Consider the following 57299-nt stretch of genomic DNA (forward strand, 5'->3'; position numbering starts at 1 on the left):
TGCCCGGACCCCCCGCCCCCGCCCCCGACCGGGCCACCGGTCCCGTGACCCGCTGGCACCGGCGGAGCGGTACCGCCGTCCTGCTCGACGGCTTCCACGCCCTCAAGCACGCCGTGCGCTTCGGGGCGGAGGTCGAGGTGGCGGTCACCGCGGACCGGGCCGCCGCGCTCGCCCTCGCGGACGAGCTGGCCCCGGACGTCCGGGACGCGCTGGCGGCGCTGCTGGCCGAGGTGCCGTACGAGACGTACGCCTCGCTGGTCCCGCGCCCGCATCCCACCGCCGTCGCCGCCCTTGCCGTACGGCCCTCCCGCGCGGGCAACCTCGAGAGGCTGGCGCACACCCCGCGCACCGCCCCCGTGGTGGTCCTGGACCTCCCGCGCAACCTGGGCAACGCGGGGGCCGTGATCCGGCTGGCCGCCGGTTTCGGGGCGACCGGCGTCGTCACCACCGGCACCCTCGACCCCTGGCACCCCACGGTCGTGCGTGGCGGGGCCGGGCTGCACTTCGCGACCGCCGTGGAGCGGCTGTCCGTCGACGAACTGCCCACCGGCCCGGTGTTCGCGCTCGACCCGGAGGGGGACGACATCCGGTCGCTGAAGCTGCCGGACGACGCGCTGCTCGCCTTCGGCTCGGAGCGTAGCGGGCTCTCGGCGGAACTGCGCGCGCGTGCCGACCACCTGGTGGCGCTGCCGATGCGCCCCCAGGTCTCCAGCTACAACCTCGCGACCAGTGTGGCCATGACGCTGTACCACTGGAGCGCCACCGGGGGCGCACCCGCTTAGGGCCTGTCCGGGCGGGGGCCGCGCGACCGCGGTCGCCGCACCGGTCCGTCACGCCTCCCGGCGTACCTCGACCACCCGGAAGCGGTTGGCCACGAACGCCGCGTCGGTGAGGGCCGCGTTGGCCGCCGGGTTGCCGCCGGAGCCGTGGAAGTCGGAGAACGCGGCCGTCTGGTTGACGTACACCCCGCCGGTGAGGTTGAGGGAGAGCTGGGCCGCCTCCTCCAGGCACACCTCCCGCACGGTCTCCTCGACCTCGGGGGAGGTCGTGTACGCGCCGACGGTCATCGCGCCCTTCTCGCGGACGGTGCGCCGCAGGAGCTCCGCCGCGTCCGAGGCGGAGTCGACCGCGACGGCGAAGGAGACCGGTCCGAAGCACTCGCTCATGTAGGCGGCCTCGGCGTCCGGCTTCGAGCCGTCCAGCTTCACGATCACAGGGGTGCGGACCACCGCGTCCGGGAACTCCGGATGGGCGATCTCCCGGGAGGCGAGGGCGACCTCGCCGAGACCGGCGGCGGCCTCCAGGCGGGCCTTGACGCCGGGGTTGACGATCGCGCCGAGCAGCGCGTTCGCGCGCGCGTCGTCGCCGAGCAGGCCGTCGACCGCCTTCGCGAGGTCGGCGGCGACCTCGTCGAAGGACTTGGGGCCCTGGTCGGTGGTGATGCCGTCGCGCGGGATCAGCAGGTTCTGCGGTGTGGTGCACATCTGGCCGCTGTAGAGCGAGAGGGAGAACGCCAGGTTGGCGAGCATGCCCTTGTAGTCGCCGGTCGACTCCACGATCACCGTGTTGACGCCGGCCTTCTCGGTGTAGACCTGCGCCTGGCGGGCGTTGGCCTCCAGCCAGTCGCCGAACTTCGTGGAGCCGGTGTAGTCGATGATCCGGATCTCCGGGCGCGTGGCGAGCGTCTTGGCGATGCCTTCGCCGGGCCGTTCCGCGGCCAGGGCCACCAGGTTCGCGTCGAAACCGGCCTCGGCCAGCACCTGGCGCGCGATCCGCACCGTGAGCGCGAGCGGCAACACCGCGCGCGGGTGCGGCTTGACCAGGACCGCGTTGCCGGTGGCGAGGGAGGCGAACAGGCCGGGGTAGCCGTTCCACGTCGGGAAGGTGTTGCAGCCGACGACCAGGCCGATGCCGCGCGGGACCGGGGTGAACCGCTTGGTCAGCGTCAGCGGGTCGCGCTTGCCCTGCGGTTTGGTCCACTCCGCGGTGTCAGGGGTGCGCACCTGCTCGGCGTACGCGTACGCCACCGCCTCCATGCCGCGGTCCTGCGCGTGCGGGCCACCGGCCTGGAACGCCATCATGAACGCCTGGCCGGAGGTGTGCATGACCGCGTGGGCGAACTCCATCGTCCGGTCGCTGATCCGCTTGAGGATCTCGAGGCAGACCACCGCACGGGTCTCGGCGCCCGCGTCCCGCCAGGCCCGCATCCCGGTCCGCATGGCGGGCAGCAGCACGTCGAGGTCCGCGTGCGGGTAGCTCACGCCCAGCTCGACGCCGTACGGGGAGGTCTCGCCGCCCACCCAGTCGTCCGTGCCGGGCTGGCCGAGGTCGAGGCGGGTGCCGAGCAGGGCGTCGAAGGCGGCCTTGCCCGCCGTCAGGTCCAGGCTGCCGTGCTCCCCGTAGGCCTTGGGGTGCTCGGGGTGCGGGGACCAGTACGCGCGGGTGCGGATCGCCTCCAGTGCCCGGTCCAGGGTGGGCCGGTGTCGGGTGATCAGCTGCTGCGAGGTGAGTTCGGCGGCCATCGGGGACCAACTCCTCGTCGAGTTCGTGGGCCGGGCCCAAGCGTGGGCGGGGGATGTCGGAACACGGGCGGTCAGGGTTAGAGTAACCGAACGATCGGTCGGGACAAGGGGTCCGCCGCATCTGTGGACCGGCTCGTGCGGGAGGATCGCGCACATGACAGCACTCGACCTCAGCAGCCCCGTGGCCGTCGTCGGCACCGGCACCATGGGCCAGGGCATCGCCCAGGTCGCACTGGTCGCGGGTCATCCCGTGCTGCTGTACGACGCCGTTCCCGGCCGGGCCCGGGAAGCGGCCGACGGGATAGCGGACCGGCTCGACCGGCTGGTGGCCAAGGAGCGGCTCACCGCCGCCGACCGGGACGCGGCCCGCGCCCGCCTGCGGCCCGTCGACGACCTCGCGGGACTCGCGGACTGCGCCCTGGTGGTCGAGGCCGTCCTGGAGCGCCTGGACGTCAAGCAGGAGCTGTTCCGCGCGCTGGAGGACGTCGTCGGCGACGACTGCCTGCTCGCCACCAACACCTCGTCCCTCTCGGTCACCGCCATCGGCGGCGCACTGAGAGTCCCCGGGCGCTTCGTGGGCCTGCACTTCTTCAACCCTGCCCCGCTGCTGCCGCTCGTCGAGGTCGTCTCCGGCTTCGCCACCGAGGTCGCGCACGCCACGCGCGCGTACGAGACGGCCCGGGCCTGGGGCAAGACGCCGGTCGCCTGCGCCGACACCCCCGGCTTCATCGTCAACCGGGTCGCCCGGCCCTTCTACGCCGAGGCCTTCGCGGTGTACGAGTCCCAGGGGGCCGACCCGGCCACGATCGACGCGGTGCTGCGCGAGTCCGGAGGCTTCCGCATGGGCGCCTTCGAGTTGACCGACCTCATCGGGCAGGACGTCAACGAGTCCGTCACCCACTCGGTGTGGCAGGCCTTCTTCCAGGACGTGCGCTTCACGCCCTCCCTGGCCCAGCGCCGGCTGGTCGAGTCCGGCCGTCTCGGCCGCAAGAGCGGCCGGGGGTGGTACGAATACTCCGACTGCTCTGCCCGCACGGACGGCGCCGAGCGTCCCGAGCCGCACACCGCGGAGCAGGCGGCGCCGCCCGCGTACGTGGTCGCCGAGGGAGATCTGGGCCCCGCCTCGGACCTGCTCGCACTGATCCGGGAGGCGGGCATCCAGGTCCGCACGGAGGACGAGGACAACGGCACCCGCCTGGTGCTGCCCGGCGGTGGTCAGCTGGTGCTCGCGGACGGTCAGACGTCGGTGGAGTTCCGCGACGTCGTCTACTTCGACCTCGCCCTCGACTACCGCGAGGCCGGCCGGATCGCCCTGTCCCACTCCCAGGACACCTCCCCGCGGACCGTCGCCGAGGCCACCGGCCTGTTCCAGGCGCTCGGCAAGAAGGTCAGCGTCATCGGCGACGTCCCCGGCATGATCGTCGCGCGCACGGTGGCGCGGATCATCGATCTGGCGGTCGAGGCCGTGGCCAAGGGGGTGGCCACCGAGGAGGACGTCGACACCGCGATGCGGTTGGGTGTGAACTACCCCCTCGGGCCCTTCGAGTGGAGCCGCCGCCTCGGCCGCGGCTGGGCCGGCTCCCTTCTGGACGAACTGCACGAGATCGACCCGTCCGGCCGCTACGCGCCGTCCCTCGCGCTCTACCGGTACGCGTGCGCCACCGACAAGCGGGAGGGCACCCCATGACCACCGCCAGGCGCGACACGTACACCCCGGAGACCCTGCTGTCCGTCGCCGTGCGGGTGTTCAACGAGCGGGGCTACGACGGCACCTCGATGGAGCACCTCTCCAAGGCGGCGGGCATCTCCAAGTCGTCGATCTACCACCACGTGGCGGGCAAGGAGGAACTGCTGCGGCGTGCGGTGAGCCGGGCGCTGGACGGTCTCTTCGGCATCCTCGACGAGGAGCACGCGCGCGTGGGACGTGCCGCCGAGCGGCTGGAGTACGTCGTACGGCGCATGGTCGAGGTCCTGATCGCGGAGCTGCCGTACGTGACGCTGCTGCTGCGGGTGCGCGGCAACACGGACACCGAGCGGTGGGCCCTGGAGCGGCGGCGCGAGTTCGACCACCGGGTGGCGGCCTTGCTGAAGGCCGCGGCGGCGGAAGGGGACGTGCGCGGCGACATAGAGGTGCGCCTGGCGACCCGGCTGGTCTTCGGGATGATCAACTCGCTCGTCGAGTGGTACCGGCCCGACGGACGCGGCACCAGCGAGCGCGAAGTGGCCGACGCGGTGGTCCAGCTGGTCTTCTCAGGACTGCGCGGGGCGGCCTGACCGGACCGGCGCCCTGCGGCCGCCCCCGCTTCAGCCCTGCGGTTCCAGGTCCTCCTCCTCGAACACCAGCAGTGTGCGTGTGCTGAGCACCTCGGGGATCGCCTGGAGCCGGGTCAGCACCAGCTCGCGCAACGTCCGGTTGTCCGGCATGTGCACCAGGAGCAGCACGTCGAAGTCGCCGCCCACCAGGGCGATGTGAGAGGCGCCGGGGAGCTGTCTGAGCTGCTCGCGGACCGTGCGCCAGGTGTTCTGGACTATTTTCAGGGTGATGTACGCGGACGTGCCGTGGCCGGCGCGTTCGTGGTCGACGCGGGCCCCGAAACCGCGGATGACGCCGTCCTCCACGAGCCGGTTGATCCGGGCGTAGGCGTTGGCGCGCGAGACGTGCACCCGTTCGGCGACCGACCGGACCGAGGCGCGGCCGTCCGCCTGGAGCATGCGCAGGATGTCCTGGTCTATGGCGTCCAGTGGGCGTGCGGGCGGCAGCGGTCCGGTGCCCCCCGGTCCTTCGGCCATTTGTTCAGACGACACGGGCCCCCGCCTCTCCGCCATGGACGTACTGCGTCCATCTCAGGCTGTGGAGAACCGTTTGTCCACAGCCTGGTACCACCCGTAGCCAAAATGTGCCGTCGACCGAACAATCGGTTGGTGAGGCGCGTCACAGACGCCGCGCCTCCACAGCCGCTCCCACGAGGAGGTGCCGTCATGACGGTCATGGAGCAGCGAGGCGCGTCTCGGCCGACCCCGCCGCCCGCCTGGCAGCCCCGTACCGACCCCGCGCCGCTGCTGCCCGACGCGGAGCCGTACCGGGTGCTCGGCACCGAGGAGGCCGACCGGGCCGACCCGGAGCTGCTGCGCCGGTTGTACGCGGAACTGGTGAGGGGCCGTCGCTACAACGCGCAGGCCACCGCCCTCACCAAGCAGGGCCGTCTAGCGGTCTACCCCTCCAGCACCGGCCAGGAGGCCTGCGAGGTCGCCGCCGCGCTGGTCCTGAAGGAGCAGGACTGGCTCTTCCCGAGCTACCGCGACACGCTCGCCGTCGTCGCACGCGGAGTGGACCCCGTGCAGGCGCTCACCCTGCTGCGCGGCGACTGGCACACCGGTTACGACCCCTACGAGCACCGGGTCGCGCCGCTGAGCACCCCGCTCGCCACCCAGCTGCCGCACGCCGTCGGACTCGCGCACGCCGCCCGCCTCAGGGGCGACGACGTGGTCGCGCTGGCCATGGTCGGGGACGGCGGCACCAGCGAGGGCGACTTCCACGAGGCGCTGAACTTCGCCGCCGTGTGGCGGGCCCCGGTCGTCTTCCTCGTCCAGAACAACGGCTTCGCGATCTCCGTTCCGCTCGCCAAGCAGACCGCGGCCCCGTCGCTGGCCCACAAGGCCGTCGGCTACGGCATGCCCGGCCGACTGGTCGACGGCAACGACGCCGCCGCCGTACACGAGGTCCTGGCCGACGCCGTGAGCCACGCGCGTGCGGGCGGCGGTCCGACCCTGGTCGAGGCGATCACCTACCGCGTGGAGGCCCACACCAACGCCGACGACGCGACCCGCTACCGCGACGACGCCGAGGTGGAGGCCTGGAAGGAGCACGACCCCGTCGTGCTCCTGGAGCAGGAGCTGACCCGGCGCGGCCTCCTCGACGACGACCGCGTCGCCGCCGCCCGCCAGGACGCCGAAACCATGGCCGCCGACCTGCGGGAACGCATGAACCAGGACCCCGCGCTCGACCCCATGGACCTGTTCGCCCATGTTTACGCCGAGCCCACCCCTCAGCTGCTGGAGCAGCGGGAGCAACTGCGGGCCGAGCTGGCGGCCGTGGCCGGGGCCGAGCCGGAAGGGACGCAGTGATGACCACCGTCGCCGCCAAGCCGGCCACCATGGCGCAGGCACTCACCCGCGCGCTGCGCGACGCCATGGCCGCGGACCCGTCCGTGCACGTCCTGGGCGAGGACGTCGGCACCCTCGGCGGTGTCTTCCGTATCACCGACGGACTCGCCGAGGAGTTCGGCGAGGACCGCTGCACGGACACCCCGCTGGCCGAGGCGGGCATCCTCGGCACGGCCGTCGGCATGGCGATGTACGGCCTGCGACCGGTCGTGGAGATGCAGTTCGACGCGTTCGCCTACCCGGCGTTCGAGCAGCTGGTGTCACACGTCGCCAGAATGCGCAACCGCACGCACGGCAGGATGCCCCTGCCGCTCACCATCCGTATCCCCTACGGCGGTGGCATCGGCGGCGTCGAGCACCACAGCGACTCCTCCGAGGCGTACTACATGGCGACTCCGGGGCTCCATGTCGTCACGCCCGCGACCGTCCCGGACGCCTACGGACTGCTGCGCGCCGCCATCGCCTCCGACGACCCGGTCGTCCTGCTCGAGCCCAAGCGGCTGTACTGGTCGAAGGACTCCTGGGACCCGGAGCGGCCGGCATCCGTCGAACCGATAGGCCGTGCGGTGGTGCGGCGCTCCGGCCGGAGCGCCACGCTCATCACGTACGGGCCGTCCGTTCCCGTCTGCCTGGAGGCGGCCGAGGCGGCCCGGGCCGAGGGCTGGGACCTCGAGGTCGTCGATCTGCGCTCCCTGGTGCCGTTCGACGACGAGACGGTGTGCGCCTCGGTGCGGCGGACGGGACGCGCGGTCGTCGTCCATGAGTCGGGCGGCTTCGGCGGCCCCGGCGGGGAGATCGCGGCCCGGGTCACGGAGCGCTGCTTCCACCATCTGGAGGCACCGGTGCTGCGGGTGGCCGGTTTCGACCTCCCGTATCCGCCGCCGATGCTGGAGCGCCACCACCTGCCCGGCGTGGACCGGATCCTGGACGCCGTGGGGCGTCTGCAGTGGGAGGCCGAAAGCTGATGGCACAGGTGCTGGAGTTCAAGCTCCCCGACCTCGGTGAGGGGCTCACCGGGGCGGAGATCGTGCGCTGGCTGGTCGAGGTGGGCGATGTCGTCACCGTCGACCAGCCGGTCGTCGAGGTCGAGACGGCCAAGGCGATGGTGGATGTGCCCTGTCCGTACGGGGGTGTGGTCACCGCCCGCTTCGGCGAGGAGGGCACCGAACTGCCGGTGGGCGCCCCGTTGCTCACGGTGGCCGTGGGCGGACCGGACGCCGACCGGCCGCCGGGTGAGGACCGCCCGTCCGCCGCCCCGAGCGAGGGATCCGGCAACGTCCTGGTGGGTTACGGCACCTCGGAGGCTCCGGCCCGGCGCCGCAGGGTGCGGCCGGGACAGCGGGTGTCCGCCACGCCCGCCACGCGCACCGCGTCCGCGGCCGGGGCGATGGACGGTCCGGTCCCCGTGATCTCACCCCTGGTGCGCAGGCTGGCCCGGCAGAACGGCCTGGACCTGCGGGAGATGACGGGTTCCGGGCCCGAGGGGCTGATCCTGCGGGCGGACGTGGAGCACGCGCTCCGGGCCGCCGGCGCGCAGCAGGTCCGCAAGGACCGGACGGCCGTCACCGAGCCGCACGTGCGTGCGGCGCAGGCCCACACGCCGACCGCCGGCACCGCGGTCCCGGATGTCGTCCGCGTCCCCCTCAAGGGCATCCGCGGTGCCGTGGCCGACAAGCTCTCCCGCAGCCGCACCGAGATACCGGACGCGACCTGCTGGGTGGACGCCGACGCGACCGAGCTGATGCGGGCGCGGGCCGCGATGAACGCCTCGGGCGGTCCGAAGATCTCCGTGCTCGCCCTGCTGGCCCGGATCTGCACCGCCGCGCTGGCCCGCTTCCCCGAGCTCAACTCCTCCGTGGACAGGGAGGCCAGGGAGATCGTCCGGTACGCGGCCGTGCATCTGGGCTTCGCCGCGCAGACCGAGCGGGGGCTGGTCGTCCCCGTCGTCCGGGACGCGCACACGCGGGACGCGGAGTCGCTCACGGCGGAGTTCGCTCGGCTGACCGAGGCGGCCCGGTCCGGGGCGCTGACGCCCGCGGAACTCACGGGCGGCACCTTCACGTTGAACAATTACGGCGTCTTCGGTGTCGACGGCTCCACCCCGATCATCAACCACCCCGAGGCCGCCATGCTCGGCGTCGGCCGCATCGTCCCCAAGCCCTGGGTCCATGAGGGCGAGTTGGCGGTGCGACAGGTCGTGCAGCTCTCGCTCACCTTCGACCACCGGGTCTGCGACGGCGGCACGGCGGGTGGTTTCCTGCGCCATGTGGCGGACTGCGTGGAGCAACCGGCGGTGCTGCTGCGGACGCTGTGAGGTCCGGCTCTCCCTGCCGTGCCCGTTCCCGGACACCGTGCCCCCGCGTTCCCCGCGATCGCGGGGGCACGCATACTCGAGGGGTGACCGAGTACGAGCTCCCGGGGGCTCCCAGTGCCGGACCCGATGCCGTTGGTGACCGAGACCGCGACCGGGACCCCGCGCCGGGCGCGGCGGTGTCGCTCGAGCCCGCCGCGTACGACGCCCTCGTGCTCGCCGGTGGCGGTGCCCGACGGCTCGGAGGCGCGGACAAGCCCGGCGTGCGGGTGGGCGGCCGGGCGTTGCTCGACCGGGTGCTCGCGGCCTGCGCCGACGCCCGCACCACCGTGGTCGTGGCCGAACCCCGTCCCACCCCACGGGCCGTGCTCTGGGCGCGCGAGGAGCCGCCGGGCGGCGGACCGCTCGCCGCGCTCGACGCCGGGATCCGGCTCAGCACCGCGGAGTACGTCGTGCTGCTCTCCGCCGACCTGCCGTTCCTCGACGGACGCACGGTCGGTGAACTGCTGACCACCCTCCGTACGAGCCCGGCCGACGGGGTCGTACTGACCGATGCCGACGGCCGGGACCAGCCGCTCGTGGCCGCGTACCGCACGGCGGCCCTGCGCCGCGAACTCGCCGCGCTCAGCGAACGGCACGGCCGACTGGCCGGACTGCCGCTGCGCCGACTGACCGGCTCGCTCGACCTCACCCGGATCTTCGGCCCGGTGGCGTCCTTCGACTGCGACACCTGGGACGACATCGCCGCCGCCAGAGCACGCATCAGGGAGCATGGACACGTGTTGGATGAATGGATTACCGCAGTCAAGGACGAACTGGGCATCGAGCTGGACGTCGACACCGGTGCACTCCTCGACCTCGCCCGTGACGCCGCCCACGGCGTGGCCAGGCCGGCGGCGCCGCTGACCACCTTCCTCGTCGGTTACGCGGCGGCCCGCGCGGGCGGTGACCGGGAAGCCGTGGCCGAGGCCGTCCGCAAGGCCGCGACCCTCGCCACCCGCTGGGCCGATGAGGACGCCCCCGATGCTCCCGACGCCGCCCCCGGCACGAGCCCTGACGACCGATGACCGCGCCCGACGCCCGAGCCGACGAGGGCGCCGAGGACGCCGATGATCTCGATGTCGAGGAGGCTCTCGCCCTCGTGAACGAAGCTTCCGGCCGCACGCCTGGTGCCCCCGGGCACGCCCCCTCCACGCACCGCCCGCGCCGCCACGGCGTCCCCTGGACCGACGCCCGCGCCATCGCCGAGCGCGCAGGCCGCAACGGCACCGCCCGCCCCGTCACCGGAGGCCGTGCCACCCACCGTGCCCCGGTCTCCGTGCCGCTCGACGCCGCCCTCGGCCTCACCCTGGCCGCCCCCCTCACGGCCCTCACCGACCTGCCCTCCTTCGACACCTCGGCCATGGACGGCTGGGCGGTCTCCGGCCCGGGGCCCTGGACCGTGCGGGAGGAAGGCGTCCTCGCCGGGCACGCCGCGCACGCGCCGCTCACCGACGGCGAAGCCGTCCGTATCGCCACCGGCGCCCGGGTCCCCCCGGAGACCACCGCCGTCCTCCGCAGCGAACACGGCCGCACCGACGCCAAGGGCCGCCTGCACGCCACCGCGCCCCGGGGCGGCAGCACGGCCCGGACCGGGCCCGCCGCCACGGTGGCGCACGGTCAGGACATCCGTCCCCGCGGCCAGGAATGCCGCAGCGGCGACCAGCTGCTGTCCGTCGGCACCCTGGTGACGCCCGCCGTGCTGGGCCTCGCCGCGGCCGCCGGATACGACACGCTCAGCGCGTTCCCCCGGCCCCGCGTCGAGGTCCTCGTCCTCGGCGACGAGCTGCTCACGGGGGGCCTTCCGCACGACGGGCTGATCCGGGACGCACTCGGTCCGATGCTGCCGCCCTGGCTGCGCGCACTCGGCGCCGAGGTCATCGCGGTCCGCCGGGTCCGCGACGACGCGCACACGCTGCACAAGGCGATCACAAGGTCCGGCGCCGATGTCGTCGTCACCACCGGCGGCACCGCCGCGGGCCCGGTCGACCACGTCCACCCGACGCTGAGCCGCATCGGGGCCGAGCTCCTCGTGGACGGGGTCGAGGTGCGCCCCGGCCACCCCATGCTCCTGGCCCGTACCAAGGAGAACCAGCACCTCGTCGGCCTGCCCGGCAACCCCCTCGCCGCCGTCTCCGGACTGCTCACGCTTGCCGAACCCCTGCTGCGTACCCTCGCTGCCCGCCCGGCTCCCGAGCCGTACACGATGCCGCTGCGGGACGCGGTCCACGGGCATCCGCACGACACCCGGCTCATCCCCGTCGTGCTGCGCGAGGACGTCGCCCTGCCGCTGCATTACAACGGTCCCGCCATGCTGCGCGGCATCGCGGCGGCCGACGCCCTCGCCGTCGTACCGCCGGGCGGCACGCGGCCCGGCCAGGAGACAGAACTGCTCGACCTCCCCTGGGCGTCCGGGGGAATCGGGGTGTGTTTCACGTGAAACTTCCGGGTCAGGACGCCATTGCTCGCCAGGCGGACGAGCACTTGGTGACGCATCGGGTGAAACTGCCGAGGAAGGTGGTCGAGCATCCGATCCGCCAGGTCACCAAAAGGCTGTCCATCGCCTTGCTCCTCCTCGTGCTGACGGCGCTGATCGTGTATCTCGACCGCGACGGCTACAACGACAACGCCGACGGCACCCTCGACTTCCTCGATGCCTTCTACTACGCGACCGTCACCCTCTCCACCACGGGATACGGCGACATCACGCCGGTCAGCGACAGCGCCCGGCTGACCAATATCTTCGTCATCACGCCGTTGCGCGTGATGTTCCTGATCATCCTGGTCGGCACCACCCTCGAAGCCCTCGCCGAACGCACCCGGGAGGAGTTGCGACTGAACCGCTGGAGGTCCACGTTGCGTGATCACACCGTTGTCGTCGGATTCGGCACGAAGGGCAGGTCCGCGATCCGGACCATCTGCGCGACGGGGCTCCGCAAGGAGCAGGTCGTGGTGGTCGACCCCAGCAGCAAGGCGATCGAAGCCGCCGCAGCCGACGGCTACGCGGGCGTCATAGGTGACGCGACGCGCAGCGAGGTGCTGAAGCGGGCCGAGGTGTACCGGGCGAAGCAGATCATCATCGCCACGCAGCGCGACGACACAGCCGTACTGGTGACGCTGACGGCCCGACAGCTCAACCGCGGCGCGAAGATCGTGGTCGCGGTGCGCGAGGAGGAGAACGCTCCGCTGCTGAAGCAGTCCGGCGCCGACGCGGTCATCACCAGCGCCAGCGCGGCAGGCCGGCTGCTCGGGCTGTCGCTGCTCAGCCCTGCGGCCGGCGTGGTGATGGAGGACCTCATCCAGCAGGGCACGGGACTCGACATGGTCGAACGGCCGGTCATAAAGGCCGAGGTGGGCAAGACGCCGCGAGAGGTCGACGATCTGGTGGTGAGCGTCCTGCGCGGGCACCGGTTGCTCGGCTACGACGACGCGAACGTCGGGACGCTCGAGCTGACCGACCGGCTGATCACGATCGTGCGGAGGACGTCGGCCAGGCAGGTGGCGCCCGACATGCGCCCGCTCCCCCGGGACTGACCGAGGGCTCCGCGGACGGTGCGGGCCCCGGGCCCGCACCGTCCGCGGGACCTGCGTCACTTGCGGTTGTAGAGCCGCATCGTGATCGGTCCGAAGACCAGGACGAACAGGGCGGACCAGCCCAGTGACCAGGCGATCTCGTCGGCCGGCCAGTCACCCGCCATCAGCCCGCGCACCGCGGACGCCAGGTGCGTGACGGGACTGTTGTTGACGAACGCCTGGAGCCAGCCCGGCATGGTGCGCGGGTCGACGAAGACGTTGGAGAGGAAGGTGAGCGGGAAGATCACCATCATGCTGACGCCCATGACCGACTTCTCGGTACGCAGCATCAGCCCGAACATCGTCCAGATCCACGAGAACGCGAACGCGAAGGCCACCAGCAGTACGATCCCCGCGAGCACGCCGGCCACCCCGCCGCCCGGGCGGTAGCCGAGGATCACGCCCACGGTGAGCATCACGACCGACGCGATGGTGTAGCGCAGGGCGTCGCCGAGCAGATAGCCGACCATCGTCGACGGACGCCAGATCGGCAGGGTGCGGAACCGGTCGAACACGCCCTTCTCGATGTCCGTGTTGACCGAGACACCGGTGTACATCGTGATCATCACGACCGACATCACCAGGATGCCGGGCAGCAGGAACTGGATGTACTCCTTCGGCGAGCCGGCCAGCGCCCCGCCGAAGAGGTACGTGTACATCAGCACCATCATGATCGGGAACGCGGTGACGTCGAACAGCTGCTCCGGCACATGCTTGATCTTGAGGATCGCGCGCCAGCCGAAGGTCAGGGAGGCCGACCACGCGCTGGGCCGCGGCGGGCGCTCCTCGGCGACCAGCAGCTCGGCCAGGGAGTCGGTGCGGACCGGGGCGAGTTCCGCGCTCTCGGTGGTCGTCGTCGCGGTACTCATGCCGCCACCTCGTCCTTCGGGTTGTGGGAGTGGTCGCCACCGGAGCCGGAGCCGGAGCCGGAGCCCGGCCCCTGTCCCGAGCCCGGTCCGGATGCGTGTGTGTCATGGCCGGTGAGGGCGAGGAACACCTCGTCCAGGCTGGGCTGGCCGAGCGAGAAGTTGTCGACGGTGATGCCGGCCGCGGCCAGTTCGCTCAGCGCGCGGGCGGCCTGTTCGGCGGCGGTGTCGTGGTGCGCGGCCGCACCCAGGCGGGCGGTGAGCGTCACCGGGTCGGGTTCGAGCTGCACCTGTGCGTCGAGTGCCCGGCGCAGCAGGTCCGCCGCGCGGGGCCGGTGGTCCGGATCGCGCAGCCGCAGATGTACGGAACCGGCCCCGACGGACGCCTTCAGCTCGCCCTTGGTGCCCTCGGCGATCACCTTCCCGCGGTCGATGACGGCGATCCGGGACGCCAGCTGGTCGGCTTCGTCCAGGTACTGCGTGGTCAGCAGCACGGTGGTGCCCTGGGCGACCACCGCGCGCACGATGTCCCACACCTGGTTGCGGCTGCGCGGGTCCAGACCGGTCGTCGGTTCGTCGAGGAACAGCAGGTCGGGGGTGTTGAGGATGGACGCGGCGATGTCGATACGCCGCCGCATGCCCCCCGAGTAGTGCTTGACCTGCTTGGCCGCCGCCTCCGTCAGGCCGAAGGCCTCCAGGAGCTGGGCGGCACGGGTGCGGGCGGCCGGTTTGCGGTGGCCGAGGAGCCGGGCCAGCAGGATCAGGTTCTCCGCGCCGGTGAGGTCCTCGTCCACGGACGCGTACTGCCCGGTGAGGCTCACCAGGCCGCGCACCGTGTCGGCCTCGCGCACGACGTCGTGACCGAAGACACGCGCCTCCCCGCCGTCCGGTCGTAGGAGGGTGGCGAGCATTTTCACGGTGGTGGTCTTGCCGGCGCCGTTCGGTCCGAGGACGCCGTACACCGTGCCGGCCGGAACGGCGAGGTCGACCCCGTCCACTGCCCGTGTCTCACCGAAGGTCTTGACCAGGCCGGCGGTCTCGATCGCCAGGCCGGACGTCTGCGTGCTCATGCTGGGGGTCCTTCCGCATGCTTGGGCTACGCATGGAGAGACCATCACCGTCGCGCGAATTCATCGCTCTCACACATGGTTTTCCCCGAGAACCGGTCCAACGGCGGACCCGTCTCCACCTATTGACCCAAGCCGACCGGCGGATGGTGCGCGGGCGGCGCGGGTGAAGTGGGTCAGGGAGTAGCGTCGCCCTCATGTATGCGATCACGATTCCCGAACCCGGTGGGCCCGAGGCGCTGGTGTGGGAGCAGGTCCCCGATCCCGTCCCCGGACCGGGCGAGGTGCTTGTCGAGGTGGTGGCCGGTGCCGTCAACCGCGCCGACATCATGCAGCGGCAGGGCTTCTACGACCCCCCGCCCGGCGCCTCCCCCTACCCCGGCCTGGAGTGCTCCGGACGGATCACCGCACTCGGACCCGGTGTGACCGGGTGGGCGGTCGGTGACGAGGTCTGCGCGCTGCTCGCCGGCGGCGGCTATGCCCAGCAGGTCGCCGTCCCGGTCGGACAGCTGCTCCCCGTCCCCAAGGGGCTCGACGTCAAGCAGGCGGCGGCGCTCCCGGAGGTCGTCTGCACGGTCTGGTCGAACGTCTTCATGGTGGCCCACCTCCGCCCCGGCGAGACGCTGCTCGTGCACGGTGGGTCCAGCGGCATCGGCACCATGGCCATCCAGCTCGCCAAGGCCGTCGGTGCCAAGGTCGCCGTCACCGCCGGAACCAAGGAGAAGCTGGACCACTGCGCCGAACTGGGTGCCGACATCCTGATCAACTACCGCGAACAGGACTTCGTCACCGAGCTGAAGGAGGCGACCGACGGCGCGGGCGCGGACGTCATCCTCGACATCATGGGCGCCAAGTACCTGGACCGTAACGTCCAGGCCCTCGCGGTCAACGGCCGGCTCGCGATCATCGGCCTCCAGGGCGGGGCCAAGGGGGAGCTGAACATGCGCACCCTCCTCGGTAAGCGCGCCGCGATCAGCGCGACGTCACTGCGTGCCCGGCCACTGGAGGAGAAGGCGGCGATCGTCGCGGCCGTCCGGGAACACGTGTGGCCCCTGATCGCCGACGGCCATGTCCGTCCCGTGGTCGACCGCGAGCTCCCGATGTCGGAGGCGGCCGACGCCCACCGTGTCGTGGAGGAGAGCGGCCACGTCGGCAAGGTGCTGCTGGTCGCGCCTTAGGGCCGCCGGGTTCGTGGGTCCGGGGTTCAGCTCCGTCGGAGCCTCAGGCCCACGAACGCCAGCCCCAGCCCGAGCCCCATGAGGACCAGCCCGCTCCCCAGCGGCAGGATGCGCACCACGGGCTCGGCGCCGGTGGCGGTGTTCGACGCGGGACTCCGCGACGCCCCGGAGGGCACCGGAACGGCCTCCCCCGACTCCGGCGCCCGACGGGTGCCGTCGGCGCGGCCTTCCTCGGGCACGCGCGTACCGGCTGCGGTGTCCGCGGCGCCCGACGCTTCGGGCAGAACACTGACGCCTGCCTCCTTCGGCCGTCCGGCGTGCGCGCCGTCCCCGAGGCCGGAGGAGTCCGGCACCGCGTTCACACCGCCGCGCTCGGCCTCGCTTCCGCTGTCACGTGGTTCGCCGTCGCGTCCGCCACGCGGATCCGCCTCCCTGGATTTCCCGGATTCTTCAGGCGTCCCGGGCTCCCCGGGTTTCCTGTGATCGCCGGTCTTCTCCGTCTCCTCGCTCCGCTCCGTCACCTCGGGCACCTCCCGCCCCGGCCGCTTCCGCCCTTCCCCCGGCCGGCTTCCGGCCCTGGAGGGCTCGGCGGAGGGCGCCAGCGAGGGCGCACCCGCAGACGAGAAGGGCGAGAGGGGTGAGAGTGGCAAGAGCGGCGAGGGGGGCAAGAGGGGAGAGAAGGACGAGAGAGACGAGAGGGATGAGAGCGGTGAGAGGGGTGCGTGGAAAGGAGAGGGCAAGGGCTCGCGGGACGGCACGTTCGTGTGCTCGTCCGGCGCCTCCTGGCGTCCGGTGCCCGCCCTCTCGGCCCCGAAGGCCGCAGTCGTACCGAAAGACGCCAGGACAGGGTCGTACGGCATCACCACCCCCGCCCCCACCGCCACCCCGAGCACGACGCCCGCTCGCAGGGCGATTCCCGCCCCCACTACACGCAGCCATGGAGTCACGACCGTGACCTCCCGCGCCGGGCCGGTGCTCGTTCACACCGTCGGCTAGATGGGCCGGATGGACTCCCACAGGTTCCCATTCCTCCGCGCACCCGGCATTACGGATACCTCCGTCAGGGGGGCCCGGAAGAGTGCGGCGGGCGTGCGAGAGAATGGCCGTATGGAGATGCCGAGGAACGAACGGTTGCCGGACAATCCGCAGGTACTGGTCGTCGGCCAGGACGGCATGGCGCTCGGTGGCGGCACCGGGGACGAGGACTCCCGCGAGGTTCCGGTGACGGAGCAGGTGGAGCAGCCCGCGAAGGTCATGCGGATCGGCAGCATGATCAAGCAGCTGCTGGAGGAGGTGCGCGCGGCTCCTCTGGACGAGGCCAGCCGGGCGCGGCTCAAGGAGATCCACGCCAGCTCGGTGAAGGAGCTGGAGGACGGGCTCGCGCCGCAGCTGGTCGAGGAGCTGGAGCGGCTCTCCCTGCCCTTCACGGACGAGGCGACCCCGAGCGACGCCGAACTGCGGATCGCGCAGGCCCAGCTGGTGGGCTGGCTGGAGGGCCTCTTCCACGGCATTCAGACCACGCTCTTCGCCCAGCAGATGGCCGCGCGTGCCCAGCTGGAGCAGATGCGCCGCGCCCTCCCGCCGGGCATGGGGGACGGCGGCCAGGAGGAACCCCCGATGGGCGGCCGCGCGGGCGGCCCGTACCTGTAGTCGCCCCGGCGCGGTACATGAACCCCGCGATACATGAACACAGCCCATGAACACAAAGGGGTCCGGCCCGGAAGCCGGGCCCCTTTCACCTGAGCCGCACCCGGGAGTACCCGGTCAGGCGGACGGCGGGTTGCCCGTGGAGACGTAGAGCTGGATCTTGGGCATGTCCTCGGGGTCGACGGCCGTGCCGGCGGCGGGGAACTGGTTCATGACCGCTCCTTCGCCGTAGGTGTTCTCGTCGACGTTGCGCACGTCCAGGTCCCAGCCGGCTTCCTGGAAGCACTGCTTGACCGACCTGATGTACTTGAACTTCAGGTTCGGGATCTCGATCTTGTCGGGGTCGTTGTACGACTCCTTCGGCTCCGTGCACTCGTCAGGGTCGATCGTCCTGGACGGATCGGGCCCCCGGTAGTCGGCCGCCTTGCCGGCGGACGCGGACGCCGACGCGGCGCTGACCCCGCCACCCTGGTCGTCGCCGTTCCCCCCGCCGTTGGACAGCAGGGCCGCGACCAGGCCGCCGACGGCGAGCACGGACACGACGATCGAGCCGATGATCACCGGCTTGTTGTTCCTGCCGCTGCCCGAACCGCCCGGAGCCGGGTTCTGCGGCGACAGGTTGTACGGCGGCGGGGTCGACGGGCCGCCCTGCTGCGGGACGTACGGCGACGGGTGGGGCGTCTGGTAGCCGCCCTGCTGCGGATAGCCGTAACCCACAGACGGCGCGGGGGCCGGAGTGCCGTACGGGTTCGGGTGCGGGGCCGGCTGGTACGGCGTCTGGACGCTGCCCCGGGCCCCCGGCGCCGACGACTGGCCGACCGGCGGGAACACCGCGGAGCCGACGCCCGAGCCGCTCTGCCCGTGGGTACCGGGGACGATGCTCGGCGGGGCCGCCTGGAAGGACTGGCCCACCCGCAGGCACTCGCCGCGCATGGCCTCGGCGCTGGGGAAACGCTCGTTCGGATTCTTCTTCAGCGCGCGGGTGATCAGCGCGTCGACGGCCGGGGGCAGCGAGCGGTTGACCGAGGAGGCGAGCGGCGGCTCCTCCTGCACGTGCGCGTACGCGATGGCCAGCGGCGAGTCCGCGTCGAACGGGAGCCGCCCGGTGACCAGTTGGAAGAGCATGATGCCGACCGAGTACAGGTCGGAGCGCGCGTCGACGCCCCGGCCGAGCGCCTGCTCGGGCGAGAGGTACTGCGGGGTGCCGACGACCATGCCGGTCTGCGTCATCGACGTCACGCCGGACTGCATGGCGCGGGCGATGCCGAAGTCCATCACCTTGACCACGCCGCGCTTGGTCATCATCACGTTGCCCGGCTTGATGTCCCGGTGGACCAGGCCCTTCTCGTGGCTGATCTCCAGGGCGGCCAGCACGTCGGCGGTGATCTTCAACGCCTTGTCGGCGGGCATCGCGCCCTGCTGCCGCACGTCCTCGTCGAGCACGGAGCCGAGCGGGCGGCCCTCGACGTACTCCATGACGATGTACGGCGTCGTCATGCCGTCCACATCGTCCTCGCCGGTGTCGAAGACCGAGACGATGTTGGTGTGCGTGAGCTTCGCCACGGCCTGGGCCTCGCGGCGGAAGCGCTCGCGGAAGGCCTGCTCCCGGCCGAGTTCCGTGTGCAAGGTCTTGATGGCGACCTGACGGTCGAGCACGCTGTCGTACGCGAGGTGGACCGAGGCCATGCCGCCCTGGCCGAGCAGGTCCCGCAACTGGTAGCGGCCACCGGCGAGCGCCCGCCCCGCGTTCCGGCCCTGTGCGCCGTCCTGGCTCATGTTCCGCGTCCCCCGTAGCCTCTCCGGCGCTGCCGTCGGCGACCGATGCCTTGTAGATCTGAGTAGATCGAATGCGCTATTCCCGGCCAAGTCTGCCGCAGGCCACCGGCACGTCAAGCACGGGGCCCGTTCCGTGACGGTACGGAAAAGAAGCGTCGCGGAAGCGTTACCGAGGACGTGCGGCCGAAGCACTCCCTGGTACACAGAGGCACACAGAATTTGCATGACGATACGGAGAACGGGTTTCATGGCCGGTCCGTCTCGTGCTGGTCCTGGCAACCCGTCTCGGACCGGAGGCCCCCGTAGAGGCTGTAGCGTGGCCGACGGAGACCGTGACAACACCGCGCGCACCGCGGGCAGAAACGACGGCGAGGACCGATGGCACAGCAGCAGCGCGCTCAGGGCCCGTCCGACCCCGAGGCGACTGGCGGCGGAATGTCGGACGCGCCGGACAACTGGGGTAACGGCGGGCTCATCGGCGACGGCCGTTACCGGCTGACGCACCGACTCGGCCGGGGCGGCATGGCCGAGGTGTTCGCCGCCGAGGACGTGCGTCTCGGGCGTACGGTCGCGGTCAAACTGATGCGTGCCGATCTCGCCGAGGACCCGATCGCCAAAGCGCGTTTCACGCGCGAGGCGCAGTCGGTGGCGGGTCTCAACCACCATGCGATCGTCGCCGTGTACGACTCCGGTGAGGACACGGTGGGCGGCCAGGCCGTGCCGTACATCGTCATGGAGATCGTCGAGGGCCGCACGATCCGCGATCTCCTGCTCAACGCCGAGGCGCCCGGCCCCGAACAGGCGCTGATCATCGTCTCCGGTGTGCTGGAGGCTCTGGCCTACTCGCACCAGCACGGCATCGTGCACCGCGACATCAAGCCCGCCAACGTCATCATCACCAACAACGGCGCCGTGAAGGTGATGGACTTCGGCATCGCCCGCGCGATGCACGGCGCGTCCACGACGATGACGCAGACCGGCATGGTCATGGGCACCCCGCAGTACCTCTCGCCCGAGCAGGCGCTCGGCAAGGCCGTCGACCACCGGTCCGACCTGTACGCGACCGGCTGCATGCTGTACGAACTCCTGGCGCTGCGGCCCCCGTTCACCGGTGAGACGCCGCTGTCCGTGGTCTACCAGCACGTTCAGGACATCCCCACGCCCCCGTCGGAGGTCTCGGACGCCAGCCCGCCGGAGCTGGACGGGCTCGTCATGCGCTCACTCGCCAAGGAGCCGGACGACCGTTTCCAGACGGCCGAGGAGATGCGCGGACTGGTCCAGTACGGGCTGCAGATGCTCTACGACCAGGGCGGCCACACCGGCACCTGGAACACCGGCGTGGTGGACATGCACGACGGCCGGCACACCCCGTCGGCCGGTTTCGCCGGTACGACGGCGATGCCGCACCCGGACGCCACCGGCACCGCGGCCATTCCGCAGCCGATCCTGCCCAACCGGTACGGCGGTGGGGACGACGGCGGCTTCGAGGGCGGCGGCAACCGGGGCAGCGGCCGCGGCAAGCTGTGGATCCTCGCGGTGCTCGCGGTGATCGCCATCACGGCGGGTGTCGCGCTGGCGTTGAACAGCAGCGGGGCGGACAAGGACACCGACCGGCCGGTCGAGTCCCCGAGCTCCTCGCAGTCCAGCGAGGAGAAGGAGAAGAAGCCCAGCGAGTCGCCGAGCGACGACGCCACCGAGGAGCCGCCGGCGCCGGGCAACACGGACACCGGCACCGGCAACGGCTACGGCAACGGGTCCGGGGGCAACAACAACTGGCCCCCGTCGTACCCCCAGTCCCCGACGCCGTCGGACGACCAGTCGCAGCCCGAGGACCCGACGGACGACCCGACGGACGTCCCGACCACGCCGACGGACAACCCGACGGACGAGCAGCCGCCGCCACCGACGAACCCGGACCCGGAGACGGGCGGCGCGGACGGCGGCCCGGTCAACGGCGGCACGGAGGGCGGCGGAGACATCGGCGCCGTGACCGGCGGCTGACCGAGGGCGGGCCCTGCGCCCGCCCCGTGAGCGCCTCCGGTAGCCGTTGAGGCGCATCCACCACACGCGGCGCACCGCCGCGGCCGCGACCCCGCCCCGGCCGAGCAGGCTGAACGGGTGGATGTCGCCGCACACACCCCGCGTGCCCCGCGCGGCGGACGCCGGTCGGCGTGCCGCCGCGCCCAATGGGGGCGCGTGAGGCACGGGGGCGGTCCACATGAGCGCGACGCCCCGCCGGATGGCCGATCCTCGCGCACCCCTGTGAGCTGCGAATTGTCTCACTCAGTAGTTATTAGTCGCATCATGTGCTCATTCTGGCGCGGGGTGCGACACTCAACCCTTCCCGAGCCCGGGGTCCCCGGGATAACGTGCCGTTGCCCCGGCCTCCTGCAAGGCTGTGACCAGCGCGCCTTCCCGGCCTTTCCGATTTACTTGGAAATCCAAGCAAAATCCCAGGTCAGGGAGGGTTTCACAGAAATGTGGCGCACTGGGTAACGTGCTTGTTGCAGGTCGCTCGCCGGGGCACCTGTCACGCCTGTTCCCGGCCGAGCGGCACCCACCCCGTGCCCGTGGTCGAGAAGAGGTGAGCCTCCCCCAGGCCTTGACGAGCTGGAGGAGGACCCCAGACCTACCGGCAACCCCGGGGGTCGGACCGACGGAGGAGCACACGTGACCGTGGAGAGCACTGCCGCGCACGCACCGCGACGCAGCGCCGGAAGCAACGCCGGCGCCACCGGCACCAAACGCACCACCAGCACCACTGCCAAGAAGACCACCGCGGCCAAGAAGGCCACCGCGGCCAAGAAGGCCACCACGGCCAAGAAGGCCGCCACGGCCAAGAAGGCCGGCGGCACGGTGAAGAGTGCCGAGCCCCACCTCGTGCAACTGCTGACGCCCGAGGGCGAGCGCGTCGAGAACGCCGAGTTCGACCAGTACGTCGAGGGCATCACCGCCGAGGACCTCCGCGGCCTGTACCGCGACATGGTGCTCACCCGCCGCTTCGACGCCGAGGCGACCTCGCTGCAGCGCCAGGGCGAGCTGGGCCTGTGGGCCTCGCTGCTGGGTCAGGAGGCGGCGCAGATCGGCTCCGGCCGGGCGCTGCGCGACGACGACTACGTCTTCCCCACCTACCGCGAACACGGCGTCGCCTGGTGCCGCGGGGTGGACCCGACCAACCTGCTCGGCATGTTCCGCGGCGTCAACAACGGTGGCTGGGACCCGAACGGCAACAACTTCCACCTGTACACGATCGTCATCGGCTCCCAGGCGCTGCACGCCACGGGCTACGCGATGGGCGTCGCCAAGGACGGCGCGGACAGCGCGGTGATCGCCTACTTCGGCGACGGCGCCTCCAGCCAGGGCGACGTGGCCGAGGCGTTCACCTTCTCCGCGGTCTACAACGCCCCGGTGGTGTTCTTCTGCCAGAACAACCAGTGGGCGATCTCCGAGCCGACCGAGAGGCAGTCCCGCGTCCCGCTGTACCAGCGCGCGCAGGGCTTCGGCTTCCCGGGCGTGCGGGTGGACGGCAACGACGTGCTGGCGAGCCTCGCCGTCACCCGGTGGGCCCTGGAGCGGGCCCGCGGCGGTGAGGGGCCGACGCTGATCGAGGCGTTCACCTACCGCATGGGTGCCCACACCACCTCCGACGACCCCACCCGCTACCGTCACGACGACGAGCGGGCCGCCTGGGAGGCCAAGGACCCGATCCTGCGCCTTCGCCGCCACCTGGAGTCCGCACACCACGCGGACGAGGGATTCTTCGCGGAACTGGAGAGCGAGAGCGAGACGTTGGGCAAACGAGTGCGCGAAGTGGTCCGCGCCATGCCGGACCCGGACCACTTCGCCATCTTCGAGAACGCGTATGCGGACGGACACGCCCTCGTCGACGAGGAGCGGGCGCAGTTCGCCGCCTACCAGGCGTCGTTCGACGACGTGGACGGGGGCAAGTGACATGGCGGAGACCGTGACATCCAAGAACATGGCCCTGGCCAAGGCGATCAACGAGTCGCTGCGCCGTGCCCTGGACACCGACCCCAAGGTCCTCGTCATGGGCGAGGACGTCGGCAAGCTCGGCGGCGTGTTCCGGGTGACGGACGGGCTGCAGAAGGACTTCGGCGAGAGCCGCGTCATCGACACCCCGCTCGCCGAGTCGGGCATCGTCGGCACGGCGATCGGCCTCGCCCTGCGCGGCTACCGCCCGGTGGTCGAGATCCAGTTCGACGGTTTCGTCTTCCCGGCGTACGACCAGATCGTCACACAGTTGGCGAAGATGCACGCCCGTTCGCTGGGCAAGGTGAAGCTCCCGGTCGTCGTGCGCATCCCCTACGGCGGCGGCATCGGCGCGGTCGAGCACCACTCCGAGTCCCCTGAGTCGCTGTTCGCCCATGTGGCGGGCCTGAAGGTGGTCTCCCCGTCCGACGCGTCGGACGCGTACTGGATGATGCAGCAGGCCATCCAGAGCGACGACCCGGTGATCTTCTTCGAGCCCAAGCGGCGCTACTGGGACAAGGCCGAGGTCAACACCGAGGCGATCCCCGGACCGCTGCACACCGCGCGCGTGGTCCGTGAGGGCACCGACCTGACGCTGGCGGCCTACGGGCCGATGGTGAAGCTCTGCCGGGAGGTCGCGGACGCCGCCGCCGAGGAGGGCCGCTCCCTGGAGGTGCTGGACCTGCGCTCGGTCTCCCCGCTCGACTTCGACTCGATCCAGGCGTCGGTGGAGAAGACCCGCCGCCTGGTCGTCGTCCACGAGGCACCGGTGTTCTTCGGTTCGGGCGCGGAGATCGCCGCGCGGATCACGGAGCGCTGCTTCTACCATTTGGAGGCCCCGGTCCTGCGGGTGGGCGGCTACCACGCCCCGTACCCGCCGGCCCGCCTGGAGGAGTCCTACCTCCCGGACCTGGACCGGGTGCTGGACGCCGTCGACCGCTCGCTGGCGTACTGAGGGAGAGGGTCGTGACGACGATGACGAACGCGTCCGTACGCGAGTTCAAGATGCCGGACGTGGGCGAGGGCCTCACCGAGGCCGAGATCCTCAAGTGGTACGTCCAGCCCGGTGACACGGTCACCGACGGCCAGGTGGTGTGCGAGGTCGAGACGGCGAAGGCGGCCGTCGAACTCCCCATCCCCTACAACGGCGTGGTCCGCGAGCTGCACTTCCCCGAGGGCACCACGGTGGACGTGGGCACGTCCATCATCGCGGTGGACGTCTCGGGCGGTGCGGCACCGGCGGCGGAGGAGGCACCCGCCCCGGTCGCCGAGCCCGCTGCCGCACCGGCCGAGCAGTCGGCGAAACCGGAAGCGGAGCCGGCGACGGGCTCGGGCCGCCAGCCCGTGCTGGTCGGCTACGGCGTGGCGACGTCCGCCACGCGCCGCCGCCCCCGCAAGGCAGCGCCCGAGGTCTTCGCCCAGCAGGCGGCGGCCACGGCGGTCCAGGCGGAGCTGAACGGCCACACCCCGGCCCCGGCAACCGCCCCGGCGTCCCCCGTCGGGCAACCGGTCGCCGACGGACGACTGCGCCCGCTGGCCAAGCCGCCGGTGCGCAAGCTGGCGAAGGACCTCGGCGTCGACCTGGCGACGGTCACCCCGACCGGCCCGGACGGCATCATCACCCGCGAGGACGTCCACGCGGCGGTGGCCGCGACCCCGGCATCCGCGGTCCCGGCACCCGCGGCCCCGGCTGCCACCCCGGCCGTCCCGGCCCCGACTCCGGCCCCGGTGTCGTACGACACGGCGCGCGAGACCCGCATCCCGGTCAAGGGCGTCCGCAAGGCGACGGCGGCGGCGATGGTCGGCTCGGCGTTCACGGCGCCGCATGTCACCGAGTTCGTCACGGTCGACGTGACGCGCACGATGAAGCTGGTCGAGGAGCTCAAGCAGGACAAGGAGTTCACCGGCCTGCGGGTGAGCCCCCTGCTGCTGATCGCCAAGGCCCTGCTGGTCGCGATCAGACGCAACCCCGAGGTCAACGCCTCGTGGGACGAGGCGGCCCAGGAGATCGTGGTCAAGCACTACGTCAACCTGGGCATCGCGGCGGCCACTCCGCGCGGCCTGATCGTCCCGAACATCAAGGACGCCCACGCCAAGACGCTGCCCCAGCTCGCCGAGTCCCTCGGTGAACTGGTGTCCACGGCCAGGGAGGGCAGGACCTCCCCGTCCGCGATGCAGAACGGCACGGTGACGATCACCAACGTCGGCGTCTTCGGCGTCGACACGGGCACGCCGATCCTCAACCCCGGCGAGTCGGCGATCCTCGCCGTCGGGGCGATCAAGCTCCAGCCGTGGGTCCACAAGGGCAAGGTGAAGCCCCGTCAGGTCACCACCCTGGCCCTGAGCTTCGACCACCGCCTGGTCGACGGCGAACTCGGCTCCAAGGTCCTGGCCGACGTGGCCGCGATCCTGGAACAGCCGAAACGGTTGATCAGCTGGGCGTGACGGGTACCGATCGGGTAGCGTCAGGGACCTGAAGGGGGCGGTCGCAACTATGTTTTGCGACCGCCCCCTTCGTCTTGCCCCAGGGCGTCTGATGCCCGATCAGGGCTCAGACCTGGTGGAGCACATACACGGGTGTCCCGTCCTCCGCGCCACCCTGTGACCGGATGCAGGCGTGCTTGCGCAGCATGCGCAGGCACTCGTTCACACGGCGCACCGGCAGACCCGTACGGGCCGCGATCGATTCGAGCGGCTCACGGAGCTCGCCCCTCTCGACGAGAACGGGGGCGATGACCACGGCCACCGCCCACACGTCCTCCGTCACGGACAGCCGCTGCCGCCAGTCGGCCAGGACCGTTTCGGTGGTGGGCGGCGCAGTGAGGTGGACCTTGGGCGGCCGACGTTCGAGGACGAGGGTGTCGAACCGGTCCGCGATGCGTTCCATCGCCCGGACCATGGCCTGCTGCACGGCGAGGGTCGACTGCTGCACGGCGAGGGTCGCCTGTTGTACGGCGAGCGTGCCCTGCTGTGCGGCCAGCATCTCCCTCTGCGTGGCCAGCGTCTCCTTTTGCAAAGCGATCGATTCACGCTGCCCGTCGGCCAGCTCCTCGTCCAGCTGAAGGTTGTGCGCCTCCAGCCGGACGATGGCCTCGGCAACCTGTTCCGGCATGGCGTAGGCGATGGGAGCACCTGGCTCGGGTGACTGCACCTCGGCCTTGTCGAGAGAGTAGGAGCCCTCGCGCTGAACGGTCTCGATGACTTCGGCGACCCACTGCTTGAAGGGCGCGCAGGCCGGTTTGGTGCAGGCGTTGACGAGAAGGATGAGACCTTGCAGAGAGATGACTTGCAAGTCTCGACGCCACTCTCTACCTGCGGGAACGCTGAGACCGTAACCTCCAGTTACGGTCTCGAGAATCTCTCGGTGCTCTTCGGGAACATGGTCTGCGAGAGCCTTCCGAGAGTTGGTGTGTCCGAGTTCCTTGCACACGTCCACCGCCGGGAACCAGTGGCTTCCGTCCGGCATGGTCAGCCTCCGCACCCGGGCGCCGGTCGCCGCGTACACGAAGTCGCTGACGTCGATCGCCTCGTGCCGCTCGGCATGCTTCGGGCGTTTGCTCGGTTCGTTCATGCGAACCACCTCCGCTGCGGAACGTAGAGCGGGGCGGAGTGAATATGCCAGCTGGTTCGAGGATGTTCACGACTGTGAGCGAAGATGCTCGAAACCGCTGTCCCGGCCGAGGGGAGTGTGTATGGCGGGCGGCAGCGTGAGGTGGGGGAAAGGGGCCCACCGGAAGGGGTGGGCCCCGTGTGCGTGGGCCGCTTACCCGGAGACGCCCCTGTCGGCCGCCTGGGTGGACAACAGGTGTCCGAACAGTCCGCCGGCGCGGAGCCAGTCCAGTTCCAACGGGGTGTCGATGCGACACGTGGCGGCGCCGTCCCACAGCACGTGGTCGCCGCGACGGACCCGGACGGTGGCGTTCGTCGATGACGCGAGGTCGTCGATGCCGAGGAGGTCGATCTCCTCGGTGCCGTCGAACAGGTCGGGGGACGGGCCGTCCCATTGGATCGGCAGGACGCCGAGGGCGACCAGGTTGGTGCGGTGGATGCGTTCGAAGCTCCGTGCCAGCACCGCGCGCACACCGAGGAGCCGAGTGACCTTGGCCGCCCAGTCGCGTGCGGAGCCCGCTCCGTACAGGTCGCCCGCCACGAGGACGAGCGGGGTGTCCCGCGAGCGGTGGTACTCGGCCGCGATGTGGACGGGCACCGGGGGCTCGTCGGGCGCGGTGCGGGTCCAGCCGCCTTCCCTGTCGGGGGCCAGGTGGTTGGACAGGCGCGGGTTCGCGAAGCCGCCCCTGATCATGACGTCGTGGTTGAGGCGGCGGGAGCTGAAGGTGCCCAGAGCCCGCTCGTCGACTCCTCGCTCGATCAGCCATCGGCCCGCGGCGGATTCGGACAGGATCCGTGCGACCGGCGAGATGTGATCGGTGGTCACCGCGTCACCGAGCACCAGCAATGGACGGGCGCCCAGCAACTCTCCGCCGACCGCCGGTCTGGTCAGGTCCGCGTCGGTGAACGGGGGCCGTCGGATGCTGCCGGCTTCGCCGTCCCACGGGTAGGTGTCGTCCCGTGGATGGTCGAGCGCCAGCCATCGCTCGGTGGTCAGGGGCCGGCGGGCTCCGCGGCCCAGCGAAGCGGCCTCATGGGCGGACAGCAGCTCGTCGATCTCACTCTCGTCCGGCCAGAGGTCGGCGAGGACGACAGGTGAGCCGTCGGCGGCATGACCGAGGGGGTCGACCTCCAGGTTCGTCCGGACGTTGCCCGCCAACGCGTAGGCCACGACCATGGCCGGCGAGGCGAGGTAGGCGTGCGCGACCTCGGGGTGGATGCGGCCGGTGAAGTTGCGGTTCCCGGAGAGGACCGCGGCCAGGGCGGTGTCCTCGGCCCGCGCCGTCGCGTCGAGTACCGGGCTCAGGGGGCCGGAGTTGCCCATGCAGGTGCCGCACCCGAATCCCGCGACGTGGAAGCCGAGTTCGTCGAGGTGCTTCTGCAGACCGGCCGAGGCCAGGAGGTCCGCCGCCGACCTGGAGCCCGGTGTCAGTGAGGTCTTCGTCCAGGCCGCCGACCGGAGACCCGCTTCGACCGCGTTGCGCGCCAGGAGGCCTGCGGCGAGCAGGGAGCGCGGGTTCGAGGTGTTGGTGCAGCTCGTGATCGCCGCGATGGCCACGTCGCCGTCCTGAGGCCCGGCGGCGCCACGGGATGCGGGGACCTCGGCCGGGCTGAGCGCTTCGTGTGGCCGCGTGGGTCCTGCGAGGGTGGTCGAGATCGAGTCCAGTGCGACGGTCAGCTCGGTGTCGTAGCGCGGGACCGGGACTGCCGGATTGTGCAGCAGGCCCTGTGCCTTCAAGTACTGCTCGGTCAGGTGGACCTGTTCGGGCGAACGACCGGTGGTCGCCAGGTACGCGATGGTGCGGCGGTCGGCCGGGAACCACGCCATGGTCGCGCCGTACTCCGGAGCCATGTTGGCGACCGTCGCGCGATCGGGCACCGACAAGGAGGACAGACCCGGGCCGTGGAATTCCACGATGGACCCCACGACATTCAGCTCACGCAGTCGTTCGGCCAAGGTCAGGGCCAGGTCGGAGGCGAAGACGCCCGGGGCGAGCCGTCCGGTGAGCTCCACACCGACGACGTGCGGCACACGGATCATGATGGCCTGACCGAGCGCGGCGGCGGTGGCCTCGATCCCTCCCACGCCCCAGCCGGTGACGCCCAGGGCGTTGATCATCGTGGTGTGCGAGTCGGTTCCGACCAGTGCGTCGAGCGCGGCGATCCGCGTGCCGTCGGACTCCTCGGTGGTCACCACCGGGGCGAGGACCTCGAGGTTCAGCTGATGGCAGATGCCCACGCCGGGAGGTACGACCCGGAGTCCGGGAAGCCGTTCCTGGGCCCACCGCAGGAACCGGTAGCGATCGTGGTGCCGCGCGTACTCCAGGTCGATGTTCCGTGGCGCCGCGGCTCCGCTCGCGTACTCGTCCACCTCCAGGGCGTGGTCGACGACCAGGTCGAGCGGCAGCACCGGCTCGAGCGCCGAGCCGTCCAGGCCGTCGGCGGCGGCCCGCTCGAGCAGGGTGATCAGGTCGGCCAGGACCGGAATGCCGGACGCGTCCTGCAGGAGGACCCGGCCGGGGAAGAACGGGACCGCCGCGGTTTCGTCCCGTCGAGTGATCGCATGGACATGCTCGGGGAGTACCTGCGGATGTCCCTGGTGGCGCAGGATGCCCTCCACCAGCGTCCTCAGCGACCAGGGCAGGTCACTGAGGGGCCCGGCGCCGTTGGCCTCGGCGTCGGCCAGACTGTAGTACTGCAGAGGAACCCCGGGTGCGCCCTCGACCGGCAGCTCCCTGAGGCACCCGAACGCGTCCGACGCGGTGAACTGCGTGCTCATGGCGTGTCCGTGGTCTCGGCGGTCTCGGTGGCCCATGTTCGTTCCGCGTGGCCGGCATAGGTCGGGAGGAGCGGCGGAGGCATCGGACCCTTGATACGGCGGCCGCTCTGGGACTCCTCCCAGCTGTGGGCCAGCACACCGACGGACCTCGACAGGATGAAGAGTCCACGGGCGAGTTCGGCGGTGAAGCCGAGCTCGGCGTAGATCACGGCGGTGGCGCCGTCGATGTTCATCGGGATGGGGCGCTCCCGCCCGACCGACAGGTGGGCCTCCAACTCCAGGGCTGCGGCGAGGTGACGACCGGAGACGACCCCGGCGTCGACGGCTTCCTGGACGAACTCCAGGAGCGGGTCCCGGCGCGGGTCGCGGGGGTGGAACCGGTGACCGAAACCGGGGATGTAGGCCCGGCGTTCGCGGTGGGCGGCGACCTCGGCGGCAACGGCCTCCTCGAGGGAGACCGGGACGGGGGAGGAGACGCCGTCAGCGCCCTCGCCGCCTCCGCTCGCGGTGACCAGTCGCTGCAGGAGCTCGACGCACTGCTGCCCGGCACCGCCGTGGACGTCCCCGAGCAGTCCGACACCGGTGGACATCGCGCCGTGCAGTCCCACACCGCACGTGGCGGCCATGCGGGCCGCCGCGATGGAGGGCGCCTGTGGTCCGTGGTCCACCGCGGCCACGAGTGCCTTCTCCAGAAGCGCCGCCTGGGCGGGGGACGGCATCGAGCCGCGGACCATGGTCCAGACGGTCTCCACGAAGCTTGCCCGGCGGATGAGGTCCTGGACCGGGTATCCGCGGAACCGGATGACGCCGGGCTCGATGTCCGACACCTCGGTGGTCCACCAGTCGGCCACCTTGCGGGTGGTCACGGCGTCGAGTGCCGCGGCGCGTGCCGGCGTGGTCCGGTCCACGGGCTCGTTCCGGCCCGCGCCCGCGCTGTCGGTGGTGTCCGGTCGGGTTCTCATATGGCTCCCTCCTCGCGGAAGTCCTCGATCTGGTCGGCGGTGAACCCGATCTCGCGCAAGATCTCCTCGGTGTGCTCGCCGAGTGCGGGGGGCGGCGAGGAGGGTTTCACCGCCTGCCCGTCGACATGGGTCGGCAGTCCCAGGACCTGGACGGTTCCGGCCGGCGCGACGGGCATCCGCACCTCGGAGACCAGTTCCCGGTGCTCGACCTGTGCCGAGGTGAGCGTTTCGGGGACCGACATCACCGGAGCGGCCGGGACCCCCGTGTCCAGCAGGACCTCGTCCCATTCGGCGGCGGTCTTCTCCTTGAGCGAGATCTCGAGCTCGTCGCGCAGGAGTTCACGGTTGCGCTTGCGGTCCTCGCGGGTGACGAAGCGGGGATCGGTGACGAGTTCCTCGCGATCGAGGACCGCGCACAGCGTCTCGAACTGTTCCTGCTTGTTGGCCGCGATGTTGAGCATGCCGTCAGCGGTGGCGAAACTGCCCGACGGCGCCGAGGTCATGTTCTCGTTGCCCATGGGTACGGGCTCCTGGCCGGTCACCAGGTGGTTGGAGACCACCCAGCCCATGGAGGTGATGGCCGCGTCCAGCATGGAGGTGTCGAGACAGGCGCCCTGTCCCGTCTGCCGCTGTCTGACGACGGCGGCGCACACGGCCATGGCGGCGGCGAGGCCGCCGAAGCTGTCGCAGACCGGGTAGCCGACGCGCAAAGGCGCGGACCGGGTGTCACCGGTCACGCTCATGATGCCGGAGAGGCCCTGGATCACCTGGTCGTACGCCGGGCGGCCGCGCATCGGCCCGGTGGCGCCGAAGCCGGAGACGGCACAGTAGATCAGACGGGGGTTCAGTTCCCGCAGTCGCTCCCAGCCGAAGCCGAGGCGCTCGAGGACCCCTGGGCGGAAGTTCTCCAGGAGCACGTCGGCATCGGCCAGCAGTTGTTCGAACACCTTCTTGCCGCCGTCGGTCTTGAGGTTGACCGTCACGGACCGTTTCCCGGAGTTCTGGGCGAGGAAGGAGACGCCCATCCGGGCAGCGCTCAGTTCGGGATCGGCGCCGAGCTGGCGTGCCAGGTCACCGCTCCCGGGTGTCTCCACCTTGATCACATCGGCGCCGAGCAGGGCGAGTTGATAACCGGCGAACGGTCCGGCGAGCACATTGGTCATGTCCAGGACTCGAACGCCCTCGAGCAGGTCTGCGGTCACAGGAAGGCCTCCACGGTGCCGAGCCCGACAGCGCTGATCTGCCGGGCTGCTTTGGTTACGGCGTCGACGTACTGGGTGACTCGGTCGGCGGTGAACCGAGAGGTGGGGCCGCTCATGGAGAGCGCGGCGAGGAGACGACCGTCGGCGGCCGTGATCGGAGCCGCCACCGCGGAGGCACCCAGTTCGCGATCGCCGTGCGTGATGGCGAAGCCGGCCTCGCGGGTGCTCGCGGCCCCGGTGCGCAGGTCCTTCGCGTCGACGCGTGCGTCCTGTTCGGACAGGGCGTCCAGCACGGTGTCCGGGCAGCCACCGAGGAGCACTCTGGCCGCGGCGCCCCCGGTCATGGGGTACGGCTCACCGACTCGCACCACGCTCCGTACGGTCGTGGTGCCCTCGACCTGGGCCACGCAGATGCGGTGCAGATCCTGGCGGATGTAGATGTTCACCGTCTCTCCGCACTCGTCGCGCAGGGCCGTCATCACCTGCCGGGCCTCGGCGCCCACCTCCCACATCGCCTCGGCCAGCTTGACCCACCGCAGGAACGCGGGACCGACGCTGTAGGTCGATTCGCCGGGGCTGGTGATGATCCCCGGGTTGCTGAGCGTGCTGAGCAGACGGACGACCGTCGACTTGGGCAGACCGGTGAACTCGACGAGTTCACGCAGTGAGCGGACCCTGTGCTCGCCGTCGAAAGCTCTCAGAAGGTCGAAGGCACGAGTCACGCTGCGCACGCCGCCGTCGGCTGCGGCCGCTGAAGGCAATGTCATGCCACCAGCATAGGTCCATCAGGTGGTTCAGGTAAACCGTCTACTGGATTGAACATGCATTGACGTGGCGAGTTCCGCGTGATTCCATCCGTGACACGCGCCACAGAACCGTCAGGTGGGTGAAGCGAACCATCCAGTGGTCAGCGCAGACTGGCGAGGAGAATCCATGACCATCACCTCGAACCTCGAGGAACAGCGCAGAACCGAAGCCGGCGATCCGAGCATGGCGCGGCGAGCCGCCGTCGCCGGCGGTGTCGGTACCGTCATCGAGTACTACGACTTCAGCGTGTACGGCTTCCTCGCGCTGACCCTGGCACCGCTGTTCTTCCCCCAGCAGGACCCGGCCACGGCGACGTTGGCGGCGCTGGCCCTGTTCGCCTCGTCCTACGTGGTGCGGCCGGTCGGCGGATGGTTCTTCGGCATCCTCGGCGACAAGCGGGGCCGGCGCTTCTCGCTCGTGGCGACCGTCCTGCTCATGTCCGTTGCCTGCGTCGCGATGGGCCTGCTGCCCACGCACGCCGACATCGGTATCGCGGCGACGGTGGCGATCGTCCTGGTGCGCCTGGTGCAGGGATTCGCGGCCGGCGGCGAGATCGGCGGCGCGGCCACGTATGTCGCCGAACTCGCGCCTCCCGGACGCCGTGGCCTGTACGGCAGCTCGACCGCGATCGGGGCGACGCTCGGCTTCGCCGTGGCCGCGGCCGTGGTGGGAGCGGTCCGCCTCGGTTTCAGCCCGGAGCAGATGGCGTCCTGGGGGTGGCGGGTTCCGTTCCTGCTGTCGGCCGTCTTCGCCGTCCTGGCCATGTGGGCGCGGCTGCGCATCGAGGACAGCCCGAAGTTCAAGGAACTCGAGGAGCGTCGCGACGGAGCGGCCGTGGAGAAGCGCCCGCTCATGTCGGTGATCCGGGACCACCCGGTCTCGGTGCTGCGCGTGCTCGGCCTCTCGATCGCCCTGAACGGAACCGTCTACATCGGGCTCACCTACTTCGGGATCTTCCTGGAGCTGAAGGGCAACGTCTCGCCCGTCGCGGTTTCCTGGACCGCTGCCGTGGGCATCGCGCTCGCGGCCATGACCTATCCGTTGCCCGGCCTGCTCTCGGACAGATTCGACCGGAAGCCCATCCTGGTCACCGCCTACCTCGCGTTCATGGTGATCGCCTGGCCCGCTTTCCTCGTCCTGTCCCACACGAGCAGCCTGCTGGCGGTCGGCCTCGTCTACTTCGTCTTCATGTTCTTCAGCGGGTGGGTGCAGGTGCCCACCTGGGCGCTGGTCGCCGAACTCTTCCCGACGAAGGTCCGCTTCACCGGCATCGCGCTGGGATACAACCTGGGGGCGATCGTCGCCGGCGGAACCGCGCCGTTCATCGCCGAGAGCCTCGTGCAGAGCACCGGGTACGACACCAGCCCGGCGGGCTGGATCATCCTGGTCGCACTGATCGGTCTGCTCAGCGTCGCCTCGGTGGGACGGACCGCCTCCAAGTCGCTTCCGCACCTCTGAGGGAGAGGGGAACCCATGGGCAACACCACGGCGGACAGCCACATCGCACCGCCTGACTCCACCCTCGATCCCGAGGAGCGGATCGCCCGCTTCGTGGCTCACACGCAAGCCGCCGACATTCCCGCGGAGGTGCTCGACGTCGCCCACCAGGTCCTGAGGACCGTGTGCGGCACCGCGGTCGCGGGAGCCGCGCAGGACGGGATCGCCGAACTCCGGCAGTTGGTCGTCACCCAAGGGGGGCGGGCGGAGGCCAGGTCCTTCGTCCACGGAGACCACCTGACGGCCCAGAGCGCCGCGCTGCTCAACGGCTCCATGGCGCGTGCGCTGGACTACTGCGACACCATGGTGCCCGGACTTCATCTCGGGTCCTCGGTCGTGCCCGCGGCATTCGCCGCCGCGGAGCTGCGCGGAGGCTGCACCGGGGCCGAACTCCTGGCCGCGCTGGCCGTGGGTCTCGAGGCAGGTGTGCGGTTCAACCTCACCGAGGAGCAGTACGGCGGGCTGGATCCGACGGGCGTCGCCGGCCTGATGGGAGCCACCGCTGCCGCGGCGCGGGCCGCCGGTCTCGACGCGGAGCACACGCTGCACGCGCTGGCACTCTCCTTCAACCGTTGTTCGGCGAGTTTCCAGAGCAATGTCGACGCGTCCCTGGCGGTGCGGCTCATCCAGGGATGGACCGCGGCCTCGGCTGTGCAGAGCGTGCAGTTCGCCCAGGCCGGACTGACCGGGCCCCGTCACTTCATCTCCGGCCCGTTCGGATACGCGCGACTGTACGCACGAGGCGAGCGCTCCCCGGAGTCGTTCGCCGACCGGATCGGCCGTCATTACGACCTGGGGGGGATCTTCTTCAAGAAGTACCCGAGTTGCGGGCTCACCCAGGGAGTCACCGAGTCGGCCCTCCTGGCGCTGGGGGACGACTCGGTGAACACGCGGGAGGTCGAGCGGGTGGACGTCTTCCTGCCCGACTTCGCCTTCAAGCTCATCGGCAAACCCTTCGAGGCCGGTACCAACCCGCGGGTCAACGCCCAGTTCAGTGCGCAGTACTGCGCTGCGAACGCTCTGGAGCGGGGATCGTCGTCGCTCAGACACTTCGAACCCGAACAGGTCGCCGAACTGGGCGCATCCGCGATGATCTCGCGGATCCACGTGCACTTCGACCCGGCACTCACCGGCCATTCGGCGTCGCGGTTCGAGCTGCGCACCGCTGACGGAGGCCGGTGGGTCAGAACCCTCGAGATCGGTCCGGGATATCCGGGCAACCCGCTCACTCCTGAGGACCACGCGCAGGGGTTCGACGACTGCGTGGGCTACGCGCCCTGGGGCCTGCGGCCCGAACAGGTGCGGGACCTGAAGAGAATGACCTCGGACCTTGCCGCGGTCCAGGACATCCGTGATGTCGTGTCCGCGTTGATCAGTCCGAGCGCGGTGCCACTGGCGACTCGTGGGAGTCGTGCGGCGTGATCGAGGGAGGAGTCCGTGCGGATCGATTCCGCACGGACTCCTTGTCGTTGTGCCGGGCTCGTCGTGTCAGGCCGTGTCAGGCCGTGACGGGGCGGATCGGAGCCGGCGAGGTCCGGCGCCGTCCTCTCCGCCGGCCCACCGCCCCGGGCGTGCTCGACGCCGTCGACCGGGAGACCCGGCGGGCCGGCCACGACCGGGACCTTCACAAGGCCGCCTCAGGAGCGGCATGATCATCACAACGGGGAAGCGGGGCAGGCCGCATGGCCTGCCTAGACTGTTTCCCGAGCAGAAGAGACCGCGCAGCCACGGATGTGAGACAGCCGTCTCGCATCGACAAGACTCCGGGAGGCCACCCCATGAGCGACGAGCTCGATGAGTTCTTTGTCGAGGAGGTCGAGGGGGGCGACGGGGAGAAGTCCAAGACGCTGAACCTGGCCGACAACCCGACAGTCCTCCTGGTGTGGGCCGCCAACCGTTTCAACCGGAGCTTCTCCCGGCACTACCAGAACGAGTTCGGCATCAGCGCGATGGAGTGGCGGATGCTGGTGATGCTCTGCAAGGAACCGGATGTCCCGGTGACCGCCGCCAGCCCTGCCGTGGGCTACGACAAGGGCGCGGTCAGCCGGTCGCTGAGCAAGCTGGCCAAGCTCGGCCTGGCGGAAGCCAAGGTCCTCGGCAACAACCCGCGCAACCGGCTGTGGCATCTCACGCCCGCAGGGTACGAACTCCACGACCGGATCCTCAGGTCGGCTCTGGAACGCCACAAGCAGGTGCTCGCCGGATTCACTCCCCAGGACGTGGAGAAGTTCAACGAGATGCTCAGGCTCTTCGGCGAGAACGCCGAGAACCTGCCGGAGTGACGGCAAGCCGGGGCCGGCGCCATGGGAATGGCGCCGGCCCCGGCCGGAACACCGCCTCAGGCGGGACGTCGCTGATCCTCGACCACTCCGAGCGGTGTCGGCACGACGGTCCCCGTGGTGTCGAGGAGCGGGCCGATCCAGTCCGTCGCCCGGGCCTGGTAGTTGTTGATCGCGTGGGTCTGCGTCGCCATGAGGTCCGTCAGATAACGCCCGAACGGCTGTGCGTTGTAGATGCCGGTGCCGCCCGCGACGCGGTACAACTCGGTGCCGTACCGGGCCGCGCGTGCGGGGATGTGCGCGGACTGGAAGCGGAACTCCTCCAGTCGCTCGTCGCTGACCTCGGGACCTCCGCCGGCCTCGGAGATCATCGCGGCGTAGTTGGCGTACAGTCGCCCCTTCGCCTCCGAGACGAAGGAGTAGGCCTCGGCCAGCGCGAGGGCGGTGGCCGGGTCGACCCTGGGCCGGCGTTTGCCCCTGTTGAACTCCACCAGGGCGTCCGCCATGCCCTTCAGGGCGCCGAGCGCCGTCGGTGCCTGGGTGGCCCGTGAGAAGACCTGGAAGAACGGGAGCCTGAACAGCAGACCCGTGTTGAGCGCCAGGCCCGGTGCGGTTCTCCGGTGCACCTCGGTCCAGGTCAGGCTCCGGTGGTCGGGAACGAACGCGTCCTCGACCACGATGTCGTTGCTGCCGGTGGCCCGCAGACCGGACACGTCCCAGTTGTGGACGATCTCGTAGTCCTCGCGCGGGAGCAGCAGCACGTGGCTGCCGACCGGCCCTGGTCCGGGGGTCGGTTCGCCCTCGATGTTGGCCCCGAGCAGCGCCCAGTCGCAGTAGTCGCTGCCGGAGGAGAAGGACCACCGTCCGGACAGGCGGTACCCGCCGTCCACCCGCCTGGCCGTCTGGGGTGCGTACGGCGAGCTGATCAGGGTGGTCGTGTCCGAGGACCAGACGTCGGACTGTGCGCGGGGGTCGAAGAAACCCAGGTGGAAGTGGTGGATGCCGACCACGCCCAGGACCCACCCCACCGAGGGGTCGCCCTCGGCGAGGATGGAGGTCACCTCGAAGGACTCGATGGGAGTGAGCTCGTACCCGCCGTGGGCACGGGGCTGCAGCATCTGGAAGAAGCCGGCCCGCTGCATGTCCGCGATCGTCTCGGGCAGCAGCCGGTCCTGCCGGGCCTGCCGCGCCGCTCGCTCCTTGAGGACCGGGACCAGGTCCCGGGCCCGCCGCACCAGCGGCGAGGTGCTGAAGTCGCCCAGGAGGAATGCGTGGACGTCTCCGGTCGGTTCGACGTCACCGGTCAACCGGTCGGGGTGCAGCGCGAGGAGCTCGGTCATGGGGCGTTCCTTTCCGCGGTCGTGCAAGGCTGCTGTGGCAGGTCCACTGGCGGGACGTGTGAGGGGTTCACCTGGGCCCGGGCCGGGCCGGCTGCTGGTCGGCGGAGACGTCGACCTCACGGGCCCGGTCGCGCAGAGTGGCGTCTGCCCTCAGGAGGTGTTTGGCGACCTTCCCGGTCGGTGTGAGCGGCATGTCCTGGGTGAGGAGGACGTAGCGGGGCCGCTTGATGCGGGCCAGCCGGGCGCCGCAGAAGTCGGCGACCTCCTGCTCGGTCAGGAGGGAGTCCGCACGGGGCGTGGCGACCAGCAGGATGTCCTCGTCGCCCATCTCGGACGGCACTCCGACCGCGGCCGCCAGCACCACCTCCGGGTGTTCGGCGACCACCCTGTCGAGCTCGGCTCCGGAGACGTTCTCGCCCCGCCGGCGGATGATGTCCTTCTTCCGCGCGACGAAGTAGTACCAGCCGTCCTCGTCCCGTCGCACCAGATCGCCGGTCCTGAACCAGTCGCCCTCGAAGGCGTCGGCCGTCTGTTCGGGTTCGCGGAAGTACTCCAGCATCACGATGGGCGTCCGTACCCAGAGCTCCCCGACCTCGCCGTCGGGAACGTCCGCACCGGCTTCGTCCACGATGCGGCACTGCGCCCACGGCCGTGCGGGATCAGGATGCCGGCAGAGCCTGCCCATGCTGCCCGGCCTGGCCTCCGCGTCGTACGGGGTGCTCAGGATGCCCGGGATCTCGGTCATGCCGTACCCGCCCACCAGGTGGGGCACCTCGAACCGCTCCCGGAACGCTCGTGTGCTCGCCTGCCGGATCCCGTAGACCTTGCGCAGACCGTGGCCGGGCACGTACTCGTCGCCGGGCCGGTTGAGCAGGATCGCGCTGATCGCCTCGATCATGTTGACCTGCGTCGCGCCGAGCCGCTTGACCGTGGGCCAGAAGCGCGAGGCGGAGAAACGCGGTTCCAGCAGGAGGGTGGCACCGGCGGCGAGCGCTCCGGCCACGGAATAGAGCAGGCCGTTGACGTGGAACAGTGGAAGGATGGTGAGCACCCGGTCGTGCGGCTGCAGCCGCACCCGCTCCACGAAGCTCTCTCCGGCGGCGATCACGCTCTGCTGGCTGTGCAGGACGCCCTTCGGGAAACCGGTGGTCCCCGAGGTGTAGATCATGACGCACGGAGCCTGCCGGTCACCGCCGCCCAGCTCGATCGGCTCGGCGTCGAGGAGCCCGCCGTCGAGCCGCTGGATCCAGGCGGAGCTGTCGACGTCGTCGCGTGCGGCCTCGGCGACCGGTTCGGCGGCCTCGTCGCAGAGGATCGCCCGGGCACCCGACTGACGGAGCACGTAGGCCGCTTCCTCCGCCTTGAAGTCGGGGTTGACGGGCACGAACACCGCACCCAGCCCGGCGGCGGCCAGCAGGGCGAGTACATGCCAGTCGCTGTTGCGGCCCATGACGAGCACCCGGTCCCCGGCCTCCACCCCCCTGTTCCGGAGGTGGCCGGCCAGCCGTCCCGTCGCGTCGGCGGCCTGGGCCCAGGTCCATGAACGCTCACCGCACACCAGCATCGGACGGTCCGGATCCGCCGCGGCCCGGCCGGCCACCAGGTCGATCAGGGTGTCATCGTGCTCCCGGTAGAGAGCGAGCACCTCGGCCGAGGTGTACCGATCGCCCCACTCATCAGTCATGCGTGGTCTCCTCGGGATCCGAGTACGGGATGCCCTCCCTGGTGAGCTGCCAGATGGTGCGGGCGGAGGGCTGGGCGAACTCCTCCACCACATGGCCGAGCAGACCGCCGGCCCGGGACACCACGGCAAGTCCGCGACCGGCCTTCAGCGGGATCCCGATCTCCAGGAACAGCGCGGCGATGGCACCCGTGGCGTTGATGGTGAGGTGACGGCCGCCCCGGGCCGCGTCCACCTCGCGGCTCAGCCGCCGCAGCAGGTCGACGTAGCGGCCGGTGATTCCGTTCTCCTCGGCCACTTCGAGGAGGGTGACCGCGCGCGGGTCGTCCGGCTTGTGCAGGCGGTGGCCGAATCCCGGTACCGGCCGCTTGGCGCTCACGTACTCCTCTGCCACGCGCTTGCAGTAGGCGTCCGGGTCCTCGCCGCTCTCGACACCCTCCACCAGCAGTTCGGCGCAGCCCTCCATGGTCCCGGCGAACACCGGCCCGACCGACAGCAGTCCGGCGGCGATCGCCACCTGCACGTCGTCCGGCACGCTGTCGGCTGCCAGCCTGGTGATGATCGACGTGGGGGTCCACCCGTGCTCCATGAGCGTGACCAGGCAGGCGTCGAGAACCCGTGCTTCGGGCGGCGTGGGCATCCGGCCGACGGACAGGAAGTAGATCATGTCCGTGAAGCTGTGCCGGCCGATGAGGTCCTCGCACAGGTCCTTCCCGCGGACGGTGATCGAGGTCGCGTCGGAGGTCGCGATGTGGGTGCGGCTGCTGGTCACTGTGCGGTTCCTGACTCCGGTGCCGGCGCGGAGCCGACCAGTTCGTCGTGGTATTCGTCGAGCGCGGGCGCCGTGGTGCCGAAGCCCGCTCGCACGCCGTTGATGCTCAGCGGCAGCCCGGTGAGCTTGAGCCGGTCGTCGGCGTTGTCCAGGACGATGTCCATGGCGTGGGTCTGGGGGTGCTCCAGCACCTGCGGGATCGAATGGATGGGTGCGCACGGCACGCCGGCGCGCTCCAGACACGCGATCCAGTCGGCGACGGTGCTGCGGCCGACGAGTTCGGAGATGAGCGGAAGCAGCGTGGCCCGGTTCTCGTTGCGCGCGGCGTTCGTGGCGAAGCGGGGGTCGCTCGCCCACTCGGGCTTCTCCAGGGCCGCGGCCAGCTTGGCGAACAGGCGGTCGTTGCCCGCGGCGATGATGAACGGGCCGTCCGACGCCTCGAACGCGCCGTAGGGAGTCAACGAGTTGTGGCCGGTACCGACCCGGGGCGGGATGGTGCCGGTCGCCCCGTAGTCCGCGATGTGCCGTCCCGCCCAGCTGACGGCCGTCTCCAGCAAGGAGGTCCTCACCTCACCGCCGACCCCCGTCGACTGGCGTTCCAGGACCGCGGCGAGCACGCCGATCACGGTCCACATGCCCGTTCCGAGGTCGACGACCGACGGACCCACCCGGGAGGGCGGACCGCTCGGGTCACCGTTGATGGCGATGAGACCGGAGAAGGCCTGCAGCAGCGGCTCGTAGCCGGGGCGGTTCGCCATCGGACCGGTGTGACCGAACGCCGACATCGAGCAGTAGATCAGCCGGGGGTTCACGGCCCTGAGCGTCTCGGCGTCGGCCCCGAGCTTGTTCTCGACGCCCGGGCGCAGGTTGTGGATGAAGACGTCGGCGTCGCGGATGAGGTCGAGGAAGACCTTGTAGTCGGCCTCGTCGTCCAGCGACAGCACGACGGACCGCTTGTTCCGGTTCATCATGTGGAAACTGACCGAACTGTCGCCCACGAACGGCGGGCCCCAGCCGCGCGCGTCGTCCCCGCCGGGCTTCTCGACCTTGATGACCTCGGCGCCGAGGTCACCGAGAATCAACGAGGCGTACGGGGCGGCCAGGTTCTGGCCCATCTCGACGACCTTCAGGCCCGGAAGCATTCCGAGCGGCTTACCCGCTCCCTCGTTTCCCCGAACTCCCACAGCTTTCTCCTAGCGGCTTGGGCCCGGGCACTGGAGAACCCGGCGCGGACCAATCAAGTTGTTGTGGTGTCAACAGCATCCTCAGGTCAACTTGTTGTGTTGTCAACAGCAATCCGGGGCGCTCCCCCCGACCGCTCGGATTCCGGTACGGAATTCCGACGCGGGGAAGCGCCCCGGATGCTCGCGGCAGCGGATGCGGCTCAGCGGTCGGCCAGCGACTCCTGCGGCTCCGCGGAGCGGTCGGTGAGGAAGAAGGCCGTCACCAGGCTGATCAACGCCATTCCCATCAAGTACGGCGCGACCGCGATGACCGTGCCGAATCCCTGCGTCAGCGCCTCGGCGATCATCGGCGCGAACGCGCCACCTAGGACGGCTCCGACGGCGTAGGCGAGCGACACCCCGGAGAGCCTGATCCTGGCCGGGAACATCTCCGCGAAGAGCGCCGACTGGGGGCCGTAGGTCAGGCCCAGCGGCACCGCCAGGGTCAGCAGGGCCACGCCGACGCCCGGTCCGGTGCCCTGACTGAGCAGCCAGAACTGCGGGAGGAGCAGCACGAACAGCAGCGAGTAGCCGAACTTGTAGACGACCGGACGGCCGGAGAGATCGCTCCACCGCGCGCCGACGTAGGTGAACGCGATCCACACGGCGCTGGCCGCGAAGAGCCACATCAGCACCTGAGGGCGAGGAAGGTCATGGGCGCTGGTCACGTAGGCCAGCGCGAAGCCGCCGACGATCATGTAGCCGGCGGCGATGTTGCCCACCATCGTGGCGGCGGCCTTCAGGACCTTGGTGCCGTGAGTGCTGAACAGCTCACGCAGGGGCGTCTTCGCCTTGGCCTTCGACTCCTCGAGCTCGGTGAAGACCGGCGACTCGGCGACCTGGGACCGCACGTACTGCCCCACCACGACCAGCACGACGGAGAAGAGGAAGGGCAGTCGCCAGCCCCACGCGTCGAAGGCCTCCTTGCCGAGCAGGGCGTTGAAGGCGCCCATCACGGTGATGGCGAGCATCATCCCGAGCGGCACGCCCATCTGCGGGAAGGACCCCATCCGCCCTCGGTGACCGGTCCTGGCGTGTTCCACGGCGAGCATGGCCGCGCCGCCCCACTCGCCACCGGCGGAGAGCCCCTGGAGGCAGCGCAGGAGGATGAGCAGGATCGGGGCCGCGATTCCGATGGCCGCGGTCGTCGGCAGCAGGCCGACCAGCGTGGTCGACACGCCCATCAGCCCGAGCGTCAGCACCAGGACGATGCGACGGCCGAACCGGTCGCCCAGATAACCCGAGACGACGGCGCCGAGCGGACGGAAGAAGAAGCTCACCCCGGCGGTCGCCAGGGCGGTGAGCTGGCTCCACTGGCCGAGCCCGCTGAAGAAGAGGTCACCGAAGAGCAGGGCCGCGACCTGCGCGTAGACCAGGAAGTCGTACCACTCGATGGTGGTGCCCACCAGCGTGGCGTAGACGACCCGGCGGCGTTGCTTCTCCTCGCCCCCTGGAGCGGGGCCGGTCGCCAGGGCGACCGACGCTTTGGGCTCAGCAGTCTGATTCGCTTCCATGACGTCCTCTCTCGACTGGATACCGCTACGGAAGTGCCGCCCCCGAACCGACGATGAGCCGCGACACGAGAAGGCTCGTTCCGGACACGGGACAACGCGGCTCAGCAAGATGTTGAGTGATCAAGGGCACACGTTCTCCCTCCGTTCTTGACTTGTCAAGGGTCAATTTGACAACTGTGGAAAAAGTGCACCTGTCCACAGTCGGGGGACTCCAGGGTCTCCGTGAGCCTCGCCCGCGGCCGGTCGGCGGGCTTCGGTGCCTCCCCGGTCGGCGCGATCGTGTGCCGGTCGGGCCTTGCGGCCGCCTCGGTCACCGAGGTTCGTTGACAAATCATCAACCGCCGGGACAGACTCGGCCACCTGTTGACGAAACAACATGCGGCCGCTGCGGCCGCTGAGGGAGGGTGGAGACGGATGGCGGTGGTGGATCAGCGACCGACGGCCGCACGATGCCCCGTGACCAGCGGTTTCAGGCCGTTCGACCACGACGGCACCTACGAGTTCTTCTCGACGGCCCGTCGCGAGGCGCCGGTGTTCTACAACGAGGAGACCGACTACTGGGTCGTCACGAAGCGGGAGGACGTCCTCTCGGTGTTCAAGGACCCCGAGCGGTTCTCCGCCTCGAACGTCCTGGACTCGCTGGAGAGCTACCCCGAGGAACTGACCCGGTTCCTCACCGACAGCGGATTTACCGTCGAACCGGTGCAGTCCAACACGGACCGGCCCCGGCACACCCGGATCCGGCAGAGCGCCGGCCAGTTCCTCAACCCCAAGCGCTATCGCGAGTACGAGCCGCGGATCCGCGAGCTGGTGCAGGAGTACGTGGCCGGCCTGCGCGGCAAGGACGAGGTCGACATCGTCGCCGAGCTGACGCACGAGATGCCCGCGCGCGTGGTGTTCATGCTCCTCGGGGTCGACGACGTGGACCCCCTGATGATCAAGCGGTGGGCGCTCAACCGCGCCACGATGATCTGGGGCAAGCTGACCCGGCAGGAAATGATCGATGCCGGCCATGAGCTGAACGACTTCTTCCACTTCTGCAAGGAGATCGTCGAGGACCGCAAGCGGGCACCGCGCGACGACTACCCCAGCAAACTGCTGGAACTGCGCGGGGGCGACGACTCGGTACTGACCGAGAACGAGATCGTCTGTCTGGTGTTCGCGCTGCTGCTGGCCGGTCACGAGGCCGTGACCAACGGTCTGACCATCAGCATCCTCACGCTGCTGGAGAACCGCGGGACCTGGGAGGAACTGGTCGCGGATCCGGCACTGATCCCGCGTGCGATCGAGGAGGTCCTCCGGCACAGCACCCCGGTCATGACCTGGCGGCGCAGGGCCCTCGAGGACGTCGAACTCAGCGGCGTGACCATCCCCGCGGGAGGCAAGGTCCTGCTGAGCCTGGCATCGGCGAACCACGACGAGGACCGGTACGAACGGCCGTCGGACTTCGACATCCACCGCCCCGACGCACGAGGTCACCTGTCCTTCGGATACGGCGTCCACGTGTGCATGGGCGCCCCTCTGGCACGCATCGAAATGAAGATCGTGCTGGAAGAACTCATCAACGCCTTCCCCGGCATGGAGCTGGTGAAGGGACAACGACCCGCATGGACGAAGACGATGGCCCACCGCGGTCCGCAGAGTCTGCTGGTCCGGCTTGGAGGTTCTGACCATGGCTGAGGTGACCTGGATCACCGCCGACGGCGAGCGCATCACCGCCGAGGTCGGCGACGGCGTCAACCTGATGGAGGCGGCCGTGGCCAACGGCGTGCCCGGCATCGTCGGTGAATGCGGTGGCGGGATGATGTGCGCCACCTGCCACGTCTACGTCGAGTCCGACCACCGGACCGGCGAGCCCGGCCCGATCGAGGCCGACCTGCTGGACTTCGCCGACGCTCCTCGACGCGACGGCAGCCGTCTGAGCTGTCAGATCTCCGCCCGGCCCGAGCTGGACGGAATCACCGTCGAAGTACCGCCGGCCTGGTGACACCGCGCCATGACACACGGAACCGTGATCGTCGGCGCCGGACAGGCCGGGCACACCACGGCCATGCACCTGCGCGCCGCGGGCTATGACGCGCCGATCACCCTGATCGGCGCCGAAGCCGCCGTCCCCTACCAGCGCCCACCCCTGTCCAAGCGCTACCTGCTGCGAGAGATCGGGCAGGAGCACCTCACGCTGGGCACACCCGCCGGCCGCGCGAAGCCCGAGGTCGACCTGCGCACCGGCGAACGGGTGGCCCGGATCGACGTCGCCCAGCAGGTCGTGGTCCGGGCGGACGGCAGCACTCTTCGCTACGACAACCTGGTCCTGGCGACCGGCGCGCGGGCCCGACGACTGCCCGACTCGCTGGTCGACGGAGCTCAGGGCGTGCACGTGCTGCGCACACTCGCCGACGCCGACGCCCTGTCCGGGGCACTCGACGAGGCGAAGTCGGTCCTCGTCCTCGGTGGCGGTTTCATCGGTCTCGAGTTCGCCTCGGTGGCGGCCCGCCTCGGGCGTCGCGTCACCGTGGTCGAGCGTGACCGGCTGCTCCAGCGGGTCGTCAGCGAGCAGGCCGCCGACCATCTCCACTCGGAGCACCTGCGCAACGGGGTCGAGATCCTGGAAGGCCGCGAACTGCGGTCACTGGAAGGCGAGAACGGCCGCGTGGTCGCCGGCGTGCTCACCGACGGGACGCGGATCGACGCCGATCTCGTCCTGGCGGGGATCGGCGCCGAGCCGGAGGCCGAACTCGCCGCTCAGGCCGGCATCGCGGTCGACAACGGCATCACCGTCGACGAACTCGGCCGGACCAGCGCCCCGTCGGTCTACGCGGTGGGCGACTGCGCCAACTTCGCCTGGCAGGGCGGCAGGCTCCGCCTGGAGTCGGTCCAGAACGCGGAGTACATGGCAAAGGCGGCAGCGGCGCACATCGCGGGTCGCACGGCGCCCCCGCGGCCGGCGCCCTGGTTCTGGTCGGACCAGTACGACGTCCGACTGCAGATCGTCGGCCTGACCGGCGACGGCGACCACGTCGTCAGGAGAACCGCGGAGGACGGTGCGGGCTTCTCGCTGTGGCACTACCGCGGGGACGACCTGAGGGCCGTCGAGGCACTGAACGACCCCGGCGCCTTCCTGACGGCCAGGAGGCTGCTGGACCGCGGCATCAGTCCCGCGCGTCACCACCTGGCGGACGAGAGCGTCGGCATCCGGGCCATCGCCGCACAAGCACTGGGGAGGGCAACCTCATGATCGAATCGTTCGATCCGCCGTTGGCGGACTCCAACTCCAGCGTCAGTACGCTGCGCGTGCCGTTGGCGGCACCGGTCCATCTGGACAAGGAGTGGTTCCACCACCTGCCGGGCCCCGCCTTCGGGCAGTTGAAGCTCGGAGCGTTCGACCACGACCTCACGGTGCAGGGCGTCTCGGAGCCCATCGGCACCCGGGTCATCGTGCACGGAACGGTCACCGACAGCGGCGGCGTCCCGGTCAAGAACGCCCTGGTCGAGATCTGGCAGGCCAACGCCGCCGGTGGCTATCGCGACTCCATGGACGTGTCGGGCTTCCCGCTCGACGCCAACTTCTACGGAGCGGGCCGCTGCCTGACCGACAGCCGGGGCGCCTACCGCTTCGTGACGATCCGTCCGGGTCCGTACCCGGCGATGTTCAAGGACGGCGCGCGTGCTTGGCGGGCGTCCCACATCCACTTCTCCGTCCTGGGCGCCGGGGCCGCCGGCCGGCTCGTCACCCAGATGTACTTCGAGGGCGACCCGCTGATCCGCATGGACCGCATGATCAACGCCGTCCCGGACCGGCGAGGCCAGGAGCGCCTGATCGCCAGGCTCGACGAGGAGAACTCCATCGCTCAGTCGTTCGGTCCCCAGCGCACGCTGGCCACCGTCGACGGCAGCGGCGCGGTCGTCCCCCCACCGGAGCGGACCGACCCCGACGCCCTGCTGACCAGGAACCCCTCGGCGCTGGCGTACCGGTTCGACATCGTGCTCCGCGGCTCGGCCGCGACCCCGTTCGAGTGAGGGATGGTCATGATTCTCACCCCCGCGCAGACCTGCGGCCCCCTGTTCGGCTTCGCCATGACCCCGCCCGGCATCACCCAGACCGTCGCCGAGGACGATCCGAGTGCCGTCGTGATCGAGGGCACGGTCCTGGACGGTCAAGGGGATCATGTCGGCTACGGCGCGTTCCTCGAGTTCTGGAGCCGGGAACAGGCGTGCCGGGTCCGCACCCTCGAGGGCCGCTTCCGGGCCGTCGTGCGGAAACCGGAACCGGTGACGCTGCCCGACGGCAACCGGTTGGCGCCGCACCTGAGCATCTTCCTCTTCACGCGCGGCCTGGCCGGGCCGCTGGCGACGAAGGTGTACTTCCCCGACGAGGAGCAGGCCAACGGGTCCGACGCGATCCTGCGGCAGGTCCCCGAGGCCAGGCGGTCCCTCCTGATCGCACAACTCACCGACGTCGAGCGGCACCTGCGGTACGACATCAGGCTGCAGGGCGAGCGCGAGTCCGTCTTCTTCTCCATCGACTAGAGCACGAACGAGGCTGAACCATGGAAGCGAACCTCATTGTCGAGCGCCAGGGCCATGTGCTGGTGCTCACCCTCAACCGTCCCCGCAAGCTCAACGCCATGGACAGCGCGCTCTACGAGCGACTGATCGAAGAACTCCGGGGAGCCGACCAGGACGACGAGATCCGTGCGGTGGTCGTGCGCGGGGCGGGGACGTCCTTCTGCACGGGCGCCGACACCGGTGAGTTCGCCGAGCTCACGCCCGACAACACCGAACGCGTCGAGTACCGCGCCGGACTCACCTACGGTCTGCACAAGACCATTCCCGAGATCTCCAAGCCGGTGATCGCCGCCATCCACGGTTACGCCGTCGGCGGTGGTTGCGGGTTGGCCCTGGCCTGCGACATCACCATCGCGTCGGCCGACGTGCGCATGGGCTACCCCGAGATCAAGCACGGTCTCGTCGCAGCCGTGGTGATGGCCAACCTGACCAAGCAGCTCGGCCGCAAGGCGGGGTTCGAGCTGGTGGCCAGTGGGCGCCTGGTCGACGCCGAGGAAGCCGAGCGGATGGGCATGGTCACGCGGGTCGTCCCGGCGGGCGAGGAGTTCGCCGAGGCGATGAGGACCGCCGAGGCCCTGGCGGGACAGGTGCCCATGTCGCTCCAGGCCACCAAGCGCCTGTTCCACGCGGTCGCGGATCTCCCGCTGGCCGAGGGACTCGTGCGGGGCCGTGAGGCGAACGAGGAGATGCGTGAGTACCGTGCCGAGGCGCTGAAGGAGTTCGGCGCCTCCGTCAAGGCCGCGAAGGCCGGCTGAGGATGCCGATGACCGATCAGTCGAGCGCCGGGCCCTCGGAGCCCCGCGCACACGTCGTCGAGGACACGCTCCGGGTGAGCGACCTCGACTTCCAACGCCACATGGGCAACACCGCGTTCACCGAGATCCTCGCCAATGCGCGCTACGCGTTCATGAACGAGCAGGTGAGGCCGACGGTGGGGTTCGAACCGATCATCGCGCTGGTCCGGCTGGAGGTGGATTTCAAGGGTCAGGTCCACCACCCCGCGACGATCACCACCGAGACCCGCCTCGACCGCGTCGGCCGCAGTTCGCTGGCACTGGCGCAGCGCATGCTGGTGGGTACGCGGCTGGTCGCGACGTCTCGGTCCGTCTTCGTGCTGACCGACCGTTCCAGCGGTGAGGCCACGCCCTGGCCCCAGGAGATCCGCGTGTTGGCCACAACCCCCGAACTCGAAGCGAGCCACCCGTGAGCGGCGGCGCGGTGGACTCCGCCGCTTTCCGGCAGGCCCTCGGGCATCACCCCACGGGGGTGGCCCTGATATCCAGTACCGACGCGGACGGGGAACCCGTCGGGATGATCGTGGGCACGTTCACCTCGGTTTCCCTCGATCCGCCCCTCGTCGGCTTCCTGCCCACGCGGGACTCCGCGAGCTTCGCCGCGATCAGGAAGTCGGGGCGCTTCACCGTCAACATCCTCGCCCACGACCAGGAAGACACCTGCAGGGCGTTGTCCCGACCCGCGGACAAGAGGTTCGAGGGACTGGCGTGGTCGCCTTCCGGCAACGGGTCGCCGGTTCTCCCGGACGTGGTGTGCAGCATCGACTGCAGCCTCGAGGCCTGCACCCCGGCAGGAGACCACTACTTCGTGACCGGCTCGGTCGAGAGCCTGGAGATCCATCGTCCGGTCGCCCCGCTGTTGTTCTTCCAGGGGGGTTTCGGAGGCTTCGTCCCGGGGTCCTTCGTCGCGCCGAGCGATGCGATCGTGGCCGAGAGCGTGCAGACCGTGCAGCACATCCGCGACGGCATGCGACGCCTCGCGCATGCGGCCGACGGGGAGGTGACCGTTTACGCCAAGGTCGCCGACCACGCGGTGGCCGTGGCGACGGTCGCCGGCCCGGACGTGCCGACGTCCACGGTCCTCGGTTCGAAGTGGCCGCTCACGCCTCCTTTCGGCGAGGTGTTCCTGATCGGCGCTCCCGAAGCCGAGGTCGAGCAGTGGATGAACAGGGCGAGGTCCGCGGGCGAGGAGCTGCTGCGCACATCCCGGGAACGTCTGGACCATGCGCGCCAGCACGGCTGGGCAGGTTCCTACGCCGGGGACACACGGGACACGCTGCTCTTTCCCGCGTTGACCGAGTACGGCGTGGAGGGGGTCACGCCGGCGAGGCAGCGTGAGATCCAGTCGATGTTCCGGGCCGCGGGGGAGGACCTCCGGCCGGTGGACCTCGAACCGGAGGGGCGGTACCGGGGCGCGAGTCTGGTGGCCCCCGTCCGCGACAGGCACGGACGGTGCGAACTCATGATCCGGCTGTGTCGGATCCCTTCGGTCTCCGGATCCCGGATCGAGGTCCTGGCCGACGAACTGTGCCGCCTCGCCCAGGAAGCCGAGAAGTCCGTCGGCGGTTCACCCGACCCGCGGAGCCTGGTTCCCTCCCCGTGATCCCGCACGTGACGGGGGCTCACCCGGTGCGGGTGAGCCCCCGTGTGCGTCCGGTTCGGGTCAGGCCTAGGCCTTGCTGAAGCCGTAGCCCAGGAGCTTCTTGGCGTCCGTCTCGCGCTGGGTGGACGAGGTGGAGGCGAGGACCGTGCCGATGACGGTCTTGCCGTTCCGCGTCGCGGCGAAGACCAGGCAGTACTTGGCCACCGCGCCCGAGCCGGTCTTCACGCCGATGGTGCCGCTGTAGCTGCTGAGCAGACCGTTGGTGTTGGTCCACGGCGCCATCGTGCGGGTGCTGCCCGTCTTCGTGGTGGTCTTCGCCGTGTACTTCTTCGTCTTGACGATCGCACGGAAGTTGGCGTTCTTCATCGCACTGCTCGCGATCTTCGTCAGATCGCGCGGCGTGGAGTAGTTGTTGCCCTTGCCGATGCCGTCGAACGAGTCGAAGTGGGTGTTCTTCAGGCCCAGGTTCTTCGCGTCGGCGTTCATCTTGCCGATGAAGGACTTCACGCGTGCGGCCCGCGTCGAGCCGGTACCGAACTTGTCCGCCAGGGCGTACGCGGCGTCGCAGCCGGATGGCAGCATCAGCCCGTACAGCAGCTGGCGCACGGTGACCTTGTCGCCGACGATCAGCCGCGCGGACGACGCGTTGTTCGCCACGATGTAGTCGCTGTACGCCATCTGGATCGTGACCTTGGCGTCGAGGTTCAGGTTCTTCTGCGCGAGCACGACCTTCGCGGTCATGATCTTCGTCGTGGAACCGGTCGAGAGGCGGGTGTCGGCGGCCTTGGTGTAGAGGGACTTGCCGGTCCCGTTGTTCATCACGTAGCCGCCCTTGGCGGCGATCGTGGGCGCGGCGGCGGCCTGCGCGGGCGCCGCGTGGAGGGCTCCGGAAGCCAGCACGGCGCCCGTGGCCACGAGGACGCCGACGGCTCTGCGAAGACGGATGCCCTGAATGACGGTATTCAAGTGAGGTACCCCGATTGCGTTGAATGCCCTAGTGGTGCGGCCGAGTTGAGGCGCGGCCGACAGGGGCCGCACGTTTCTGACGCATACCTGGCGCGGATGGTTGTGCGCGAGGGCCTGTCCGGCGCGATCCGCCGGAGAGGCCCTGGGGGCGGGTGACTTCGGGGTCCGCATCGTGGACGGATGCCTCCATGGGTACGTGTTGTATCTATCCTGTCGTCATGAGTCTGGCCCCCGTGAAGCAACCCCCTGCCGCCGACCGCGTCTACACCCATGTCAAACAGGGCGTCCTCGACCGCCGTTACGAGGGCGGCACGCTCCTGACCGAGGGTGAGCTGGCCGAGGCCGTCGGGGTCTCGCGCACACCGGTGCGTGAGGCGCTGCTGCGGCTGGAGGCCGAAGGGCTGATCCGGCTCTACCCGAAGAAGGGCGCCCTCGTCCTGCCCGTCTCCGCGCAGGAGATCGCCGACGTCGTCGAGACCCGGCTGCTCGTCGAGGAACACGCGGTGCGCAAGGCCGTGCCCGCGCCCCCCGGGCTCATCGAGCGCCTGGAGGGACTGCTCGCCCGGCAGCGGGAACAGGCCGCCGCCGGTGACTTCGCCGCCGCGTCCGTCACCGACCGCTGCTTCCACGCGGAGATCGTCCGCAGCGGCGGCAACGAGATCCTCTCCCGCCTCTACGACCAGCTCCGCGACCGCCAACTGCGCATGGGCGTCGCCGTCATGCAGTCGCACCCCGACCGCGTCGCCAAGACCCTCGCCGAACACCAGGAGATCCTCGACGCGCTGCGCTCGGGGGACCCGGAGGCGGCCGCCGGCGTGGTCAACCGGCATGTCGGCTGGGTCTCCCACCTGGCCCGGGGAGAAGTGCGATGACCCGCGCGAACGGAGGTGTCCCGAGTGCCCGTCCGCCCGGGGACCCCCTGGGCGGACGACGCGCCCTCGCGGTGTGGGGGGTGGGTGTGGCGGTCTACTTCGTCGCGGTCATCTTCCGTACGTCCCTGGGCGTGGCCGGTCTCGACGCGGCCGACCGCTTCGACGTCAACGCCTCCGCCCTGTCCACCTTCTCCATCCTCCAGCTGCTGGTCTACGCGGGCATGCAGATACCCGTCGGCCTGCTGGTCGACCGGCTCGGCACCAAGAAGGTGCTGGGCATCGGTGCCGTGCTGTTCACGGTCGGGCAACTCGGGTTCGCGCTCTCCCCGACGTACGGCATGGCGCTCGCCTCCCGCGCCCTGCTCGGCTGCGGGGACGCCATGACGTTCATCAGCGTGCTGCGGCTGGGCAGCCGGTGGTTCCCGGCCCGGCGCGGTCCGCTGGTCGCGCAGTTCGCCGCGCTGGCCGGGATGGCGGGCAATCTCGTCTCCACGCTGGTCCTGGCCCGGCTGCTGCACGGCATCGGCTGGACGGCCGCCTTCGCGGGCAGTGCGCTCGCCGGGGTCGTGGTGCTCGTCCTGCTCGTGCTGTTCCTCAAGGACCACCCCGAGGGCCACGAACCGGAGCCCGCCCCGCACCAGGGCGCCGCCTATGTGCGCCGTCAGATCGCGGCCTCCTGGCGGGAACCGGGGACCCGGCTCGGGATGTGGGTGCACTTCTCCACCCAGTTCCCGGGGATGGTGTTCCTGCTGCTGTGGGGCATGCCGTTCCTCGTCGAGGCACAGGGGCTGTCCCGGGCCACGGCCGGTGAACTCCTCACCCTCGTGGTGCTGTCCAACATGGTCCTCGGGGTCGTCTACGGCCAGGTCATCGCCCGGAACCACGGTGCGCGGCTGCCGCTGGCGCTCATCACCGTGGGCGCGACGGCGCTGCTGTGGGCGGCCGTGCTGTTCCACCCCGCCGAGACGGCGCCGATGTGGCTGCTGGTGGTGCTGTGCACGGGGCTGGGTGCCTGCGGTCCGGCCTCGATGATCGGCTTCGACTTCTCCCGCCCGGTGAATCCGCCGGAGCGGCAGGGAACCGCGGCAGGCATCACCAACATGGGCGGTTTCACCGCCTCGATCACGACCCTGCTGGCCGTCGGCGTCCTGCTGGACGCCACCGGCGACGACTACGCCGTCGCCTTCTCCGCCGTCTTCGTCCTCCAGGCCCTCGGGGTCACCCAGATCCTGCGGCTGCGTGGGCAGGCGGCGCGCAGGGAACGGGAGCGGCTCGTCGCCGCCCGGGTGGAGAACGTGCACGTGCCGGCGTGAGGCCGCGTGCGGCGGCGGACACGGCGCGCCGGGCCCGGGGAACGGCTCCCGGGCCCGGCGCGCCGTGTCCGCGCGGACCTTACGGCGTCACCGCGAAGTGCCGCAGGATCGCCGCCGCCAGGTCCGGGTCGCCCTCCGTCTTCACCCGGTCCGACACCGCGTCCGGCGTCACCCGGCCGCAGGCCATGCGGACGTACGTCTCCCAGTCGAGGGCGAGGGTGACGGCGGGGCCGAGCGCCGGGGCGGTCTCCAGCGTGCCGCGGCCCTGGAAGTCGACGCGGATGGTGCGCAGGAACTCCACGGGCCCGTGGACGTCGATGACCACGGCCGAGCTGCGCGGTGCCTGCGCCAGCTCGGCCACCACCCGGGGCAGCTCGGCGAGCAGCACGTCGCGGGCGACGTGCGCGCCGGGGGAGTCGAGGTTGCCGGGGCGGCCGAGGGCCGCGCGCAGGTCCTGCTCGTGCGCCCACACGTCGAACGCGTGCCGGCGCATGGACTCCTCCAGCGTGAGTTCCGTGCCGAACGGGCCGCGCACCTTCGCGGCCGGGTCCCGCGCCTCGTTCCGCAGCTGGCGGTTGCGGCGGATGATCATGTACTCCAGCTCGGAGGTCATCTCCGGCGCCGTGTGGTGGCGGCGCACGTCGACCTGCATCTCCGTGTAGCGCTGCTGCTCGTTGGTGACGTGGAACAGGTCGCGCGGCAGCGCGTGGATCGGGCGGGGGTCGCCCAGCATCTCCGAGTCCAGCCCGATGACGTGGGAGACCACGTCACGGACCGACCACCCCGGGCACGGCGTCCGCCGGTTCCAGTCGGCCTCCACGAGCGGCTGCACCAGCTCGGATATCGCCTCGACGGAGTGGTTCCAGGCGTCGGCGTAGGGCTGGAGGGTGGGATGCAGGCTCACGGAACGGGACCCCTCGGCGGTCGGTACACGGGCAGGTGGTGGCGGCGGTGCCAGTGGGCGGTGGCTGCACTCGGCGGGCGTCTCGGGACTCCCCAGGTTCTCGGCTTCGCTCGAACCGGGAGGGCCCCAAGTTACGCTGTCGTGAGGCACCCCGGCAGTGCTTTCGTGTGACGATCGTAGGCCGTGCCGACAAGTCGAATGCCAGGACGGTGGTATCGTGCGCGCTTCTTTGCTCCAAGTCGCCGTGAACGGGGATGAATCGGTCGAATCGCGTCGGCGTCGGGTCGCCGCCCTGGTACGGGAACAGGCCGGAGCCGATCTCGTCGTCCTGCCGGAGTTGTGGACGACGGGCGCGTTCGCCTACGAGGACTTCGGGCGCGCGGCGGAACCCCTCGACGGGCCGACCCACCAGGCGATGGCCGAGGCCGCGCGGGACGCCGGCGTGTGGCTGCACGCGGGCTCCGTCCCGGAGCGCGGCGCCCCGGACAGCGGCTCCGACGCGGACGACGGGCCGCTCTACAACACCTCGCTCGTCTTCTCCCCCTCCGGTGAGCTGGCCGCCGTCTACCGCAAGATCCACCGCTTCGGCTTCGACAAGGGCGAGGCCGTGCTGATGAGCGCGGGCGACGCACTGGTGACGGTGCCGCTGCCGCACACCACGCTCGGCGTGGCGACCTGCTACGACCTCCGTTTCCCCGAACTCTTCCGCTCTCTCGTCGACGCCGGTGCCGAGACGCTCGTCGTCCCGGCGGGCTGGCCGGACCGCCGCCGGTCCCACTGGACGCTGCTGGCCCGGGCGCGGGCCGTGGAGAACCAGGCGTTCGTCCTCGCCTGCGGAACGGCCGGGACGCACGCCGGGGTCCCGCAGGCGGGTCACTCCATCGTGGTCGACCCGTGGGGCGAGGTCCTCGCGGAGGCCGGTCCCGACGAGCAGGTCCTCACGGTCGACTTCGACCCGGCGAAGGTCGCGAAGACCCGCGAGCAGTTCCCGGCCCTGAAGGACCGGGTGCTCGGCCTGGCCCGCCCGCGCGCCTGACCGGCCGCAGCCGGTGCGGCCCGCCTCGACTGCCGCTACCCGTGCCGGACCAGGCAGAAGGGGTGCCCGGCGGGGTCGGCGTACACCCGCCGGCCGCGACCGTCGGACCCCGCGTCCAGGACGGTCGCGCCGAGCGCCGTCACCCGTTCCTCCGCGCGGTCCAGGTCCGGCACCCCGAGGTCCAGGTGGGACTGCTGCGGCACCGAGGGATCCGGCCAGGTCGGCGGCCGGTGGTCCGGGACCCGTTGGAAGGCGAGGACCGACCCGGTGGGAGTGTGCAGGGTCGCCCAGTCGTCCCCGGGCGCCCACCGCCGGTCGGGCCGGTCCACCTCGCCCCCGAGCAGCTCCCGGTGGAAGGCGGCGAGAGCCGCCGGGCGGGGGCAGTCCAGCACCACGCACTGCAGTTCGGCGATCACACCGCCCGTCCTACGGGCGCGAAGTACTACTCCCCCCGCTCCTTCTCCGCCAGGTGGATCACGCACACCGCCACCGCGATCAGCAGGGCCGGGTCCGCGTCCTCGCGTACGACGTCGACGCCGTAGGTGTCCCGGATGTGCAGCCAACGCCGCGAGACCACGGCGAGCAGTTCGCCGTCGTACTCGACGGCGAACTCACGGTCGAGGATCCTGCCGCTGACGTCCAGCTCGGAACCGTCGGCCAGGGCGACCCGGTAGTGGTTGCGCAGCAGGGACAGCCGCTTGCGCCGGATCGTCGCCAGCGCCTCACCGTCCCGCTCGATCACCATCGTGTCCCGCAGGGCGAACATCTTCTTGCGGATGTCGATGAGGACGCGGCCCTGGAGGTCCTTCAGCTCGAAGGTGTCCCGCAGCCGCATGGCCTTGCCGTCGACGAGGAAGACCCTGTTGCCCCGGTCGTCCTCGATCCAGTAGTCGTCACCGATCCCGAGGATCCGGTCGCGTACGAGGAATCTCATGACACCAGGGGTGCCCTCTCTCCCGTTCCCCGACGCCGCCGCTGGGCCGATTGCCGGAGCCGGCCGTCGACGTCCCGTCAGGCTCCGTACCCGTCAGACTCCGTACCCGTCGCTGTAGCCGTCGCGGCCGTGTGGCCGGGTGTCGTCGACGACCGGCGTGGCGGGCGGTACGACGACCCGCCGACGCCGGGCGATGCTGCTGAAGACCGCCACACCGATCAGTCCGACGACCATGAAGATGACGCCGACCAGGTTCACGTTGACGCCCTGCATGTCCCAGTCGGTCGCGAACGTGAGAATCGCTCCCACGGCGATGAGGATGATGCATCCGCCGAGGCCCATGAGTGCCGCCTTCCTGCCCGGTCCTTCCGGTTGCATCCGGGTACCCGGTCGGCCATCACTCATGCAGCACCGGCGGGTTGACCGGCCGTCGGCAGCCCGCGACTACGACTCCAGGAACGCCACCAGCGCGTTCGCCAGCAGGAACGGGTCCCGGACGCCGCACAGTTCGCGCGCGCTGTGCATCGACAGGATGGCCACGCCGATGTCGACCGTCCGGATGCCGTGCCGGGCCGCGGTGATCGGGCCGATGGTGGTGCCGCACGGCATGGCGTTGTTGGAGACGAACGACTGGAAGGGCACGCCCGCCTTCTCGCAGGCGGCGGCGAACACCGCCCGGCCCGAACCGTCCGTGGCGTAACGGTTGTTGACGTTGACCTTGAGGATGGGGCCGCCGTCGATGCGCGGGTGGTGCGTCGGGTCGTGCCGCTCCGCGTAGTTGGGGTGGACGGCGTGACCGGTGTCCGAGGAGAGGCAGACGGTGCCGGCGAAGGCGCGCGCCCGGTCCTCGTACGAGCCGCCGCGGGCGAACACCGAGCGCTCCAGCACGCTGCCGAGCAGCGGCCCGTCCGCGCCGGTGTCGGACTGGGAGCCGTTCTCCTCGTGGTCGAAGGCTGCGAGGACGGGGATGTGGGACAGCCCGGCCGGTCCGGCCCCGGCCGCCGCGACCGCCGCCAGTGCGGCCGTACCGGCGTGCACGGACAGCAGGTTGTCCATGCGGGGGCCGGCCAGCAGCTCCTCGTCGCGGCCCAGGTACGCCGGCGGCTCCACCGAGTGCACCATCAGGTCCCAGCCGGTGACCTCGCCGGACGGGATGCCCGCGGCCTCCTCGAGGAAGGCGATGAGGTCGCCGTCGCGCACGTCGTCGCCCAGGCCCCAGACGGGCTGCATGTGGCGCTGCTTGTCGAGCTTGAGGCCGTCGGCGTTGACCGAGCGGTCCAGGTGGATGGCGAGCTGCGGGACGCGCAGCAGCGGCCGGTCGACGTTCACCAGCCGGGTGGAGCCGTCCCGCAGGGACAGCCGGCCGGCCAGGCCCAGGTCGCGGTCGAGCCAGGAGTTGAGCAGCGGACCGCCGTAGATCTCCACGGCCACCTGGCGCCAGCCCTGCGCCCCGCTGTCGGGCCGCGGCTTCACCCGCAGGTTGGGGGAGTCGGTGTGGGCGCCGACGATCCGG

Annotated in this window: 51 protein-coding genes (1 of these 51 running past the window's edge); 29 read left to right on the forward strand and 22 right to left on the reverse strand. The window is 70.7% G+C overall.

What is annotated here, in order from left to right; genetic code table 11:
* The first annotated feature begins 44 nt into the window (after positions 1–44).
* The gene (locus DIZ27_RS29075; RefSeq protein ID WP_109381495.1) at positions 45–782 is read left to right on the forward strand and encodes an RNA methyltransferase; all 738 of its coding nucleotides are present in this window, start codon (positions 45–47) and stop codon (positions 780–782) included.
* A gap of 48 nt (positions 783–830) precedes the next feature.
* Here the strand turns inward: DIZ27_RS29075 and paaN are convergent, their stop codons facing one another.
* Entirely contained in the window at positions 831–2522 is a 1692-nt protein-coding gene (paaN, locus tag DIZ27_RS29080; protein ID WP_109381434.1) for a phenylacetic acid degradation protein PaaN, read from the reverse strand.
* A 154-nt stretch (positions 2523–2676) separates the two neighbouring features.
* Between paaN and DIZ27_RS29085 the strand changes: the two genes are divergently transcribed.
* Together DIZ27_RS29085 and DIZ27_RS29090 are read left to right on the forward strand one after the other, a co-directional pair.
* Entirely contained in the window at positions 2677–4209 is a 1533-nt protein-coding gene (locus DIZ27_RS29085) for a 3-hydroxyacyl-CoA dehydrogenase (RefSeq protein ID WP_109381435.1), read from the forward strand.
* Positions 4206–4796: a TetR/AcrR family transcriptional regulator gene (locus DIZ27_RS29090; RefSeq protein WP_109381436.1), complete on the forward strand. Its 591-nt coding sequence runs from the start codon at positions 4206–4208 to the stop codon at positions 4794–4796. The genes DIZ27_RS29085 and DIZ27_RS29090 overlap by 4 nt, the downstream gene beginning before the upstream one ends.
* 30 nt (positions 4797–4826) lie before the next feature.
* Here the strand turns inward: DIZ27_RS29090 and DIZ27_RS29095 are convergent, their stop codons facing one another.
* Positions 4827–5312, reverse strand: a complete 486-nt coding sequence (locus DIZ27_RS29095) for an Lrp/AsnC family transcriptional regulator (RefSeq protein WP_109381437.1) — start codon at positions 5310–5312, stop codon at positions 4827–4829.
* 189 nt (positions 5313–5501) lie between these two features.
* Here DIZ27_RS29095 and pdhA (DIZ27_RS29100) point away from each other — a divergent pair, with 189 nt between their 5' ends.
* The 6 genes from pdhA (DIZ27_RS29100) (at position 5502) to DIZ27_RS29125 (ending at position 12570) form a co-directional block, all read left to right on the forward strand.
* Entirely contained in the window at positions 5502–6647 is a 1146-nt protein-coding gene (gene pdhA / locus DIZ27_RS29100; protein WP_109381438.1) for a pyruvate dehydrogenase (acetyl-transferring) E1 component subunit alpha, read from the forward strand.
* Complete coding sequence (locus DIZ27_RS29105; protein WP_109381439.1) at positions 6647–7651, forward strand: alpha-ketoacid dehydrogenase subunit beta; 1005 nt, start codon at positions 6647–6649, stop codon at positions 7649–7651. The genes pdhA (DIZ27_RS29100) and DIZ27_RS29105 overlap by 1 nt, the downstream gene beginning before the upstream one ends.
* The gene (locus DIZ27_RS29110) at positions 7651–9000 is read left to right on the forward strand and encodes a dihydrolipoamide acetyltransferase family protein (protein WP_109381440.1); all 1350 of its coding nucleotides are present in this window, start codon (positions 7651–7653) and stop codon (positions 8998–9000) included. The genes DIZ27_RS29105 and DIZ27_RS29110 overlap by 1 nt, the downstream gene beginning before the upstream one ends.
* Positions 9001–9083: 83 nt before the next feature.
* A complete protein-coding gene (locus tag DIZ27_RS29115) occupies positions 9084–10064 on the forward strand; it encodes an NTP transferase domain-containing protein (RefSeq protein WP_109381441.1) in 981 nt (326 codons plus the stop codon).
* Positions 10061–11476, forward strand: coding sequence for a molybdopterin molybdotransferase MoeA (locus DIZ27_RS29120; RefSeq protein ID WP_109381442.1), 1416 nt, complete (start codon positions 10061–10063; stop codon positions 11474–11476). The genes DIZ27_RS29115 and DIZ27_RS29120 overlap by 4 nt, the downstream gene beginning before the upstream one ends.
* Positions 11473–12570: a TrkA family potassium uptake protein gene (locus tag DIZ27_RS29125; protein WP_109381443.1), complete on the forward strand. Its 1098-nt coding sequence runs from the start codon at positions 11473–11475 to the stop codon at positions 12568–12570. Before DIZ27_RS29120 ends, DIZ27_RS29125 begins: the two co-directional genes overlap by 4 nt.
* Before the next feature lie 56 nt (positions 12571–12626).
* Here the strand turns inward: DIZ27_RS29125 and DIZ27_RS29130 are convergent, their stop codons facing one another.
* Together DIZ27_RS29130 and DIZ27_RS29135 are read right to left on the reverse strand one after the other, a co-directional pair.
* Entirely contained in the window at positions 12627–13478 is an 852-nt protein-coding gene (locus DIZ27_RS29130) for an ABC transporter permease (RefSeq protein ID WP_109381444.1), read from the reverse strand.
* Positions 13475–14545 (reverse strand): ATP-binding cassette domain-containing protein, encoded by a 1071-nt coding sequence (locus DIZ27_RS29135; protein WP_109381445.1) that lies wholly within the window; start codon positions 14543–14545, stop codon positions 13475–13477. The genes DIZ27_RS29130 and DIZ27_RS29135 overlap by 4 nt, the downstream gene beginning before the upstream one ends.
* A gap of 194 nt (positions 14546–14739) precedes the next feature.
* Between DIZ27_RS29135 and DIZ27_RS29140 the strand changes: the two genes are divergently transcribed.
* Positions 14740–15720: an NAD(P)H-quinone oxidoreductase gene (locus DIZ27_RS29140; protein ID WP_109381446.1), complete on the forward strand. Its 981-nt coding sequence runs from the start codon at positions 14740–14742 to the stop codon at positions 15718–15720.
* Positions 15721–15746: 26 nt separating this feature from the next.
* Here DIZ27_RS29140 and DIZ27_RS29145 read toward each other — a convergent pair whose 3' ends face one another.
* Positions 15747–16241 (reverse strand): hypothetical protein, encoded by a 495-nt coding sequence (locus DIZ27_RS29145; protein WP_181383743.1) that lies wholly within the window; start codon positions 16239–16241, stop codon positions 15747–15749.
* 586 nt (positions 16242–16827) lie between these two features.
* Here DIZ27_RS29145 and DIZ27_RS29150 point away from each other — a divergent pair.
* Entirely contained in the window at positions 16828–17370 is a 543-nt protein-coding gene (locus tag DIZ27_RS29150) for a bacterial proteasome activator family protein (RefSeq protein ID WP_109381448.1), read from the forward strand.
* Between the two features lie 114 nt (positions 17371–17484).
* Here DIZ27_RS29150 and DIZ27_RS29155 read toward each other — a convergent pair whose 3' ends face one another.
* Complete coding sequence (locus DIZ27_RS29155) at positions 17485–19143, reverse strand: protein kinase (protein ID WP_109381449.1); 1659 nt, start codon at positions 19141–19143, stop codon at positions 17485–17487.
* A 378-nt stretch (positions 19144–19521) separates the two neighbouring features.
* On the opposite strand from DIZ27_RS29155, the gene DIZ27_RS29160 reads away from it, so the two are divergent.
* The 4 genes from DIZ27_RS29160 to DIZ27_RS29175 all read left to right on the forward strand — a co-directional run bounded on the left by DIZ27_RS29160 (position 19522) and on the right by DIZ27_RS29175 (position 25578).
* Positions 19522–21144: a protein kinase gene (locus DIZ27_RS29160; RefSeq protein ID WP_109381450.1), complete on the forward strand. Its 1623-nt coding sequence runs from the start codon at positions 19522–19524 to the stop codon at positions 21142–21144.
* Between the two features lie 669 nt (positions 21145–21813).
* Positions 21814–23094, forward strand: a complete 1281-nt coding sequence (pdhA, locus tag DIZ27_RS29165) for a pyruvate dehydrogenase (acetyl-transferring) E1 component subunit alpha (RefSeq protein ID WP_109381451.1) — start codon at positions 21814–21816, stop codon at positions 23092–23094.
* Position 23095: 1 nt separating this feature from the next.
* On the forward strand, positions 23096–24088 hold the full coding sequence (locus DIZ27_RS29170) for an alpha-ketoacid dehydrogenase subunit beta (protein WP_109381452.1): 993 nt from the start codon (positions 23096–23098) through the stop codon (positions 24086–24088).
* Between the two features lie 11 nt (positions 24089–24099).
* Entirely contained in the window at positions 24100–25578 is a 1479-nt protein-coding gene (locus tag DIZ27_RS29175) for a dihydrolipoamide acetyltransferase family protein (RefSeq protein WP_109381453.1), read from the forward strand.
* Positions 25579–25684: 106 nt separating this feature from the next.
* Here the strand turns inward: DIZ27_RS29175 and DIZ27_RS29180 are convergent, their stop codons facing one another.
* The 5 genes from DIZ27_RS29180 to DIZ27_RS29200 form a co-directional block, all read right to left on the reverse strand.
* A complete protein-coding gene (locus DIZ27_RS29180) occupies positions 25685–26704 on the reverse strand; it encodes a Bro-N domain-containing protein (protein WP_109381454.1) in 1020 nt (339 codons plus the stop codon).
* 192 nt (positions 26705–26896) lie between these two features.
* Positions 26897–29521: an aconitate hydratase gene (locus DIZ27_RS29185; protein ID WP_258308587.1), complete on the reverse strand. Its 2625-nt coding sequence runs from the start codon at positions 29519–29521 to the stop codon at positions 26897–26899.
* Positions 29518–30483, reverse strand: a complete 966-nt coding sequence (locus DIZ27_RS29190) for a citryl-CoA lyase (RefSeq protein ID WP_258308588.1) — start codon at positions 30481–30483, stop codon at positions 29518–29520. Before DIZ27_RS29190 ends, DIZ27_RS29185 begins: the two co-directional genes overlap by 4 nt.
* A complete protein-coding gene (locus DIZ27_RS29195; protein ID WP_109381456.1) occupies positions 30480–31685 on the reverse strand; it encodes a CaiB/BaiF CoA-transferase family protein in 1206 nt (401 codons plus the stop codon). The genes DIZ27_RS29190 and DIZ27_RS29195 overlap by 4 nt, the downstream gene beginning before the upstream one ends.
* Positions 31682–32452, reverse strand: a complete 771-nt coding sequence (locus tag DIZ27_RS29200; protein ID WP_109381457.1) for an IclR family transcriptional regulator — start codon at positions 32450–32452, stop codon at positions 31682–31684. The genes DIZ27_RS29195 and DIZ27_RS29200 overlap by 4 nt, the downstream gene beginning before the upstream one ends.
* A gap of 166 nt (positions 32453–32618) precedes the next feature.
* Between DIZ27_RS29200 and DIZ27_RS29205 the strand changes: the two genes are divergently transcribed.
* From DIZ27_RS29205 to DIZ27_RS29215, 3 genes are all read left to right on the forward strand, one after another.
* Positions 32619–33950 (forward strand): MFS transporter, encoded by a 1332-nt coding sequence (locus DIZ27_RS29205; RefSeq protein ID WP_109381458.1) that lies wholly within the window; start codon positions 32619–32621, stop codon positions 33948–33950.
* 15 nt (positions 33951–33965) lie between these two features.
* A complete protein-coding gene (locus DIZ27_RS29210; protein ID WP_109381459.1) occupies positions 33966–35411 on the forward strand; it encodes an MmgE/PrpD family protein in 1446 nt (481 codons plus the stop codon).
* A gap of 356 nt (positions 35412–35767) precedes the next feature.
* Positions 35768–36271, forward strand: a complete 504-nt coding sequence (locus DIZ27_RS29215; RefSeq protein ID WP_109381460.1) for a MarR family winged helix-turn-helix transcriptional regulator — start codon at positions 35768–35770, stop codon at positions 36269–36271.
* Between the two features lie 56 nt (positions 36272–36327).
* Here DIZ27_RS29215 and DIZ27_RS29220 read toward each other — a convergent pair whose 3' ends face one another.
* The 5 genes from DIZ27_RS29220 to DIZ27_RS29240 form a co-directional block, all read right to left on the reverse strand.
* Positions 36328–37608: an acyl-CoA dehydrogenase gene (locus DIZ27_RS29220; protein WP_258308589.1), complete on the reverse strand. Its 1281-nt coding sequence runs from the start codon at positions 37606–37608 to the stop codon at positions 36328–36330.
* A 67-nt stretch (positions 37609–37675) separates the two neighbouring features.
* Positions 37676–39292, reverse strand: a complete 1617-nt coding sequence (locus tag DIZ27_RS29225) for a class I adenylate-forming enzyme family protein (protein ID WP_109381461.1) — start codon at positions 39290–39292, stop codon at positions 37676–37678.
* The gene (locus DIZ27_RS29230; protein WP_109381462.1) at positions 39285–40061 is read right to left on the reverse strand and encodes a citryl-CoA lyase; all 777 of its coding nucleotides are present in this window, start codon (positions 40059–40061) and stop codon (positions 39285–39287) included. Before DIZ27_RS29230 ends, DIZ27_RS29225 begins: the two co-directional genes overlap by 8 nt.
* The gene (locus DIZ27_RS29235; protein WP_146229010.1) at positions 40058–41245 is read right to left on the reverse strand and encodes a CaiB/BaiF CoA-transferase family protein; all 1188 of its coding nucleotides are present in this window, start codon (positions 41243–41245) and stop codon (positions 40058–40060) included. The genes DIZ27_RS29230 and DIZ27_RS29235 overlap by 4 nt, the downstream gene beginning before the upstream one ends.
* A gap of 200 nt (positions 41246–41445) precedes the next feature.
* Positions 41446–42798, reverse strand: a complete 1353-nt coding sequence (locus DIZ27_RS29240) for an MFS transporter (protein WP_109381464.1) — start codon at positions 42796–42798, stop codon at positions 41446–41448.
* A gap of 456 nt (positions 42799–43254) precedes the next feature.
* Here DIZ27_RS29240 and DIZ27_RS29245 point away from each other — a divergent pair, with 456 nt between their 5' ends.
* Genes DIZ27_RS29245 through DIZ27_RS47495 form a run of 8 tightly spaced genes read left to right on the forward strand, consistent with a single transcriptional unit; the run spans position 43255 to position 49761 of the window.
* Complete coding sequence (locus DIZ27_RS29245; protein ID WP_181383739.1) at positions 43255–44478, forward strand: cytochrome P450; 1224 nt, start codon at positions 43255–43257, stop codon at positions 44476–44478.
* Entirely contained in the window at positions 44471–44785 is a 315-nt protein-coding gene (locus DIZ27_RS29250) for a 2Fe-2S iron-sulfur cluster-binding protein (protein WP_181383740.1), read from the forward strand. The genes DIZ27_RS29245 and DIZ27_RS29250 overlap by 8 nt, the downstream gene beginning before the upstream one ends.
* 9 nt (positions 44786–44794) lie before the next feature.
* Positions 44795–46033 (forward strand): NAD(P)/FAD-dependent oxidoreductase, encoded by a 1239-nt coding sequence (locus tag DIZ27_RS29255; protein ID WP_109381466.1) that lies wholly within the window; start codon positions 44795–44797, stop codon positions 46031–46033.
* The gene (locus DIZ27_RS29260) at positions 46030–46815 is read left to right on the forward strand and encodes a protocatechuate 3,4-dioxygenase subunit beta (protein ID WP_109381467.1); all 786 of its coding nucleotides are present in this window, start codon (positions 46030–46032) and stop codon (positions 46813–46815) included. The genes DIZ27_RS29255 and DIZ27_RS29260 overlap by 4 nt, the downstream gene beginning before the upstream one ends.
* A 9-nt stretch (positions 46816–46824) precedes the next feature.
* Complete coding sequence (locus DIZ27_RS29265; protein WP_146229011.1) at positions 46825–47325, forward strand: protocatechuate 3,4-dioxygenase subunit alpha; 501 nt, start codon at positions 46825–46827, stop codon at positions 47323–47325.
* Positions 47326–47345: 20 nt separating this feature from the next.
* The gene (locus DIZ27_RS29270) at positions 47346–48119 is read left to right on the forward strand and encodes an enoyl-CoA hydratase/isomerase family protein (RefSeq protein WP_258308590.1); all 774 of its coding nucleotides are present in this window, start codon (positions 47346–47348) and stop codon (positions 48117–48119) included.
* A gap of 8 nt (positions 48120–48127) precedes the next feature.
* Entirely contained in the window at positions 48128–48571 is a 444-nt protein-coding gene (locus DIZ27_RS29275) for a thioesterase family protein (protein ID WP_181383741.1), read from the forward strand.
* On the forward strand, positions 48568–49761 hold the full coding sequence (locus DIZ27_RS47495) for a flavin reductase family protein (protein ID WP_109381470.1): 1194 nt from the start codon (positions 48568–48570) through the stop codon (positions 49759–49761). The genes DIZ27_RS29275 and DIZ27_RS47495 overlap by 4 nt, the downstream gene beginning before the upstream one ends.
* Positions 49762–49827: 66 nt before the next feature.
* Here the strand turns inward: DIZ27_RS47495 and DIZ27_RS29285 are convergent, their stop codons facing one another.
* The gene (locus DIZ27_RS29285) at positions 49828–50727 is read right to left on the reverse strand and encodes a D-alanyl-D-alanine carboxypeptidase family protein (protein ID WP_109381471.1); all 900 of its coding nucleotides are present in this window, start codon (positions 50725–50727) and stop codon (positions 49828–49830) included.
* A 218-nt stretch (positions 50728–50945) separates the two neighbouring features.
* Between DIZ27_RS29285 and DIZ27_RS29290 the strand changes: the two genes are divergently transcribed.
* Together DIZ27_RS29290 and DIZ27_RS29295 are read left to right on the forward strand one after the other, a co-directional pair.
* A complete protein-coding gene (locus tag DIZ27_RS29290) occupies positions 50946–51599 on the forward strand; it encodes a GntR family transcriptional regulator (protein WP_109381472.1) in 654 nt (217 codons plus the stop codon).
* The gene (locus DIZ27_RS29295) at positions 51596–52912 is read left to right on the forward strand and encodes a nitrate/nitrite transporter (protein ID WP_109381473.1); all 1317 of its coding nucleotides are present in this window, start codon (positions 51596–51598) and stop codon (positions 52910–52912) included. Before DIZ27_RS29290 ends, DIZ27_RS29295 begins: the two co-directional genes overlap by 4 nt.
* Before the next feature lie 79 nt (positions 52913–52991).
* Here DIZ27_RS29295 and DIZ27_RS29300 read toward each other — a convergent pair whose 3' ends face one another.
* Complete coding sequence (locus DIZ27_RS29300; protein ID WP_109381474.1) at positions 52992–53816, reverse strand: maleylpyruvate isomerase family mycothiol-dependent enzyme; 825 nt, start codon at positions 53814–53816, stop codon at positions 52992–52994.
* A 217-nt stretch (positions 53817–54033) separates the two neighbouring features.
* Between DIZ27_RS29300 and DIZ27_RS29305 the strand changes: the two genes are divergently transcribed.
* Positions 54034–54852 carry a carbon-nitrogen family hydrolase gene (locus DIZ27_RS29305; protein WP_109381475.1) on the forward strand — a complete coding sequence of 273 codons (819 nt, stop codon included), beginning with the start codon at positions 54034–54036 and terminating at the stop codon, positions 54850–54852.
* A gap of 35 nt (positions 54853–54887) precedes the next feature.
* Here DIZ27_RS29305 and DIZ27_RS29310 read toward each other — a convergent pair whose 3' ends face one another.
* The 4 genes from DIZ27_RS29310 to DIZ27_RS29325 all read right to left on the reverse strand — a co-directional run.
* Entirely contained in the window at positions 54888–55268 is a 381-nt protein-coding gene (locus DIZ27_RS29310; RefSeq protein WP_109381476.1) for a VOC family protein, read from the reverse strand.
* Positions 55269–55294: 26 nt separating this feature from the next.
* Positions 55295–55786: an LURP-one-related/scramblase family protein gene (locus tag DIZ27_RS29315; protein ID WP_109381477.1), complete on the reverse strand. Its 492-nt coding sequence runs from the start codon at positions 55784–55786 to the stop codon at positions 55295–55297.
* Between the two features lie 93 nt (positions 55787–55879).
* Positions 55880–56128, reverse strand: a complete 249-nt coding sequence (locus tag DIZ27_RS29320; protein ID WP_109381478.1) for a DUF6458 family protein — start codon at positions 56126–56128, stop codon at positions 55880–55882.
* 102 nt (positions 56129–56230) lie between these two features.
* On the reverse strand, positions 56231–57299 hold the 3' portion of the coding sequence (locus DIZ27_RS29325) for a M18 family aminopeptidase (protein WP_109381479.1). The gene runs 239 nt beyond the window's last position; only the last 1069 of its 1308 coding nucleotides appear in the window; the start codon falls outside the window, past its right edge; the stop codon is at positions 56231–56233.

Source organism: Streptomyces sp. NWU339 (genome assembly GCF_003143855.1).
In the GTDB taxonomy this organism is placed as follows: Bacteria; Actinomycetota; Actinomycetes; order Streptomycetales; family Streptomycetaceae; genus Streptomyces.

Coding starts and splice junctions, on each gene's coding strand:
- paaN (WP_109381434.1), bottom strand. CDS start 2,522: ATGGCCGCCGAACTCACCTCGCAGCAGCTGATCACCCGACACCGGCCC.
- DIZ27_RS29085 (WP_109381435.1), top strand. CDS start 2,677: ATGACAGCACTCGACCTCAGCAGCCCCGTGGCCGTCGTCGGCACCGGC.
- DIZ27_RS29090 (WP_109381436.1), top strand. CDS start 4,206: ATGACCACCGCCAGGCGCGACACGTACACCCCGGAGACCCTGCTGTCC.
- DIZ27_RS29095 (WP_109381437.1), bottom strand. CDS start 5,312: ATGGCCGAAGGACCGGGGGGCACCGGACCGCTGCCGCCCGCACGCCCA.
- pdhA (WP_109381438.1), top strand. CDS start 5,502: ATGACGGTCATGGAGCAGCGAGGCGCGTCTCGGCCGACCCCGCCGCCC.
- DIZ27_RS29105 (WP_109381439.1), top strand. CDS start 6,647: ATGACCACCGTCGCCGCCAAGCCGGCCACCATGGCGCAGGCACTCACC.
- DIZ27_RS29110 (WP_109381440.1), top strand. CDS start 7,651: ATGGCACAGGTGCTGGAGTTCAAGCTCCCCGACCTCGGTGAGGGGCTC.
- DIZ27_RS29120 (WP_109381442.1), top strand. CDS start 10,061: ATGACCGCGCCCGACGCCCGAGCCGACGAGGGCGCCGAGGACGCCGAT.
- DIZ27_RS29130 (WP_109381444.1), bottom strand. CDS start 13,478: ATGAGTACCGCGACGACGACCACCGAGAGCGCGGAACTCGCCCCGGTC.
- DIZ27_RS29135 (WP_109381445.1), bottom strand. CDS start 14,545: ATGAGCACGCAGACGTCCGGCCTGGCGATCGAGACCGCCGGCCTGGTC.
- DIZ27_RS29140 (WP_109381446.1), top strand. CDS start 14,740: ATGTATGCGATCACGATTCCCGAACCCGGTGGGCCCGAGGCGCTGGTG.
- DIZ27_RS29150 (WP_109381448.1), top strand. CDS start 16,828: ATGGAGATGCCGAGGAACGAACGGTTGCCGGACAATCCGCAGGTACTG.
- DIZ27_RS29155 (WP_109381449.1), bottom strand. CDS start 19,143: ATGAGCCAGGACGGCGCACAGGGCCGGAACGCGGGGCGGGCGCTCGCC.
- DIZ27_RS29160 (WP_109381450.1), top strand. CDS start 19,522: ATGGCACAGCAGCAGCGCGCTCAGGGCCCGTCCGACCCCGAGGCGACT.
- DIZ27_RS29170 (WP_109381452.1), top strand. CDS start 23,096: ATGGCGGAGACCGTGACATCCAAGAACATGGCCCTGGCCAAGGCGATC.
- DIZ27_RS29180 (WP_109381454.1), bottom strand. CDS start 26,704: ATGAACGAACCGAGCAAACGCCCGAAGCATGCCGAGCGGCACGAGGCG.
- DIZ27_RS29185 (WP_258308587.1), bottom strand. CDS start 29,521: ATGAGCACGCAGTTCACCGCGTCGGACGCGTTCGGGTGCCTCAGGGAG.
- DIZ27_RS29190 (WP_258308588.1), bottom strand. CDS start 30,483: ATGAGAACCCGACCGGACACCACCGACAGCGCGGGCGCGGGCCGGAAC.
- DIZ27_RS29200 (WP_109381457.1), bottom strand. CDS start 32,452: ATGACATTGCCTTCAGCGGCCGCAGCCGACGGCGGCGTGCGCAGCGTG.
- DIZ27_RS29205 (WP_109381458.1), top strand. CDS start 32,619: ATGACCATCACCTCGAACCTCGAGGAACAGCGCAGAACCGAAGCCGGC.
- DIZ27_RS29210 (WP_109381459.1), top strand. CDS start 33,966: ATGGGCAACACCACGGCGGACAGCCACATCGCACCGCCTGACTCCACC.
- DIZ27_RS29215 (WP_109381460.1), top strand. CDS start 35,768: ATGAGCGACGAGCTCGATGAGTTCTTTGTCGAGGAGGTCGAGGGGGGC.
- DIZ27_RS29220 (WP_258308589.1), bottom strand. CDS start 37,608: ATGACCGAGCTCCTCGCGCTGCACCCCGACCGGTTGACCGGTGACGTC.
- DIZ27_RS29225 (WP_109381461.1), bottom strand. CDS start 39,292: ATGACTGATGAGTGGGGCGATCGGTACACCTCGGCCGAGGTGCTCGCT.
- DIZ27_RS29240 (WP_109381464.1), bottom strand. CDS start 42,798: ATGGAAGCGAATCAGACTGCTGAGCCCAAAGCGTCGGTCGCCCTGGCG.
- DIZ27_RS29250 (WP_181383740.1), top strand. CDS start 44,471: ATGGCTGAGGTGACCTGGATCACCGCCGACGGCGAGCGCATCACCGCC.
- DIZ27_RS29255 (WP_109381466.1), top strand. CDS start 44,795: ATGACACACGGAACCGTGATCGTCGGCGCCGGACAGGCCGGGCACACC.
- DIZ27_RS29260 (WP_109381467.1), top strand. CDS start 46,030: ATGATCGAATCGTTCGATCCGCCGTTGGCGGACTCCAACTCCAGCGTC.
- DIZ27_RS29265 (WP_146229011.1), top strand. CDS start 46,825: ATGATTCTCACCCCCGCGCAGACCTGCGGCCCCCTGTTCGGCTTCGCC.
- DIZ27_RS29270 (WP_258308590.1), top strand. CDS start 47,346: ATGGAAGCGAACCTCATTGTCGAGCGCCAGGGCCATGTGCTGGTGCTC.
- DIZ27_RS29275 (WP_181383741.1), top strand. CDS start 48,128: ATGACCGATCAGTCGAGCGCCGGGCCCTCGGAGCCCCGCGCACACGTC.
- DIZ27_RS29290 (WP_109381472.1), top strand. CDS start 50,946: ATGAGTCTGGCCCCCGTGAAGCAACCCCCTGCCGCCGACCGCGTCTAC.
- DIZ27_RS29295 (WP_109381473.1), top strand. CDS start 51,596: ATGACCCGCGCGAACGGAGGTGTCCCGAGTGCCCGTCCGCCCGGGGAC.
- DIZ27_RS29315 (WP_109381477.1), bottom strand. CDS start 55,786: ATGAGATTCCTCGTACGCGACCGGATCCTCGGGATCGGTGACGACTAC.
- DIZ27_RS29320 (WP_109381478.1), bottom strand. CDS start 56,128: ATGGGCCTCGGCGGATGCATCATCCTCATCGCCGTGGGAGCGATTCTC.